This window comes from Peribacillus glennii (assembly GCF_003429105.1).
Lineage (GTDB): Bacteria > Bacillota > Bacilli > Bacillales > DSM-1321 > Peribacillus > Peribacillus glennii.
Window position 1 is genome coordinate 1 of the sequence record NZ_QVTD01000004.1, and the last position, 57,318, is coordinate 57,318.

The window sequence follows — 57,318 nt, forward strand, 5'->3', positions numbered from 1 at the left end:
TCGAAGTTGTGACACGACATGCCATGATTCAGGGGTTTGGTGAAGAGGAAATAGAGGAGCTCAGCGTCTTTTCCCTTTATATCGGAGTGAATTTCAGCAAAATTGCAGCTTCCGTCATCATAATGAGCACAATAGGAGCGATTACCGATGTTGCAATTTCTATTACGTCTCCCATGCGTGAAATTTATAATCATAACCCTTTGATTAGGAGGAAAGAGTTATTCGCCTCTGGATTTAGCATTGGGAAGGATATATTAGGCACAAATACAAATACGTTGTTTTTTGCCTTTTTTGGAGGATATATGGCGTTGCTACTATGGTTTAAAGACTTATCTTATTCCGTAGGAGAAATCATAAATTCAAAAGTATTCAGTGCCGAGATGATTTCTATATTTTGTGCAGGAATTGGCATCGCTCTCATTATTCCAATCACCTCCTGGATTAATGCCTATTATTTGATAAAGAAAAGAGAGAAATCACATGATAGTTAAAAAAGAATGAATGTTTTTATTTGAAACAACGGCTTTTCGCATTTAAGTGACGAAAGTTATACTTGATTATTAAAAATGAACAGGAATTGAAAACTCAACAGCAGGCGGGTTTCTACTTTGGAATCGTGGATTACAAATGCTTAACGCATCAAGTGGGGGAATCTTTTTCTTCTTTCAACCCTTGGTTGGAACACTGCTCGGATGGCTTATATTAGGAGAGACGATAGGTGTAATGTTTTGGATAGGCTCTATCCTAATCCTCATAGGTGTTTTATTCGTTATCAAACAGAAAGATTAAATTCAAAACCCCCTTCAATCTAATCTGAAGGGGGTTTTGATTTTGGAATGGCAAATAATTAATAAACAAAATATATTTCCTTTTATTTCAACTAAACTGTCCCTTTAGTTTAATAAAATAAGCCGCCCTATAGGACGACTTCAATCCTTTGGTTGATTCCTAACTTGCGATTCTTCCTTAGCTATGCTGTACTTCGCTTGTTCTAAATCGAAAATTTGCTCGATTCTTATGAGTGTATCAATTAATTCATCATCTGCTTCTTGTGCGATGCGTTCTAACCTTTTAATGATTCTCTCTGTTGCCTGCAAATTGATTCCATCATTACGTATTGTTATCGTTTGTATAAGATGTGATTTAATCCGTTCAATTTCTCTCAGTATATCTGTCAATAACTTAAATAGCTCTTTATTCACTACCCTCCACCCTTTTTTTCTCTGGATTGTGTTATTTCCTATACCCACGACGCCAATGACTTATGCAGAGATGACTGTATCATCTATTATTTCCCATTATTTTCACGGAGCTTATCCTTTAATCAATAAAACAAGCGTCTTAATGAAAATGCACTATTAATCTTATTAAACTAACCTGCCCGTTTAATGGAACAAGAAAAACTGTTTCAAAAGCAGCTATGATTTTATAATCAAGCACCCGTTACTTGAATAAGAAAAAGGTATCTACTTAATGAAAATGGCTCCTGCTAAAATTAAAAAAACTTATAATAAAGAACTGTAGAATGTAGTTCTCCATTTGCCGATTTAGCATAATAAGGGATTTTACCAGCCTGAATATAACCAATTGAAGAATAAAGAAGATTAGAAGGGTCACCTTCTCTTGTATCGAGAACTAATAATGACCTGCCCTCCTGCTTGGCTCGTTCTTCAGCTTTGTTCATAAGTGAACGACCAATACCATTACGTCGATAATTAGGATCTGTCATTAGCTTTGCAATTTCAGCTCTATGACCACCATTCTGCTTAGTACATAGCTGTAACTGTACGCTTCCAACAATCTGATTGTTTATTTTAGCGACAAATAAAAGTACTTCGGGATTTAAAACATTCAACCAATATTTATTAGCATCTGAAAATTGCAGTGGTGGTAAAAAGCCAATCGATGCGTCATCTTCTACTACCTTTACCAGAAGTTCGGAAAGTTCATCAACGTGTTTATCAATAATTTTCATTTGTTCAATCTGCACATTATTAATCAACAGAATCACCTCAATAAATATATTGGCTTCCTTAATTTAATAGAAATCTATGTATTCGAATAGTGAACTAATTAGACAAAATACCTAACAATACCTTTTCTTATTAAACAGTGCTAATTCAACTAACGCACCCGTTAGCGTAAGTGCATTCCTTCACAATCTTAAAAGAAGTTGCCAATATGACAGTTCCGTTCCGTTCTTTAATTCTTCCATCTGAGTGGTGAATAAAGTGGGCTTATATTTGATTTTTTAATCTCTTTCCCATTAATTCTGCCATTTGTTTCGAATTTGGATTTAATTCATTTTGTAAATTATTAATAATGTTAATATAATCCGTTTCATTACGATTCTGGCTTAATTTATAAGCAACCTGGATTTCTGCAACTTTAATCTTAAAGCCAACAATCCCTTTTAGTTGATTTTCTAAGAGCTCAGGAGAAAGTTTATCCCATAAAACTGGATTTCCATCTGTACATGGGGGGAATGTAGAATGGCGACATGTGGATGAAATCGAGTTAAAAATTGAACAATATGAAAAGATGATTTCAGACGTGATTAGGCATAAACTGCTCCTTTCCGTCAGTGCGTACGATTCGAATAGAACCAGCCAAAAGTTGAAACAAGCTTTGTTAAGGTGCCACGACATCCTGATGACGGATCAGCAGATTATTCATCTAAGTAATGTGGGCGTATAAAAGGCCTTACTTGCTGAAATTAACTCAAATGTTAGGTTTCCGCTATTCTATAATGAAGCGATTAATTGATAAAGGGTGTTAAAGAAAATGTGCTAAGTACAAACTTGATATCCATGAATTAGAACAAGCATTAGAGGAATTGACTAAACAAATGTCACAGCTCCGAAAAGACAACAAGAGGCTGGAGTCTCAACTGGATGTGGAGAAGAGCCGAAATAAAGTCTTACAGGCCGATTTGAATGAATGCCAGGAGAAAAACAAAAGGCGTCTAGATGAAATTCAAAGATTAAAAGATAGGATTTACAGCTAAAAAACAGTCCGCTGAACTCTTTTGTTTTTTATTCAAGCTTATAATTATGAGTCATCCGCAACTAAGAAAGTATAAAGAACAATAAAGAAAAAAAGCCGCCAAACATGGCCGCAGTATCTTAAAAAATCTTTTGTGTGTAACAAGAAAGAGATTTCTAGTTTTAAAGGTATATTTTAATTCAGGTACAAAACAACCCTTTTTTTGCAATGCTTATTCTTAATAATACTTACCGGAATTACGGAAATGTTCAGCAAGAAACGAATTAACTTCTTCCGGAGTTTCAAGTGCCAGAGAATGGCCCGCGTTTGCAATGACTTTACACATACCATTTCTTACTGTGACTGCAATTTTATTCGACTGTTCAACCGTATAGGCATGATCTTCAGCTCCTGCAATCGCCAACATCGGAACATCCACTTCATTTAGTTCACTCAGGATTCGTTTGCGATGAACCACCTGATACGCAGCATCGCCAATCGTACGATCCAAACCCGCTATGTGATCCTTCCAGAAATTGAGTTCATTCGCAAAAGACGGATCTTCAAGTGACGTGTCTCCAAACATAATGTATATCAAAGTTTGGGACATGGGCTTGCCTCCATAAATCTGTAGATGCTCAACAATTGGCTGAAATTCATCTATTTTATATTCTTCTTCAGCGGATGTCCCCAGCACTGTACATGAAATAAGGAGTTCTGGATGCCTTGCAGCCAGACGCAAAGCAATGAAACCCCCCATAGAGTTACCTACAAAATGACAGGGGCCTAAAACAAGCTCTTTAATAAGTGCTGCCACATCCTCTGTCAATGTATCCAAATCAAGCATGTCCAACGTATCTTTAGCACTTTTCCCTTGCCCCCGATGATCATAACAAATGACTCTGTATTCACCAGCAAACCGTTCCACTTGTTTATGAAACATTCGACTATTAAAGAATAATGAGTGACTGAAAACCAAGGCTGGTGCATCTTTTGGACCGGTATCCTGGTAGTAAAGCGTAGTTCCGTTTACATCAATGAACGGCATAAATGAACCTCCTTTAATAATATTAGTATTCACACTTTCCAGATCCCTTCTTCATGGGATTTTTATATTAAGATAGTGGAATAGCCAAAATCCTGTTCAACAATTCGCGTTGATCGATAGTTTTTCGTTATAAAATGGTTGTAAATAAGGCAAGCGTGAACTCATCGTGTACTTATGGATGGTTAACTAAATCAATGCCTTGATGTAAGGCTTATGACCGGAAACAGGAAATCACAATCTCCCAAAGGTCTTTCGGGTCTTCGCCGTTGCCTTTGATCTTTCCGCTTTTTAAGGCCATTATTTTGATGAACAGGATGATCTTATCCATAAACCCCCTGTCAGCCTATTCCCCGTCCTCGTTTAGCGATGTCTCATCCACCACGATTTCTTCCTTCTCCTGTAAAACCCGCGGGATGGTTTCCTGTAAAGCGGCGTGAAGATTTAAGTCTAAATTCTTTATTATAAAGATTAATTCCTTCTTCCACTAACCTGCCCCGTTTGATTAATAAGAAATTCAACAAAAAGGTGCCTTAATCCTTCTTGGATAAGAGCACTACCATCAAAAAAATACTAATTTTGCTCATCTTGTTCGCATAACTCTTCGGCAAGCTGTTTAATTCGTCCCATTGGTATGCCATTGCTTTGTTCTAAAGCTAAGGGATGCTCAGTTGGCTCCAACTCTATATAAGGGGTTATACCTAATGGTCTGGTGTGAACCATTGTTTTTAGGTTAATTGTTTCGGGGTAACAAGGAATGGAAGTCGATAACCACCCAAACATCGGCTCAAGCTCTTTTTCTCTTCCCTCAATGTCCCAGTTTTCAATAGTTTTATTGAAATTAGCTTCGCTCAATGAAACCCACACATCCCAAATAAAAGGTCCTTCACCGTCAGTTACCGGAAGTTCTATCCATCCACGAATAAAGTAATATTCATCGTCAATGATGCACAAATCATCGTTCATCTCTATTCGACTTTCTTGTTCTTCCATTGGTATATCGTAAGCATAATCGGGAACGGGACTTCCGTAACTCATTGGAAGTTCACCGAGAAACTTCCCGCAACATTTACAATAGAAACCAGTATAATTACTCATTAACATTCCCTCTCCCAAAGAAGTTATGATAAACCAGATCTATATCTGTTTAACCGTTTCTTATTCAACTAACCTGCCCTTTAGTTCAATAAGAAAAAGCCTTACTCCTTATAGAAGTAAAGCACCCGTTAGTTGAAGATGACGTTATTCTTCATAATCACATTAAACTACTGGATATAAACATTGAGGCATCTTGATTAATAAAAGTACGATTTCCATGATAAAATGTCTTAATTTCAATTGATTTATATCCAACTTCGGATAATCTTTTTTTTAGTTCTTCATGCGAAATTTAAAATGTTGAACAACTCTTGTAAAATCTTTTTAGTATCTGGAATAAAGCATATACCACTTCGGTTGTAATCCAATACGAACATGAACATGTGCGATGATTTGCCGTTGTTTTACGAAACCTTCATCAATTCGTCCAGAAAACAATTGAACCAGGTGATGAGTAAGTGTCTTTTTCAGGCGATCTACCGAGCTGTGATCTTCAATGATTTTCGTCAAGCTCGGTTCATGGGCTAAATTGGAGTAAAAATTTTCAACAATCCCGTCTATGTTTTCTTTCCGTATGGCTGCAAAAGTTGGGTTGCTGAAAGATCATAGGTTGTAAAACCGACCATCTGTAACACTTTTTCAACATTAGTGTTTACATCGATTACAACATTTCTTTCATTTAGTTTTATTTGTTCCAAAAGCGTTTCATGATTTTTTTGGTTATTTTTAAAAATGTTCAACAAAGGTTATTCCCCCGATTAAAAATTATCTTCTTCCGTTTATTTATCGGGTAAATTGGATATTAATTAATCTCTGATAAGGATGGGTGACATTTCTTTCTTTAACTAACCCTGCCCCGTTTGTGGAAGAAGAAACGGTTATTAGTAAGATTAAGGTAACATTTTAATAAAATATTTTGGGGGATTCCGTAAACCCTTGCCGCATATAAAATCTATGTGCATCTTTTCTCCTTGAATGGCAATGCACTTCGATTCTATCGCAATTTCTTTTTATGGCTAAATCAGTACAATATTCTTCAATCCTACGTCCAACTCCCTTACTTCTAATGTCTTTATCAACTGCAAAGTAACTTATCCTTGCGAAATCTCCTTTTACAGCTAATTGAGGTATAAAATGAACTGAAATTAAAGCTATAACACTTTGATCTTCTTCCAACACTAATAGTTCCTCATTCGGGTCCATAAGAAGTTTTTCAACTTTTTCTTTTATAAAAGGTTCCGTATCTGGATAGTCCAACTGATTTATTAACAAAGAAATTTGTTCCCAATCCTCAACCTTCGCTTTTCTAATTCCCATTCACTCCACTCTCCAATTTTAGGTAAAAACCTCAGCTATGCGCCAAAGTTAGGACAACATTTCCCTTTTTATGTCCCTTTTCCACATATCGGTGGGCCTCTGCAACTTCTTTCAATGGATATCGTCGATCGATGACCGCTTTGATCTTTCCTGCCTCATAAAGATCTTTAAGATAGTTCAGATTTGCTTGGTTTTGCATAAGTCCCGCAGTTACAAAAATTGCTTTCTTTTTCCCAAACATCGCAGTCTGTAACATGTTAAAGAGAAGGGACAATGAAGGCACCGTGGAAAGGTAGACACCTCTTTGCGTAAGGGAGCATTTACATTGTGAAAAGGAGCGTTTACCCACTGCATCGAAAATAACGTCATATGTCTGTCCGTTTTTAGTAAAATCCTCCCTGGTGTAGTCAATGACCTTATCTGCTCCATGCGATTTTACCAACTCTATATTTGTTGTACTGCATACTCCTGTAACTTCTGCACCCAAGTATTTAGCTATTTGTACCGCATATATCCCGACTGCTCCAGAGGCACCATTAATCAGAACATTTTGTCCGCGCTTTAACTTTGCTTTGTCACGAAGGAACGTTAGTGCGGTAGGTGCACCATCACAGACGGCGGCGGCTTCTTCATAGGACATAGCAGACGATTTGATCGTTAACGGGGTATCTTCGTGCAGACATTTGTATTCGGCTTGAGCACCAAGCGTCCTTGCACTTAAACCAAATACTTGGTCGCCTACTTGATATTTCAATACTCTTTTTCCAACAGCATCAATTTCGCCGGAAAGCTCCGCACCAAGTATTGAGTTTTTTGGCCTTTTTAGACCGTAAACAAGCTTAACAATGGGGGAACCTTTTCGAAAGGTACAGTCTGCTGGTCCAACTGAAGCCGCGTGTATTTTGATCCGGACTTCATGATCTTTTGGGATTGGTGTATCAATCTCTTGAAGTTGAAAAACATCCGGCGTTCCATATTTGGTGCATACGATTGCTTTCATATGGCCTCTCTCCCTTTTTTCATCTTCTTCCTCTTAAAATTACATCTCTAATTAGGGTAAGCCAATAACTCTAGGAATCTGGAAAGCTTTCTCAAAGGGGAGTAATTTCCCTTTTTATTGCTGTGATGGTTAGAAATATTATCCACACTTTATTAGTCAATTCTTGTTGGATTTTTTCAAGATGAGGGTAATGTCAGTTTTGGATCTGATTAGAGGTTTTATTTTTCAAATTCAATATATTACGTAGTAATTGCCTTACATAGAAGTATACTCATGTTTAGAAGCTTCCCTCATTTCAGAAAGGGAATCAATCGCAGTTTTATTAAATCCCTTAATAAGGAGCCATACAGCTAAACTCATTTCATTAGCTGCTACTGGCACAGCCAAAATAGCACCCCAAAAAGAAATTTGAGGAAACACACCGAACATTACGAATAAAGCACAAACAAAAACAAAAGTTGCCCCTGTCATCCCCAGAATGGATATGAATCTCGGCACAAGTTTGGTTTTATAAAATATATAACTATACATCAACGTATTTATACCCAGCATAAAGAGGGGACCGAGCATAAATGTCCAGTCATGTATTGCTTTTAAGATGATACCTGAAGCATGAAAAGATGTGGGATCCTGGACTTCTGCTGCTGCAAATTCCTGACTTAAGGTTAAGAGGGACAATACACTGATTAAACCAACAGTAATTATAATCGCTTCAAGAAACCTGAAGCAAACATGCCATAGTGCGATTGTTTCATTATACATTCTTAACAATGGAAACATGGTAGTAGCAGTACCAACAGCTGAAACGACAAGAATTAACTCCATAAGCGCTCCTAATATCACTTGGTTAGCGTGTTCAGAACCTTTTATTAGGTAATCAGGACCGTTTAAGATAGGATCGTATAAATTAAGACCTATCACAGCCGAAACAGCAGCCAGTATAAACAGTACACCCACAATACTTGCAGCTTTTTTGTTTGAATTCATTCTTTTATCCCCTCACTTAATAAATTCAAAAATAATATTGTTCTTACTGCTTTGTGTTTTCCCCATAATAGAATATCTCTTCCAACGGTAAGTTAAAGGTGTGTGCAATGCGAAAAGCTAGTTCTAGAGATGGGGAGTAGTTCCCCTTTTCGAGAGCCACGATGGTTTGTCTTGTCACGCCCACCTTGTCAGCCAACTGCTGCTGAGTCATTTCATCATGGTTGAATCGTAATTTTCGAATGTGATTGCCGACAAGATTTTTACTCATATTTTATACTCCTCTCCGATAGTGATAAAGTTTTGTAACGGAGCCAATCACATCTGAAATGAACCCTGAAGTAATCAGAATAACGAACATCATATGTGAGGGCTGAAGAATGACCAGCGATCCCATTGCAATAAGAAAGCCGATGATAAATACAAAAAACGAATTACGGTGCGCTTTCAATTCGATTAACCTATCTAATTCATCTGCAAATGTGGGTTCTTTTTCTTTGGTCGTAATTCTAAATACAATGTTGAAAATAATGTTGATAATGATATGTGCAACTATTGAAAACAATGTCAGGAAGAGGACAAAGGAACCCCAATAACGAAAAGCTTCAATCGACTCCAGCCCCCCTCCTGGGAACCGCGGATACATGTACAAACAATAAGAGACGAAAATGAGTATAGCACTAATTACAGATACGATGCTTTTCTTTTCTTGGTATGTCATGATTTACACCTCCTTATCGGGTAAATTTTACAACAGGTAAAGTTTCTTATACATAATGTAAATCAAACTATACATTAAGTCAAGTGTATATTACAAAAATAGGCTGGAACATTACCTAGTGGGCAATGTTCCAGCCTTTATAAAGAAGAAAATGGAGATAAAACACAATACATTACTAGTTTAACTTGCTAAAAATTATCAAAACAAACAAGCGAAACTGAATATATTAAATCTATCCTTCAATATACTAATAATAAATCCTTATTTCTTTTTATTAATGTAGTCCTTCAAAATTAAAGGACACATTGTAATAACGTTTTAACCTAATCTTTCAGTAATAATTAAAAAGAGCACTAATCCTACTAAATTTAATGCTTTCCCAATAACTCTTATTCAACTAAACTGCCCCTTTAATGTAATAACGTTTGGCTCTGTTAAATTTTAATGTTGATAATAATAAATAAGGGAAACCCTCATAATTTTGGGTTTCCTCTTGCTTATTATGGTACATATCCAATAGTATCGTAGGGGCTACTTGGGTTACGCTTTTTTATTGGAGACACAAACTGTTAAACGCCTTAAAACAAAATAAGGAGGTTATGCTGTTAGCCATAGCACCTTTTTTTCTAATAAATTTATATTGTTAATATCCCCACTGATGAAAACGGTCAGTTTAATACTATTCTATATGATCATTATTCTTTATAAGCACATAAATGTTTAGCGATTGCTAGACTTCGCCCTTTTTCATTATAGTAAGTAACTTGTCCTATACCTTAAAGATGGAATTTTAATAATATATAGAAACTCACTTAAGGGGGTTTCTAAATTTATGAAATTCAAGTATCCGCGATGGTCTCGATTGCCCTATAATGGAGAGGACAGCCCTCCTACAAATCCTGAAGAGCCGTTGGCAGGATCATGGCCGCTCTTTTTTCTAAAAAGGGACAAACATGGCTGGTTCACAGACAAGGACGGGAAGGCATTGCCACCGGTTAAGGATCCGAACACCACTGATTGGCAAGCAGAATTGAAGGCTGTGCAACAAACTGCGGCAACATTGACACCCCTGCAGAAGCAGATTGCCGTCTATTGGGGCACAGGTTCGGTAACCAAGCAATGGACACCTATCATTGACCGGTTAATCGACACATATACCATATTCAGGGTAGGCATTCCGCCCATTTCCATCTCAAGCCCGCGAGCTGCACGGATCCTCGCTGTTACACAGGCTGCCATCCAGGATGCACTGGTCGTTTGCTGGGCCGTGAAATACCGTTACGATGTAGCTCGTCCAGTTCAGCAGGATCCAAATTTCGTACCTCTTCTTTGTACCCCACGTCACCCCGCCTATATTTCCGGACATTCCATTGTTTCAGGGGCGGCCGCCGAAGTACTGAGCTATTTCTTCCCGGCTGAATCCGATCGCCTGAAGGAATTGGCTTTCGAGAATGGTATTTCCCGTTTATATGCAGGTGTTCATTTCCCTATCGATATCAGCGAGGGACTTAGGATTGGCAAGGCAATCGGACAGGCCGTCATTAATACAATCAAGGATCAGAAGGACGCTGCTGGCCAGCCTGTGGACGTACCATTCACAGAGGATCTCGATGCTCAGCTTCCTCCTCCTCCATATCGGCAAATTATCCCGTTTGATTTTCAGGATAATTGTGAATCTGCCTCAAGAGGAATCGGTTTGTGGGAAAGAGTGAAAGAATATTTCTGGAGATTAATTCGATAAATTTCACTTGTAATAGCACTAGCCACTTTGGTTGGTGTTTTTATTTTTGGCTCTGTTATCGTTTGTTGTTGATTTTAGGACTAAATAAATAGTCACCTAACAAGGTGGTTAATTTATGCATTTATTCAACTCTCGCACCCTTTAGTTTAAGTGTAATTGTTCACAAACTTATTAATTAAATAGTTACATCTATTTTTTTTCAATCGCCATACGCAAGTTCGAGATAACTCCAATAAGCAATACTAACGAACAAACCATTTTTTCAAAAGGTGTTCCAAACAATTGTTGTATAAATCCAAAAGACCAAAGTACAACAAAAAACCAACATATAACGGTTATTCCTCTTTTGTATTTATATAGTTTAATTCTACCAACAATCAACGTAAAAACTACTCCTATAATAGAAATAACGATATTTATAACAGATATTGGTAGCTGTTCAGCGAATGATTCAGACCTTCCACCATTAACCCATGTGAATGGCATACTTTTGCTTATAATAAGAAAGTGGATTAAGATAGTCAAAGAGTAAAAAATTATTCCCATAAATACAGCAGTTTTCATATTAATTTTCCTGAGTTTTTCTAAAATAAAATCACCTCATTTTTCTTCCTGTTTCAATTTTATTAATCCAGTAATATACTATTCCTATATCTCTTACCATCTGACAGGTAACTGAAAGTAAGATTTCGAAGAGTTATCAAAAATCACCATTATTCTTAAACAGAGCAAAAAACATCGGCTAGGTATTCTTGTTGAACTAAACTGCCCCTTTAGTTGAACAAGAAAAAAGCCTTACTCCTTATTGAAGTAAAGCACCCCGTTAATTGATAACATTTTAATAATCAGTCAGGAACTATACTTCCTATTGGACTCCTGCAAATCCCGATTGGAATACCCTTGTGATTTATTATTTTTTTCAGATTCACAATAGGGTTTCCTAGATAAACTTGGTCCATAATATTTTCTATTTTTTCGCTTTCCTGTTCACTTACGTTTTGCTTTATAAGCATTTTTTGAAACCATTGACTAATCTCTATCGGGGAAACATTGCCTGCAATGGAAGAAAGACGATTGTATCCTTGTAAAACTACTTTTTCTTCTAAATTTACTTCTCCCCCAGCATAAAAATATAATTCGTCTCTATGTGTAGCGTTTTTTATTCGTCCAACTTTTTCTTTATTTCCCGCATCTTTTATTCCAATTACTAAATCTATCTCACTTAATTGAATAATACTTTTTTCTGATAAATCAAATCCAGTTCTTTTAGGATTGTTATATAAAATTGTTGGTTTATTACAAAGCTGAATAATCCTCTTTGAATAAACTATTGCTTCCTCTTGTGTTGGAATTACATATGGTGGATAACCAAGCAAAATACCTGATATTTTTGTGTGACGAATCTTTTCAGCTAATTCCTCAGCCTCTTTCTGTCTAACTGAAGCTACGCCAAATATGATTTCCATATTACTAATGAGATCTTCTTCCTGTTCTAAAGCATTTATTATTTCAATTTTTTCACGGAGGTATAGACTATGTTGTTCTCCAATTGAACCTGAGACAAGAACAGACTTTACTCCTTGCTTATACAGTTCCCTTATATGGCTTATTGTCCCTTGAATATTTAAAGATTCATCATTAAAAAAAGCTGTTGGCACGGCAATATGAACGGTTTCTTTTAACATAAATATTTCTCTCCTTTATCTTTATCTTTTTCTTATTCGTTCCGGTAAGCTTCACAAGTAAGATTGCGATTACAGCCATTATGATAGCCACCCCTACACTTATGCTTACGTTTGTCCCTAGATTATTAGTATTAAATGAATCTATTATGTAATGAATTGTATTTGACTTCTGCCAAAGTAAGATAAAAACAAGATAAATGAATCCCAGAAGAGAAAATGCTCCTACTAAATGTCTAACTTTAAATGTATCTTGATTTTGCTTTTCCATGGCACTACCACCACCTTATACATAAATTCAGTGAACAGGATTCTATATTTAATTAGTATGTTTTTCTTTTGATCCGTTGTAGAGTTACTAACCTTTCTGAATCATTCTTATTCGATATATATACTAAAAAGTGTAAAATCATATAGCTAAAATGGTAAAGTCTAGACGGTTTCCTATGTTTACCTAATACGAGAACCCCGAAGTATTTTGATCATTAAGGAAGTTACTTATTTATCTTCAGATATAAATCATTGGAATCATACGGTTCTCGGCTATTGATGCTAAATTAATTCTTAACTATCCGCCACGAGGGCTGTACATAATTTTAAAAAACACTCTTCAACTCCCTCAGTATGATTCGATTTTCGTCCAAATGCTCGCTCATTCGCAGGATTTCAAACTCCTTAGTCTTAGGTGACCTTTTGTTCGAAGTAAGCTTGGGCCAACTTGGCTACGTGAAGGCTTGGTTAAATAAACAACGATCTACAGGAATGCTAACCTAACAATAATTCATATGCATGAAGAATTGTATTTTTCCCTACCCCTAAATCAATTGCCATTCTTCTGACCGAGGGCAGCTTTTGCCCGTTTTGAAGATCTCCGGAAAGGATTCGATTCCTGATTTCCTTGTATACCTGCTCGAATAATGGCTGAATTGCATTTCGTTCAAGATTTATGAAAAACTCGATCATCAAGTTCCCTCTTTTAATTATGTATTTGGACAAGCAGTGATTTTTATAGTGCTTTTTTACTGCTCTTTATACGTTCTATATAAATACACAATCCCCTTTTCTTTTCCTGAAATAAAGTCCTGGAGCTCCATAGTAAATTAAGTGCAAGCCAGAAAGTGGTTTCCTCCTTTTCCTTATCTTTTGCTATAGTATAAAAAGTGGGGAGTTGATTAGATGTTTTTGTTTGGACTTATAGAGCAGTTGCCCGTAATAATTTTTATTGTGGCACGTCTGATTATGCATCGGTTTATTTGATCGTAAATCGATTAAAACCTTCTTTGATAAAACGAGCTTCTTGGATGAAAAAGCGAAGAGACCTTGATTTATTTCTCTAACCAGGTGACAAAGGTATTGGGCCTCGTGTTCTTCTTTATATATGTGTTAAGTCATTTCTTCAATCTGACCAAGCTTGTCACTCACGGGTTCGGTTGTTGTCGCGGGTGCCTTGGCAGTGATCCTCCAGCATATCATCCGCGATTACATTATGGGGCTGACCTATCTATTTGAAAGGCAAATCCATCATGGTGATTACGTTATTATTAATAGAAACCGTTCAGAAAATTAGTATGCGGTATCTTAAGATCCGGCAGCATGTTGGATTTCTCTATACGGTCTTATATAGCAACATAACGGAACTTCACAACGGGAATCGTGGCAGATGCAGGGTGATTGAAAGCCTAGTGTTAAATTATAGGCAAAATCCGGAAGAGGCCTTTAAGGTAATGGAAGACGTTGCAAATACATGCAACGAGAAATACAGGGAATTCCTGTTAGAAGATGCTGACGGCATTCCTGTTGAAAGTTTCAAATTCAACCAGATCATCGAACTAAACGTGGATTTCAGGGGGCACCGGTACTCATTTTCATGTTTTGTGAATGAAGCTGTGGAAACCGGCAAGAAAGTGAGGTATGAGCTGGCGTTGGCTGCCTTTGAGAACAACTTGGAGATGGCGGAGAGCCTTAGCAGCCATTAAATGCAAAAAAGCAAGGGAACATACTACTGCTTTTTTGCTGTATTCCTAATAGAAATACAGCTTTTGTAATTGGGAAATTCAAAATAAGATGACTATATATTATATTGTCTTTACATAAACAACCCGCAAATTGTACCCATTATTAATATAAAAACTGTCCCTATTATTGAACATGTAAAGATGCTAAACTCGGCCTATAAACAAATTAGAAAGGAGCATCCAATAATATGGCATTAGAAATGCGAAATAAATGTGAAAGTTGTAATGATTCAATTGATGACAATTCTCCCGCTTATATTTGTGTCTATGAATGTACTTTTTGCTCTCCATGCACTGAAGAAATGAATAGTATTTGTCCAAATTGTGGAGGAGAGCTTGTAAAAAGACCTAGGAAGCCACAAATTGTTTGTTCACTTTAAAGTTTTTAAACAGGGATTATCCCTGTTTTTTTATTGCATAATTTCTTCAACTAACCTCCTTCAATGAAAGAAGTTAAAACGCCCGATTTCTCTGGTTTTCTCGGTTTTTTATTAGTAGTAACTTTAGTTCTGAATGTCAGCCCTTAAAAATTGGAGGGCTGCTTTCCCCTCCCAGCTTATAAAGACCGTCAAAAACTCGGGAAAATACCGGTCTATCCAGTTGTGAATTTGCCCTTGCACTGTTTGAAGGTCAACGGTCAGGAGATCACGAATTTTTTTAGCCACCCTTAGTTCTGCATAAACTCCTTGTGGAATCGTAGGTTCAGCGTATCTCCCATCCTTGACCAGCTGTGCAATGACTCTGGCATCTTTCAAAGGTAGCAATTTTAACACCATTACAATGAATTTTACTGTGCTTGCTTCTCATCAACATACTTTATAATAGTTTTTGATTCTTGAAATTCTTTTTGAAGATTTGTAGGCACCCTATTTACTTCTATTGGTCCTTCGTTTGGGTTTAATCCGCTTCGTGCAAGCACTTTTTCATATACCATAAGGGCTTCAATATATTTGTTATATTCTTCAGGTGATAAAACATCGACACTCAGTTTTTGTCCGTTTAATTTATCAAAGTATGGCTGTATCATCATTAAAGCCTGCCTTATTTGATTAACCTTCTTTAAAGGAATTTGATCATAATCAATATTTCCATTTCGGTCTCCATATTTAATCTTAGAACTTGTTAAAACATCAAGAAGTTGCTTAAATTGCTTGTAATCTTCTTCTCCTAAATCCCCCTTGGCTTGTGATAGTTTTGCACTGAAAAGTAAGTAACCTTCCATAGTGGCATTAGTGATATGCTTTTTTAGATTTTCAAATGAACCATATAACTCATCAGCAAAAAAGGATTGTGAGGCAAATACACCAGTCGGGATTAAAAGCGTTGCAGTAATAACACCTATGACCAGGCGTTTTTTCACTTTCCTATTTACTGCATCGATATTGTTTATCACTTTCATTTTTAGTTCGGGCGTTGGAATTAACTCTTTCCCTCTCTCTTTTAACGACTCCATTAACTGAGTTTCAAGATTCATATCCATTCCTCGCTTCCTTTATAATAAATTTTTTATTATTTCCTTTAGAACGCAATTTTTGCAAAGCAGAATTGATTCTTGACTTAACCGTTCCTATAGGGATTTCCAATATAGTAGATACTTCTTCTTGTGAATAGCCATTTAAATAACGGAGAATAATTACCTGTTTCAGTTTGAAAGGTAAATCATTCACTAAATGAACGAGTTGTTTGTTTGTTATTTTTTCTATGATTTCATTTGAGAAATCTAGAACAGTTGATTGGTCCATTTCTTCTGCCTTTTTTACAATACGATAACGCATCCATACCTTTCTTCTGTACGCTTTTACTTGTTTTACGACAATACCCATAATCCAAGGCTTAAATTGTCTGTTACAGTCATATTTTTCAATTGACTTAAATACCTGGATATAAATCTCCTGAACCAAATCATCTACATCTGATTTGTCCTCTAAAAGAAAGTGTACTGTTTTATAGACATCTTGGATCGTTAATTCATAAAGTTCTCCGTATGCTTTTTTGTTACCAGTTAAAATAAGTTCGATTACTTTTTGATATTCATTTTGATGTCCCAGGTTAATCCCTCCCTTACCCTTTGTACTATATATTGGTAAGATTTATAAATTTCGTTCGAAATTTTTGAATAAAATTTACAGTTCTTTAGATAAAAAAAGCCACCAATGGAATGGTAGCATAACATTATAGTTCGTTGAATCTCATTCATACATAGTTAAAGTATATAGTATGTCAATTCAAACCACCTTTTTAATAATAAAATTCTCCAAATAGTTGGGAGTTCCTTCTTCCACTAACCTGCCGCGTTAGTTGAACAAGGATTATGAAACTCTCAATGTTGATAACCTAATTTATCATAAGTAGCCACTGTCGGAAATAGGCAGCTATCGACAATCATCTTACTTACAGTTGTAGAATTGTTTCGGAAACGGATTACATCCAGGAACAGAAACCAGCTCAGATAATGGTTGAGGTACTTGATCGCCACACCATTAAAACGGTCATCCAGCCCTTTAAGCGGCTGTGATAGTTATTGACATTTGGGATATGTTAAAGCCCTTTGACCCGTTCTTTTCCATAGGATTTGAACGGGTAATGCTCGATTCCTTTTTCCTTTACATAGGTTTTGAAAGCCCGCCAAGCATCTATGCAAAGGGTATTCGTAGTGGGTACCTTAGTTCCGATTGCTTGTTCAAGTTTTGATTTAATGATGCGACACTTCCCTAACACTTTTGAGAAAGTTTGCTTTTGGCGGTCTCTCGCAACCAAGACGCAGACCTATTCCTTGCTGATGCCACAAAATTGGGAAGCACCACCACGCTTGCGGGCTTTACGTCCAGTTATCTTCCGTTTCCCTTTTTCTGAGTACAGGAACTAGGTCTCATCCCTTTCGACGATACCTGAAAAATGGTCGATGTCCATTGTTTCAAGGCGAATAAAACTTTGTGCCGCCAGTAGAACAGGGTGAAGTGATGATCACCGATTATCTCCGATGCTTTCCGTGATGAATGTCCCCAATCAATCATACAATGGATAAAATCCAGCCATTTATGGGGAAGGTGGGTTCCCTTTAACGGGGTGTTGGTTACATCCGTAAATGTTTTTCCGCAGTCCTTGCAACGGTACCGCTGGCGTTCAATAACTTGCGTTCCAGCTTTAATTCGATACTTCCCAAAGCGGACGGCGTTAGTTGAATAGCAATTTGTGCAGGTGTAGCCATCTTTATGTTTCTGTTCAGATATTTCTTTAAAGATGGGCTCACTTGCGGAATAAGAGGCAAGTGATTTTATGAAAAAGTCTTTACCGCGGATCTTCTGCGGTGGTTAATTTTTGAATCTTTTTTATAATATCCCTCAGTGCCATAACAAACCACCCGCTTTTGTTCTTATACACCCATTATCACGTTCGTTTATAGCAAATATAGCTTTTTACTAAAAGAAACAGGCTGACTCACATAAAGGGAGTCAGCCTGCTGGCCTATGAAACACAAAGTTGTATCAATGAAAAATATCACTTGCCTTTGCTGCAACCGCAGCTTTTTTTTACTTTGACAGGCTTGACTTTGGTAAGCGGCTTGACGGACATCTGTCCGTTCTGCTTTTTCATCATATCAACTCTCCTTTTAAGAGGACTATAGAATATGGTATGAAAACGAGCCTGCTTTTGTTTCTATCAGGTGCCTACCATTTTACTGACAAATGTCTCAATTATCGAGCCGATGGCCGCAATTGCGAGGACGAAAATGATATAATCCCCAAATGTTGGACCAAATAAATGCAAAGCTGCCAAGAACATGCTCACCCATATGCCTGTGCACCAGTAACAGCTAAGCAACTCCCCCAGCCATCTCTTCAAGCCTGTCTTCTTAGGAATTAGATAGACTTCAGAGGTTCCGTCTTCTGCTATTTCCTCGATCTCATCAAAAAAAGGGCTTCTAAGGAATTCGGTTATTTTATCAAAAACGATCAGCCTTGTAAGCCTGAATGATGCGAGGCCGAGGAGTATAAGTATGGTTAAATTGATGTTTTCGGCCATCAGCTAAATCCCCCTTCACCGGTTGGAGTAGGCTATCGCTTTGAATTACAATATCCGAAGTTCTTTTATATCCGAGACATGAAGGTCATAAATACGCTCACCTTCTTGGACAATCACAATGTCTTTTCGCTTATTCAGCACCCGGAAGCTGATGCTTTTCCCATTTACATTCGCTTCACAGGTCGGTTTCTTTGTTTTTGCAGGATGGCGTGACAGCTTATCAAGCATTGCATCAACATCAAGCTGGCGAGAGCCTTGATCTGCAGTTTCATTCCGGTCGGTGTCTTTTTGCGTTAGGGGCGCAGCATACTGATTCAGCTGTTGTTCTTTTATTTTTTGCACCAAAGCGATCTCATCCGATATTTCCTTGAGGGCATCATAGACACCAAATTCGTGCTTGATTTTCTCCAGTTTTTCCTCTTCTTCCTTTTTCTTTTGCTGGTCCTCTTTTTCTTCTCGATCAAAAGCAGGCATCATTGTTTCCATTTGCTCATCCTGGAAAAATTCAGAATCCTGGTGTTCTACTCCATGTTCTCCCTTTCGATCCCCAACTTTTGTCCGGTAAACCTGCTGCATCTCTGGAGCTTGCTGCGGCGGGAGATTGGGCTGGACGATATATAAGAGGGGGTTGGAAGTTTTATCATCATTTTTTTTCATGTTATTCTCACCTCAGGTATATAATCACTTCCCTTGAATCAACCTCATTAATAGAGATTTGAATGCTTTTCCTGGTGAAAAATGGCCGGATGCGAACCAACGCTACTTTCTATCAGGGAGCCGCCTATATTCCATTTCCCATTTTTGAAAACCCGCAGACAGGCGTGTTCCCTAGGAAGCCGAGCTCTCCCTGTATTCATGTGACTGTAATTTTTCATGAGGGATACTTTCTTTGGATAGGAATCTTTGCTGCCTGCCATTTTCTCTCCTCCCGTCAATGTGTTCAACGATGACAAAGGCACAGAATAAAAAAAAGCAAAAATCTTTTCTTATATATATGGCCCATGGAATCAGATTATGAATCCGATGATTTTACTGGTGCGCTTTCTAATGATAAAACCAGAAAACCTGCGGGCAGGCTAGAAGGATGCTCACGTTTTCCCCCCCTATGAAAACTCGCCCGATTCCGAGCCTTTTAAAGAAGACATAAGTATGTGGTGTACTTAGTCTGTGTACTACTTTTGCAGATTGGAAAATATTCTACTTTCAAACTGCAAAAAAAGCCTGTCCGGTTTGGACAAGCTTTTTTACATATTAGGAGTGAGGGCCTCGAACTGATTCCATTTAGCCTAACTTATTAATTGGCCAGTTGACTTGTATGTCAGCCTTTAATATGGTAACCGGAGTCCACATGGATGTTTTCCCCTGTGATACCGCGTGACATGTCGCTGAATAAGAATACAGCTGTATCCCCTACCTCTTCCGGAGTTGTAGTGCGCCTTAACGGGGCTTCCTCTTCGATCTTTTTCAGGATAGAGTTAAAGTCACTGACTCCTTTTGCGGACAGTGTGCGTATTGGTCCGGCGGAAATGGAATTCACCCTGATTCCATGTTTGCCGAGATCATTTGCCAAATAACGTACGCTTGCATCAAGTGAAGCTTTCGCGACACCCATGACATTATAATTCGGAAGAACGCGTTCGCCCCCAAGGTAGGTCAATGTTACAATGCTGCCTCCCTCCGCCATCAGATCCTTTGCTGCCTTGGCAACCGCAGTCAATGAATAGGAGCTGATATTATGTGCGAGAAGGAAGCCATCGCGTGTTGTATTCATGTAATCTCCCTCAAGCTCTTCCTTGTTAGCGAACGCAATGCAATGGGCAATGCCATTGATCGTTCCGGCTTCTTCTTTGATTTCGGAAAAGCATCTGTCAATATCCTCGTCATTTGTCACATCACAAGGAAGTACAAGTGATGAACCACCTAAGGATTCAGCAAGCTCCCTTACACTCTTTTCAAGGCGTTCACCGGCATATGTAAATATCAATTTTGCACCCGCTGCATGCAGGGATCGGGCGATTCCCCAGGCGATGCTGCGTTTGTTGGCAACACCCATTACCACATATGTTTTTCCCTCTAAAGATAAGGTCATACAATGTGCCCTCCTTTTTATACAAGTTAATAGTACCTACTACTAATTTAAAGTATATCAAATATTGTAATGGATTCAAACATTTTTCCCAGCTTCAGATAGATGAAGTAAGGAAATTTTTTAGCACGAACCTTTTTTCCATTTTTTTCTGATATACTGACCAAAAGGGGGACGTGACTTGGAAACCAAAATAATCGAGACAATGGATGTTACAAAAAAAATCAATGGACATTCCATTTTGGCGGATGTCTCTTTTTCAATTGAAAAAGGAAGCATCACCGGGCTCCTGGGACCTAACGGAGCGGGAAAAACTACTATCATCCGTTTGTTGAACGGGGTGATAGACGCCAGTCACGGCAGGATTTCCGTACTGGGAAAAAATCCGAAAACGGAGGGTGAGGAGATCCGAAAAAACTCGGGGATCGTAACCGAAAGCGCTTCCCTTTATCACGATATGACCGCTTGGGACAACCTTAAGTTTTTCTCCAGGATTTACGGCGTGAATGATGAACGGCGGATCACTTATTTATTGGATCAATTCGACTTGCTCGAAGTTAAGGATAAGCTTGTTGGAACTTTCTCCACCGGGATGAAAAAACGGGTTTCCCTTGCAAAGGCGTTGCTCCATAACCCCAAATTACTCTTCCTGGATGAGCCGACTAACGGGCTCGACCCAGACGGCATTAATTCGGTCATTTATTATTTAGATAGGGTGAATAAAGAAGAAGATGTCACCATTTTAATTTGTTCCCATGTCCTTCATCAGCTTGAGCACATTTGTGACTCTTACTTATTTTTGAAAAAGGGACGAATTATTGAAAAAGGGACAAAACATGATCTGGAGGAAAAATACCTAAAAAAAATCCGCTTATTGGTAGAAACCGGCCTAACGGTCAAGGAGCGGTCATATATGGGTTACCCGATAGAGCACAAAGGACAGGGCCGGATTGAGTTTTCCCTTTCATCCAAAGATGAAATTGCACCTTTGCTAAGGGAAATTCTTAAGGAAACTTGGATTCACTCAAGCGTGATTACAAATAGAAGCCTTGAATCCCTTTATTTCAAGATTGCAGGTGAACACAATGAATAAACATATTATTAAAGCAATTGCCGTAAAAGACATCAAGTCCATCTTTTCTTCTAAGAAGGTATGGATTCCTATGGTCATTTTATCGTTTATCCTATGTATTGCTTGCCCCGGAGTTATAACTTATGTTGGGATCCATACGGATTTATTAAATCAACCATCTGAAGACATTGAAAAGCCGATCCAGGCTGTTATTGAGCAATTCCCTGCCGAGGAGATGCGAAATACCCTGTCCGAGTTGCCAACCTTGGGTTCTAAATTTGTTTATTATTTCATGCATTTTATGTTGATCCCGTTATTCTTGATGACAGCAACCATCCATTCCATGGTAACAGCTTCAAACAGCTTTGCAGGAGAAAAAGAAAGAAAAACATTGGAAACCCTATTGTTTTCACCAATATCCGTCTATGATTTGTTTTTGGGGAAAGTGCTGGCATCCCTTATACCAACTTTATTCATGACCTATTGTAGTTTTATCATCAACATGGCTGTTGTAAATCTAATGGCCAATAAAGCCTTCGATAGCCTGCTCTTTTTGGATGCTGGTTGGATGGTTTTTATGTTTTGGGTCATTCCCGCCGTTGTTCTCTTCAATATCTTGCTGAACATACTCGTTTCGGCCAGGGTAAAGTCCTTCCAGGAAGCACAGCAATTCGGGGGCATCATGATATTGCCCGTTGTCGGGATCATCATCAGCCAGGCAAGCGGACTGTTTTTTCTCAGCCCATTTATATTATTTCTCATTGGAACCGGCCTGTTTATTGGCAACGCCCTGTTGTTAAGATTCATCACCCGGTTCAATCAAAGAAATGCCCTGTTTGAGAGCCAGATCCACTAGAAAAGCGCAAAACTCTCTTTCAGTGGAACGTAGTTCAAAAAACGCCACGCATGTGACGACCGCCGGGGTCAGCACAAGGAATGCTTCACTTCCCATCCAAAAAATGTTTGACTTAATTGGGTGAGCCCTCGAAAAGCTACGCTTTCCTTCGTGCTATATAAAGCTACCGAAGCTTTCCCTGTCCTGTGCAAGATATGGATGTTGTGTCAAGAAAGATAGCTCATGAATAAGGTGGCCATGCCAAAATAGATTAAAATACTGATAATATCATTGATCGTCGTAATGAACGGCCCTGAAGCAACGGCAGGGTCGATTTTCAGCTTATGCATGAAGAGCGGCACAAGCGATCCAGCCAAAGTGGCAACGATAAGCGTGGCAAAGATTGATACACCTACCATCAATCCGAGCACAAGGTCATGCTGCCAGAAATAGACGATAAAGATCACCAAAACTCCGCAGGTTGCCCCGGTAATCAGCCCGGTGCCTGCTTCCCTTAGCAAAAGCTTCCATTTGTTTTCTTCCTCCAGATCACCGGTTGCAATCCCCCGGACAGCAACGGCAAGTGCCTGGGTTCCCGTATTTCCAGCCATGCCGGCAATCAGCGGGATAAATACAGCCAGGATCGCCTTCTGGCTCAATGTTTCTTCAAATCTTCCGATAAGGCTCGCTGTCATCATTCCTAAAAACAGCAGGATAACAAGCCATGGAAGCCGTTTTCTGGCTGCAGCAAATGGATTTTTATCAACTCGGTCCATATCCGAAACACCGGCAAGCTTTGAGTAATCGTCCGAAGCTTCTTCGTCCATGACGTCCATGATATCATCAACGGTGATGATGCCGATGAGCCGCTCCTGAAAGTCCACGACGGGCACTGCGAGGAAATTATAGTCCTTCATTGTCCTCGCTACTTCTTCCTGGTCCTCTGATACGGACACTGCAACCACCCGGTCAAACATTACGTCTGAAATCATGCTCTCATCGTCGGCAATGATTAAATCACGCAAGGAAATGACGCCAACCAGTTTCCGCTCATCATCGACTACGTAAATATAATAAATCGTTTCAGCCTGTGGTGCCTCTTTTTTGAGGATATGCATCGCCGAACGGACCGTTTGTTTTGCTGAAATCGCAATAAATTCGGTTGTCATGATGCTTCCTGCCGTATATTCTTCATATCTGAGAAGATCCTTGATGTCCTGGGCAGCTTCATCATCCATGATGGTCAAATAACTTACAGCTTGATTTTTGTCCAGTTCATTCAGGACATCGGCAGCATCATCGGCATACATATGAGAGAGCATTTCGGCAACATATGCAGGGTCCATTTCACCAAGCAGGTTTTGATACTCATCTTCATCAATTTCAATATTTTCAAAGAGGCCAGCCATTTCCTCCGGTGAAAGGTACAAATAAACCTTCGACCTGATATCGGCGTTTAAACCGCTATACACCTTAGCTTGATCATATGGGTGAAGCTCCATAAATTCAGTCCGGAAGGCATCGATATCCTCACGTTCCAACGCCTGAACGAGCAATTCCCCAATAACCTGATTTTTTTCGTTTTCGCTGGAATCCGTCATTCTTAGGCACCTCCCCCCATTTTTTTTATATCCTCAGAAAAAATCCGGGATTCTTCCATTTTTTCCGGTTCTGTTATTTAATTCCCCTCCAGGGTATTATACTATCAGCTGGCAATATAAAAAAGGTCGTCTCTTGGACAGCAAAAAAATAGGCGAAGATAAATGGCGCGGCAAAAAATTACCCAAAGGGTGGGAAATATGCAGATCGACATTATTGGAGACATTCACGGATGCTTTGAAGAATTTATGGCACTTACCGAAAAACTGGGGTATATGTGGGACAGCGGCGTACCAGTACATCCTTCGGGCAGAATTCTGGCTTTTGTCGGTGACCTGACTGACAGGGGACCGTTCTCGCTTAAAGTAATTGACGCAGTGCATGAACTTGTTGTGCAGCAAAAACTAGCCCTGTATTCCCCTGGAAACCATTGCAATAAATTATACCGGTATCTACAGGGCAATAGAGTACAAGTAACCCACGGACTTGAAACGACAGTGGCCGAATTGGCAGCCCTGACAGCGCGCGAAGAAAAAAAAATCAAAAAAAAATTCATTGATCTTTATGAGCAGGCACCTCTTTACCAGATTGCCGACCAAGGAAACCTGATCATTGCCCATGCAGGCATCCGGGAGGACTACATTGGCAAGAATAACAATAAAGTGAAAACCTTTGTCCTGTACGGAGATATTACTGGCGCCAAACATCCTGATGGCACTCCTGTAAGGCTGGATTGGGCTGCACGTTATACAGGCAAAAGGTGGATTATCTATGGGCATACACCAGTAAAGGAAGCACGTAAAGTAAACCGTACCTACAACATTGATACCGGGTGTGTGTTTGGAGGGAAATTGACAGCCCTCAGGTACCCGGAGATGGAACTGGTCGATGTTCCTTCTACCCTTCCCTATGTTCCGGAAAAATTCAGGACGGTGTTCGACTGATAATGCTAAGCCTGTTTTTTCGCAACTTGTCTGGTGCTGCACCGGACAAAGTCTGAATTCCCTTGCTATGGCTCAATCAACTAACTAAAAGAGTAAATTTATAAAACAGGAACCGATCTTACTGTTACCCTACATATACTATGCAGAAAAGGAAGCAACAGCTACAGCTGTGCGCCAATGCAACTACTACTGAGATTAAGGTAGCGCCGGTCATGTTGGTTGATACCGGCGAATGTGGCTCCCAAAAATCACCCCCTTTTCCCCAGGAGCTTGCGCATATCCTCCGGAAGCGGTTCCTCAAAAACCATCTGCTTGTTTAAAAAAGGATGAAAAAACTTCAAATTGCTGCAATGGAGTGCTTGTCTGGATATATCTTTTGTTGAGCCTCCATATAAATCATCCCCGGCCAGGGGAAAACCATAGTGTGATAAGTGGACGCGGATTTGATGGGTCCTCCCGGTTAAGAGCTGAAGGCTCATCAGGCTATAGCTTGACGATCTTCCGGTCACTTCGAAAAGCGTACAGGCATACTGTCCATCAGCCCTTACTTCCCTCTCGATGATGCTCGTTGGTTTTCTGCCGATAGGTTCTTCTATTTTCCCGGATCGTTCTTCAACGTACCCTTCAGCAATCGCAATGTATTTTCGTTTTACCAGCCCTTGTTTCTGCTGCTCGCTTAATAGATGGTGAACATGGCTGTGCTTGGCGACCAATACGAGCCCTGAAGTATCCCGGTCCAGTCTTGTTACTACATGAATGGTTGAAGGAAGCCCCTTGTCCCTGTAATACCATGCAAGAGCATTGGCCAGGCTGCCTGCCGGATGCTCCCTCGAAGGGATAGTACTCATGAACGGAGGTTTTGCCACTACAAGAATAAATTCATCTTCATATTTGATAGTTAGCGGAATCATTTCTGCGACAAGCCCGGAACTCGGTTCTTCCGGAGGAAAAATCACTTGAATTCTGTCACCGCCCTTCAGGACATAGCGTACAGTTGCTTCCTTCTCGTTTACAAGGATCAGTCCACCGCCGAATTTGATGGCAGCCAAAGCCCTTCTGGAAATCTGGCGCTGCCGGATAAATTCTCTTAGAATCATACCGGACTCCCTTTCGGATGCCACCCAATGGAGTTTGAAGGCTTGCTTAAGTTCTTCATTTGGCATAAACTCGATAGCTCCCTAGTTTGCAATAAATGAATCGTGAACCCTTTTCCAAAAAGGGAATGGCCGGAACCTGGCAAATCGGATTTTCTCGTCAGCTACCCTGAACTGGATCGATTTCACATCTTCATGAAGCAAGGAAAGATGGTCAATGGTAATTTGAAAGTTTACATTATTCACTGGCTTCAGCATGCAGGTATGGTGTGCCGGCAATAAAAGAGGAGACCCGACCGTACGGAATACCCGGTTATTGATGGAAGCCATTTCAGCAAGCTGAATGGCATCGATGGCGGGATGGACAATGGCTCCGCCAAGCGCTTTATTGTATGCTGTGCTTCCGGATGGCGTTGATACACAGAGCCCGTCCCCGCGGAATGTTTCAAAGTGCTGCCCCCGTATTTCGACATCCATGACGAGCGTCCCCTCTACGCTCTTTATTGTTGACTCATTCAATGCCAGAAATCTGGATTCCCTGCCGCCGTGCCTATATCGGATGATCACTTCCAAAAGCGGATATTCGACAACCTGGAACGGTGTTTTAGCAAGGGCAATGACCAGTTTTTCCATTTCATCAGGCGTCCAATCTGCGTAAAAACCCAGGTGGCCTGTATGCACACCGACAAAAGCAGTCCTGTCCAGCCGGTTTTTATAACGGTGAAAAGCATACAGCAGTGTGCCGTCCCCGCCTATTGAAACGACGATATCCGGCTGGTCTTCATCATACTCCAGGTTGAAGTCCTGAAGATATGTGCGCATTTTGTGCATCAACGTATTCGATTTAGCGTCTCCTTTAGAGGTGATAGCAAATTTCATAAGTCCCATCCTATATAATAGATTTTTTGTTCCGAAAGGGCGGCAGACGCGCAAACATTCCTTCAAATCCAATTTCTTATCGGTTTTCTTTCTTTCTTGAAAAGATACGCTGTGCCTCCTGGATTTCCAATCGAATCTTAGACATTTCTTCATCCAGCGAAAATGCGGCTTCAGCTGCCCTTTGAAGGCGGACCCGGATATCTTCCGGAAAATCGCCTTTATATTTATAATTTAGTGAATGTTCAATGGTAGCCCAAAAGTTCATCGATAGAGTCCGAATTTGTATTTCTGCGAGTATCTTTTTTTCCCCGTTGATTGTCTGGACCGGATAGCGGATCACGACATGGTAGGAACGGTATCCGCTTGCTTTTTTCTGGGAAATGTAGTTTCTTTCTTCGATAACTTCAAAGTCGTTTCTCTTACGAAGAAGCTCTACGACTTTTTTTATATCATCTACGAATTGGCACATCATCCTAAGGCCTGCAATGTCCTGCATTTCTGTTTCGAGCTTATCCAGGGGAATATTTCTGTCAGCCGCTTTATCGAGGATACTGACAATCGGCTTTACCCTTCCTGTCACAAACTCGATTGGGGAGTGGACATGCTCCCGTTCAAATTGTGTCCTCATTCCCTTTAATTTTACCTTCAATTCTTCAACAGCCTGTTTATAAGGTGCTAAAAAATCATCCCAATGTTCCAATATTCGCCACCCCTGTTCCAAAACGCTCATCCCTGTCTGTCTATGAAAGAAAAACTTGCTCCACTCTTGAAACAAATTCTTCTCCGTAATTGCTGTTTCCCTGGATATTATCTATTAAATAAGCAAGTTCTTCATATATACCCTCCAATTCAATCTTATTATCCCGTTCAGAAAGAAAGGCAGGGATTTTATCCGCCATGGCTGCTTTCAGTTTTGGCCAGACAGCCTCAGGCAATGAAATATATGTATAGTCATCTTCATTTTCCATTATATAGATAAAAGAGGCCCCGTCCGAATCGACCAGCATTTGCCCTTTCGGGGTTAACCCGGCCACATCCGCGCCACTCGACGTTTTAAGAATAAGTTCTTCATTCATGATTTCAGTTTCTTGGATTGTTAATTTCTCTCTCATAGCTTCAACCTCCCAGTTTTACGGTTATATTTTATCACAATGGAAGACTGATTCCTAAAAAATTCAAGTTTGCCCTCCAAAGAAAATGCAGGGATAATAGTGGAAAAGTATCTATAAAGGCCGCAGAAGGGATGTTCATTATGGGACAGCATATTGAGATTGAATTCAAAAATTTACTGACATTTGGTGAATTTGAAAGAATGAAAAAATATTTCCACTTGGCTGAAGCAGATTTTGTAAGCCAACAGAACCATTATTTCGACACCCCGGATTTCGATTTAAAAAACCAGCAAGCAGCGCTTAGAATCCGACAAAGGAACGGAATATACGAACTTACCCTCAAACAGCCTGCCGAAATCGGACTGCTTGAGACCAACCTGGGTCTGGACGCAGCCCAGGCGGACGAAATTCTAAACGGAAACGGAACCGTGCTGCCAGACAGTGAAATCACAAGAGTTCTTCAATCCATAAATATAAATCCTTCTCGGCTTCGATTGTTTGGTACCTTAAAAACCAGCCGGGCCGAATTCGAATATAAAAGCGGACTGCTTGTGCTGGACCACAGTTCTTATTTAAACCAAGAGGATTTTGAGGTAGAATATGAAGTGACCAAAAAAGATGAAGGACAGGCAATTTTTCTCAATTTGTTAAATACCCTTCAAATACCTGCCAGACAAACCGAAAATAAAATTAGGCGCTTTTTCCGAGCGAAATTCGGCAGGTAGCAAAAGTAATAGATCGGTTGTTCGCATTTAATCATAAGGCTGATTTATTGGGAATCAAGGTTTCACATGCCTTTCAGCACATCAAAATGGATGCTCGAACCACACATGACGGGGAGAAAGCAGCTTGTTCCCGGCTAAATTCAGTCGTAGATTAAATGAGCCAAAAATCAACAGGATTCATTGACAATGCATAAACAGCAACTCAATTAACATAGCACCTTACTCCAAAAAATTGACATTCCAGAGGTGGAAATTAAGTTGAACATACAGGAAGTTAAATCGTTAATGGAACTTCAGGCCCTTCGTGGATTTACCGGTTCACAAAGCCCTGTCCAGGAAGAGTCAGGCAACCTTTTTCAGGAAATGCTGGATACAGCAATCGGGCTGGGGGAGGATAATGCTGTCTCACAAAAACTAGGGGGCCTTGTCGATATTCTAACCAACAAAAACGTCCTCGAAAAAGTGCTGGACAGTAAGCTGGGAGAAAGCATTACGGACGTTTTGCCGATCAAGCTGGCAGATTCCATGTCTCCTGCACCCTTGCCAGCTAAAGATGATGTTCCTTCTGACATAGAACAGATCATTGAAAAGGCAGCTGGCCTTTATAACTTGCCGGCTAAACTGATAAAATCGGTAATCAAGCATGAATCCAATTTCAACCCGGGTGCAACCAGCCACGCAGGTGCCACGGGCCTGATGCAGCTCATGCCTTCTACTGCGAGTGGACTTGGGGTAAAAAATATTTTCGATCCGTTTGAAAATGTCATGGGAGGCAGCAAATATCTCCGGCAAATGCTGGACCGCTATGACGGTGATATAAGACTGGCCCTTGCAGCATATAATGCAGGACCGGGAAATGTAGACAAGCATGGCGGAATCCCGCCGTTTAAAGAAACCCAGAACTATGTCCAGAAAATCATGGGTACGTATAACGGTTAATCTGAAATGATACTGTCCCTTTGAGTAAATCATTAGGCTATCCCTATTAAACGGGAATAATGCTCCATGATTTCGAAAGAGACAGCTTTTTCCGCATTTTTTGAAAGCGGTTTCAATAACATTACTAAGAGAGACTTGCATGATTAGTCCCTGAATCGTTACAAGCGGAAAATTTGAGATATTACATGCCGATTGATAAAATAAGCATACATTACATTTTAAAAGGAGTAATCAGCATGACAGAAGGTAACCCTACACCATACGAAGTAATTGGAGAAGGGCAGCTGCATAGGCTAATTGATTCCTTTTACTCTAAAGTGGGCAAACACCCCGAACTGCAACCGATTTTCCCTAACGATTTAACGGAGACTGCAAGAAAACAAAAGCAATTTATGACACAGTATCTTGGCGGTCCTTCCCTATATACAAATGAACATGGGCACCCAATGCTTAGGGCGCGACATATTCCCTTTGAAGTCACACCGAGCCGCGCTGAGGCCTGGCTTGCATGCATGAGGGAGGCTATGGATGAAATTGAATTGGAAGGAGAATTTAGGGAATTTTTCTATCATCGTCTTAATCTGACTGCGCAACATATGATTAACACACCTGAAAAAGACGGGAAAGGAGAAGGCATTTGAGTTCTCAAAAACCGGTTTTCAATGTAACGGATTGGATTGGGTCGCAAGGCTTCTACGGTCCAGGCAAGAAGCCGATTGAAATCTATATGTTTGTAGACCCATTATGCCCTGAATGCTGGGGTCTTGAACCAATCTTAAAGAAACTGCAAATCGAATACGGCCAATTATTCAGTTTAAGGCATGTGTTAAGCGGCAAATTATCTTCTCTCAATCGAGGGAATAGGAAGAATTACGAAAGCATGGCACAAGTCTGGGAGCGGACAGCCGGGCGTTCGGGAATGTCCTGCGACGGGAGCCTGTGGCTCGAAAATCCCATTTCATCCCCATACGGTGCATCTATTGCGATAAAAGCGGCCGAGCTGCAGGGCCGGAAGCAGGCAATCTGCTTTTTAAGAAAGCTTCAGGAATTCTTGTTCCTTGAAAAACAGGATATTTCCGATTTACAGATTTTGACCCAATGTGCCCGTGAAGTAGGCCTTGATGTCGAGGAATTTACTAAAGACATCACTTCCGAAAGTGCTGCCAGAGGTTTTCAGTGTGATTTGAAGATCACTTCGGAGATGGACGTAAACGAGATACCCACCCTTGTGTTCTTTAACCAAAACATCGAAGAAGAAGGCATTAAAGTCTCGGGATTTTATCCTTACGACGTATATGTACACATACTCGATGATATGTTAAAAGGACTTCCAGAACCTGAAAGCCCCCCACCTCTCGAAACCTTTATGCAATCATTCAAGTTCGTGGCAACAAAAGAAATTGAAGTAGTTTATAATATGAACAAAAATGACGTTGAACGGGAAATGAAAAAGCTTGCATTACAGCAAGTTGTACAGAGAATGTCTGCTAAATACGGGACCTTTTGGAAGTATACAGGTAAATGACCTCCCTTGCACGGGGAGGTTTTTCTTATGATGGAACAAAGCGAAAAGCCCTGCAAATCGACGATATGCAAGGCTTTTCTATTCATACGAACAAAGGGGATGGGAGAAATTTTTTCACGGTCAAACAAAAAGGGGTATATGTTTGCTTGTGAACAACTTCACTATTGTAATATAGCAAAAGACCTCAGCCTTTTTCAAGAGTTTGTATGTTATTTCACAATATTGTCATATTATCGGCATAAAGACTGTCGTTTCCGAATATAAATACCTAAAATGGGTCTGAGCCCAAAATGGAGGTGGCCACATTCATTTCTTTTTGGTTGGTGCTGCTTGCGGCCGTGTTTTTTCTGCAGCTAATGGGATTGATGAAAGTCGTTCCTATTTATATTAGTTCACCAATATTATTTATTACGCTTTTTATCATCGTGTACAACATAAATGAGCGACACCGTTTTAAGGGATTTTAATCATTTAGTGGTGTTTGCTTTGTGCAGAAGCTCAGTCTGACCACAGGAGTCAGGAAAGTGGCACTTCAGCCGAAATCATGATAAAACTGAAACCCAAGAATCCTGATAAATTACGGATTCTTGGGTTTTTAATTTGGTTGAGTTTTACTCGTTAAGGACTTTGCAGACAGCCCATTTCCCTGCATGATTTTCAGTTTTTGTTCTGTATCCTCCATGAAGGACATTTACCTTGATTTTGTCCAAATGAGTTTAACCATCCCTATTACTCAGCCAAAATCGCTGAGTGTTTTAGGAACCACTCGATCGAAATCTTTGGACATACATTAAAACGGCTTTCTTTTTCCAAATAACAAGCAGCACTGCTGTTACTGCTGCACCTATGAAAATAGCCAGGATATAACGCAGCTTATGTATCGGCCCGTCCATATCTACGGCCATCATACGACAATAATGATTCCGAGCAGCAGTGCATTGGCGCCGGACAAGCCCTGCAGCTAGGACTTCAGCACCTTATTGATTGTTGTTACCACATCATTGATGACGTATAACATAATCCAACCGGTTATCAAAATTCCGAACACCGGATACCGGATACAGCAATACCGGCTTTAGCCCTTCAAATCAAAACCATTAAATTACGCTAATAACCCTTCGAGCTCGGACAGTTTTTCTTCAAATACCTTGAGCGCCGCCCTGATTGGTTCCGCCTCTGTCATATCGACGCCAGCTTTTTTGAGTACCTCAATAGGGTAATCGGAGCTTCCGGATTTTAAGAAGTCGATATACCGGTCCACCGCAGGCTGCCCTTCTTCAAGGATTTGTTTGCTTAACGCTGTGGCAGCGGATATCCCTGTCGCGTATTGATACACATAATAGTTGTAATAGAAATGTGGGATCCGTGACCATTCCAGACCTATTTCTTCATCAATGACAATATCCGTCCCAAAGTATTTTTTGTTTAACTCATAATACTCATTTGTCAGCATTTCAGCCGTCAATGCTTCCCCATTTTGAGCTTTTGCATGGATTAGATGCTCAAACTCCGCAAACATAGTCTGGCGGAAAAGAGTGCCCCTAAATCCTTCCAAATAGTGGTTCAACAAGTAAATACGCTTCTTTTCATCATCAATCGTTTTTAACAGATAATCGTTTAACAAATTCTCATTGCAAGTGGAAGCCACCTCTGCCACAAAAATGGAATAGTTCCCATAAGGATAAGGCTGTGTTTGCCTTGTATAGTAGCTGTGTACCGAATGGCCAAATTCATGCGCAAGAGTGAACAGATTGTTAACATTATCCTGCCAGTTCATTAAAATATACGGGTTCGTACCATAGGCGCCGGAAGAATAAGCACCGCTGCGCTTGCCCTTGTTCTCATGCACATCGACCCAGCGATTTTCAAAGCCCTCCTTTAACACGTTCAGATAATCCTCGCCAAGCGGAGCAAGGCCTTTTAAGATCAATTCTTTCGCCTCTTCATAAGGAATCTCCATTTTTACTTCCTTCACCAAAGGTGTATAAAGATCGTACATATGAAGTTCTTCAAGCCCAAGCACTTTCTTTCGAAGGTCTACATACCTGTGAAGCAGATTCAGGTTTTCATTGACTGTATTCACTAGGTTATCATACACGCTCTCGGGGATATTATTGCTGCTAAGAGCGGCATGACGTGCAGAATCGTATTTGCGGACTCTTGCATTGAAATTGTGATTCTTCACAATACCGGAAAGTGTGCTGGAAAAAGTGTTCTTAAATTGTCCATAAGTAGCGTACACCGCATTAAAGGCATCTTTGCGAACCCGGCGGTCTTCACTTTCCAGAAAACGAATGTAACGGCCATGGGTAATTTCAATCTCATTGCCTTCCTCGTCCTTAATTGCCGGAAATACAAGGTCGGCATTATTTAACATACCAAAAGTATTGCTTGATGCCTCCAGCACTTCCGATGCTTCTGCCAGCAATGCTTCCTGTTCCGCAGTAAGTACATGGGGCCGTTGTTTGTTGATTTCCTCCAGGGAATGTTCATAGAGTTTAAGTTCCTCTTTTTCCTCCAAGAATTGCTTTACCTTGCTTTCTTCAATCTCCAAAAGCTCTGGAACAATAAAAGAAAAGCTGCTTGCTGCCTGTGAATAAAGATTTTTGGCACGGTCGTCCATCCCTTGATAGAAGGAATTCGTGGTGTCCTGGTCATAACGCATGTGCGAATATGTATAAACCCTTCCCAGCCTTTCAAAAACGTCATCCTGGAACTGAAGGGCAGCAAATAGTTTATCTGCGCTTTCCCCTAGGGATCCCCTAAAGGAATCTGCTTTGGCAAGATCCTCTTTAATCCCCTTCCATTCGCTTTCCCAGTCCTCCTCCGTCGCAAAAATATCTTCCAGCCTCCATGTATCTTCAGCCGATATTTCTTCTCTTGCAGGCAGCTTTTGAACGCCTGTATCCTGTGTCATGATTATTCCTCCCAAGAATTTTCTATACAAGTTGAATTTATCATTTTAAAGCCGTTAAACGCATATTTTTGGCTCACTCATGTAAACCCCGGTTTTACATGCTTTTTAGTAAAACTCAAATGAGCCAAAAATCAACGAATCTTTTTAACAATCTTCCTTCTATAGCTCAACTTATATTTTATTATTTCTCCCCGCCCGGATGAAATCCTGCTTATTTTCGCTGCCCCTGATACTTCCCCTATATTTTACTTTACTTACCCCATTGAAGCAGGTTTTGATGCACATAATAAAAATTTTTCTCCAATTCCACCGCTTGTGCTACCGTCCGTGGAATCTCAACTTTCTTCCTTACTTTAAAGTATCCTTTTTCCCGCTCTTCTATATACCCAGTGCTCAGCAAGAATGACACATAGCCAAACAGCGGGAATAAGCAGTCTTTTTCAGAAATGAGCGGCAGCACCCTTAACCGAATATGGCCCATGTCTATTCTATTTCTATAGGCCTGGATAAATTCATTCATCAAAACGGGCCGGCCTTCTTCCTTTCTGTATATAGTATCGGTGAAAATATAAGATTGCCATCGGATAGCCGCTGTCTCTACCATATGTATGCCTGGGACAGGTATGCCAATTTCTGGAGGGAGAGTCGCAGGCGTTAATTGATTTATATACAAATTACGGTAAAACGGATCCTTCCAGTTGGCGGATTTTCCATTGTGGAACGACCAGGCCCTCCTCTTTTCCCTCCACCTGGAAAGAAAGGGAAAAACGCCTGATTGCATTTCGAATAAATCATTAAATGATAAACCGGATAGCGGAAAATGGCTATGAAGGGCGAAGGCTGTTCGTGGAGAAAACGGGATGATTTTGTGAAGTTTTGCAAGACGGTGTTTGAGCGGACAATATGCAACAATCGAAGGAGATTCTTGGCTGCCTGATAAAAAGAGCCAATCGAAATGACGCAGGGAAAATTCATTTTGCCCCAATTTGTTAATATTCTTTTCACCAAGAATCCAGACTGGAAAAATTCCCGCACTGAGATAGGAATTTGTCCTCTGAATAAACACTTCTTCCGGAATGCTGGAACACTGGAACTCAATGGCATATTTCTTATTTCCTGACATAACGAGAATGTCAGCCCTTTGTTTTATTTCTGGAATGTAGGCCTCAAGCGTCGCAGGGTATTGAGTGGAAACCCATTGGTACAGGTTCAATTTGCCTAAAAGATGATACTCTGATTCAGGTTCTGAGAACGCATGGCAAGAGGAGTTACGTTTGTGGGCAAAATGGGGAACTTTCATCTTTCCCGCTTTGATGGTTACTTCGTTTTCACAACATGGACAATGGTAATGGCCTTCCTTCTTCATCTCGATAATCTTTTCTTTAGTCTCGATATTAAAGAGCGTAACTAATGAACCGTTATGATTTTTTGCTGTGAGCATAGCCGGCCCCCTTCCTATCTGTAATATTCTATCTGATCGATGTGAATTCCTTTTTATCTATCAGAAAAATACTTGCAGATTGGCAAGCCTTTGTATCAAACGAACATTAAGCGGGACTGGCCCACAGCATGTGGGGGCACGCAGGAGAAGATATAAGGACGTGTTGCACTTAGCCTGAGTTCTGCTTTTGCAGGTAAGAAAGCCATTAACTTTATTACCTGCAAAAAAGATTGAAACCTAAGTCGGTTTCAATCTTTTTTTGCCACTTACAAAAGAGGCGACAATAATCTGCATGTTGATTCGATGATTTTCAAGCCAAGGTTGCGCTTTGAAAATGTCTCGATATGAAGCTCCCGTGATTCGAGGATATCGTGTAAATAATCGTTAACCAGCTTTTGGGTGCTCCTTGTTTTGTAAAGGAAGGCATTTACCTCAAAATTCAAATGAAAGCTTCTCATATCCATATTCGAGGTACCAATGGACGCCAGTTCATTGTCCACAATCACTATTTTGCTATGCATGAAGCCTTGTTTATATTCAAAAATCCGGACACCTGCTTCAAGCATTTCCGGAAAATAGGAGCGGGAGGCATGGAAAACGATTCGCTTGTCCGGGTTTTTCGGGACAAGGAGCCTAACGTCAAGGCCGCTTAAGGCGGCTATTTTCAAGGCCTGGAAAATATCATCATCAGGAATGAAATAGGGTGAAGCAATCCAGACAGATTCCTTTGCCGATGCAATCATCGAAAAGAATATGCTCTTGATCACCGTATATTCATTATCGGGGCCTCCCGCAATCATTTGCACTCCTCCATGTTTATGGACAATCGGCATGGGCGAAAGATATTCATCCGTCAGGAAGCTGTGGTCTGTACTGTAATACCAATCCTGCAAAAATATCAGCTGCAAAGAACGCACAGCCTCTCCCTTCAACATCAGATGGGTATCCCGCCAAAAACCGAAATATTCACTGCGGCCGAGATACTCATCCCCTATATTCAATCCGCCCATGAAGGCCGTCTGTCCGTCAACGACAATTATTTTCCGATGGTTACGAAAGTTAAATTTATTATTCAAGAACGGTAAACGGACTGGCCCAAACGCAACCATTTCGACACCTGCGTTCTTTAAGTCCTGTATATAATCCCTTGAAAGCTGCCAGGACCCGACTGCATCGTACAAAAACCGAATTTTCACCCCCTGTTTTGCTTTTTGGATTAAAACATCCTTTATTTCCATCCCTATGTTATCATGTCGCACGATATAATATTCCAGATGGATATGGTGATTGGCCTTCTTAAGTTCTTCAATTATATGTGAAAAAGTCTCCTGCCCATTTGTTAACACTTGTGTTTCCGTTCCAAAGGAAATAGGACTGTTGCCGATCCGCTGGGCAAGCTTAAAAAGCTTCTGCTGATGCTCTCCCATCTCCATGATTCTTTCATTGCTGATATCGGGCTCGCCATTTACCTTTAAAAACGCTTCCTTATCAAGAAAATATTTTTTTCGGAACATTCTTTCTTTGCGGAAATTCCGCCCGAACAAGAAATAAAAGATAAAACCCACTAACGGGAAAGCGCCAAACACAACCAACCACGTAAGCGTCTGGGTCGGGTGCCTGTTTTCAAGAAATATAATGATTCCAATAATGATAACCGACAGCGAAAGCAATACACTGAAATAACCAAGGATGCCGCCTTTGAAATTATCCCTGAACAAATACCATAAACCCCACATAACCGCGATCAAAAAAGCAATTCGAATCGTATTTTTCACAAAGACCACCTGCCCTGCCAACATCTTCACTTTTTACTTAGATACCCCAAATTAATTTTACGCAATCCTCCCGGGACCTTAGGAGTTTTTACTATGACTGATACCATGATAAAAAAGCCGATTCCTTGAATGAAATCGGCTTGAAATTATGCGAAATATTTATTTACCGTATCAAAAACATCGCTTTCCATTACTACTTTTCCATATTCTTCGAGCATATGGACGGTAATTGGCGATTCCTCACTGTATTCAAGAAGAACACTCAATATATTATCGATTTCATCTTCGTCGGTCTCATCCTCGGAAAACTCAATATACAGGTAATATTTATTTTGGTATGCAAACAGCTTTGTAACAAGTTCATCCAAGCCTTGGCGGTTACTCAATGCAATTAAGTCATCGAAATCCTCAAACTGTGTAATGAACTCCAAGATGCCATCCTCAAACTGAAGAATATGTTCATCTTGGTGCTTTCCCTGGAAATGCTGATCAAGCAGTGATTCAATCTTTTCGTCCACCGGCAAATCCTTCAGCTTGTCTTCTGAAATTGGCAATTCCAGCCTTTGGCCGTCTTTGCTTAGCTGTGCCCGGGTAACAAGAACTTCCAGCCCTTTTTCAAGTGCCTGTACCTGAATCCATAAAGGACCTTCAATCATGAATTCTTCTTCCTGGTGCACTTCATCCATCATTTCCCAGAAAAGCTCCTCACTGCGTTCACGGCTATACCAGATTTCTTCCCGGTCAAAGCCCCGTTCCTCAATATCTATATAAGAAATGTAAAACTTAACGGTATCTTCATTGATCCTTTCAATTTCCACGATAGTCCCTCTCCCTTCTGTTCACATTTTGAAGGGATAATTACCCCCGGGCGACATCGCCCTTTCTAATATCATTACCCTTAAAGCCTGATTTGTAATCACAGCCTCAATGGTAAAAAATATTCTATTTTTCTTTTATTTTATGACAAATCAGTTCATAAGGGAAATAAAAAACATGTCCAAAATGAAAAACAATTGTTTGCCTAAGGTTTCACTAATTTTATTAGAAAATTTTCCTGTTGGCAAGCCCCATTAACGTGGGATCAGGGACTGTTCCCATTGAGCCAGGAAGGCTATATAGTTTCCGGACCGCAAAAAAAATGAAGAATCCGTGAACTTTCGAGACTCTTCAAAAACATGATATAAAAAATAATACTTTAGAATGTCAAAACAGCCCTGCTATGGAATATAGCAGGGTTTCTTACATCATAAGAAAGTATCCTGAGTTCGTTTTACAAGTCTGTACTTGAACTGACTAAGACATGCGGACGCGGCACTCTTGTTCGGCCAGTGCCAGTCTCACGTCAAAATGTTTTGCCGGCAATCCTCAGGTGGGGCGCTTCCGTTATTCTTTTTAGTTCACCATCTTTTGTGCTTCACGCAGCTGGAATGTACGCACCTTGCGTGGCAGGAAACGGCGGATTTCATCTTCGTTGTATCCTACCTGAAGCCTTTTTTCGTCAAGGATAATCGGCCGTCTTAACATGCCGGGATTATCTTTAATCAATTTATACAATTCTTGAAGGGGCAAAGCCTCCAAGTTCACGTTTAACTTTTGAAAAGTTTTCGATCTTGTGGAAATAATCTCGTCTGTACCATCTTCAGTCATTCGAAGTATTTCTTTAATTTCTTCGATAGACAGGTTCTCAGAAAAGATATTCCTTTCCGAATAGGCTATCTCATGTTCTTCGAGCCAAGCCTTTGCTTTGCGGCATGATGTACAGCTTGGTGAAGTATATAATGTAACCATCATTCACTCACACTCCCTGAAAATAGAATCGGTGATCTATGCTGGGAAATCATTTTATTTTGTTGCTACTTATTTCACCCTAATTTGAAATTACTTTAAATAAGTAATTTCTATTAATTATTATACACTAAAACTAGTAAATTGAATACCCTTTTTCAAAAATGTTAAAAACACAATAAAATTCTTATCCAAAGCTTATAAATCCTTCATTTATCACTGCCGGCCGGGTATTCGATTCTAAAGTCTCGCCATAAAAAGACAGCTTTCATTCTCAATTACAAGGACTTTTTGTAGCTTTCAGTGATAATGAAAAAACATCTTTCATACCTTATAACATATACCCGGAGGTTCGCTTCCTAAACATATTTCAATCAATAATGTCAAATGTTAAGACTGAATTTATTAAATTTATAACTGTTGTTTGGCTCATTCATGTTAAACCAACATTTAAATACTATTCAGTTTACTGATTGTTGCTACAGCTGAAAGGCGTGTAAAAACAAAAATTATGTAATAATGGATAATTCTTTGGTTTAACTTATATAATTATTCTAGTGCTTTTTAAATATTTTATGAATGGGAGCTTTTTTTTCTTTTAAAAAGGCAATTTATCAAATAAAATAACATTTAGAAGTAATCCAAGGGCTGCGGCTTCAAGAGCTGCACCTATATCAGGAGGATTGTGATGGCTGCTTATTTTTTTGATTTTATAATCGTAGCTCTTCTTATAATCGGCATAACTGCCATCAATGGTGTTTTGACCAACGGCATTGGCGAGAAAGTATTCGGCGGCAAACGGCATTCAGCCATTGCCGATCATTCCGCAGAGATCCAATCGGGCTGGAAAAGCGTAGGCGGTAAAGAGAAAAAATAACAACATGTATTGCATTAGCTTAAAAACAACGATAAAAGGATACCAAAAAGAGGTCAGGCGCTTTCGAACTGAACCCTCTAACAGGCATCCTTTTTCTTTTATCGGAAAGCAAAAGACTCATACATCTATATACTTACATAATCCATTAACCTGCACGCAAAAACTTATGGGGTATATTCTACATCTGTCGTGTAACGGTTTGCCGCATTCCAGAGCAGGTATTCGTCAATTCCATTGTCCTTCAGTGCCTTTATTTGGGCATCCACTTCCGCTTTTCCATATTTTTTATAATTCCCCGCGCCCAGGTATGAAGCAGTGAAATCCTGGAGCCATGGCCTTGAAACAGGGGGCGTCTTTAATGCTTTCAGTTTTCGCTTTTCAAGCTTTGCATACTCATCAACCAATTTGTAAGGTTCAAGATCCGGTTTAGCAATCCCAAAATAGGAGGTCCAGTGGCTTGGATAGATCATGGACGATATGACATCAACATTTTCTGAGATTTTCGAAAAATTTTGCCCAATTCCGGGTGCTTCCGGCAATGTGGCAGAATAGCCGAAAATATCAACGGATACTTTTACTCCGTATGGCTGCAGTTTCTCACGGGCATAAGCTACAAAATCAGTTACAGCCTGGACCCGTTTTTGCGTATTGTCCATTTTAATGTCCTTATATTCGCCCATTCCATATTTCAGTGTACTGTCCCTTTTTTCAAACCCTTCAGGAAAGCGGACATAGTCAAATTGAATTTCCTGGAATCCCATTTTGGCTGCTTCAATGGCGATTCCTACATTATAGTCCCATACTTCCTTCATGAATGGATTAACAAATGATTCTCCTCTTCCATTTTTCCAGACTTCTTTGCCCTCCATATAAGAGAGACCCGGGTTTTTTTTCGACAAAATGGAATCCTTGAATACAACAACCCTTGCAATTGGATAGATTTGTTTCTTTTCCAGCTGTTTAAGTATTCGGGCGGGTTTCTTTATGTAGTTTTTTCCAATTTCTGCATAAGGGGATTTCGGGTTTTCAGGCCGATAGGTGACATTGCCCCAGTCGTCCTTGATATCAATGACCATTGCATTCAATTCGGTGTTGTCAATGAAATTGACCAGCTGGTTAAAGTTGCTGCCCCCTGCCGAATGCCCCGTTACGTATATGCCTCTGACTGCATCCGGATATTTAAACGTCAGGCCTGAATCATAAATAAACCTGGCCATGCCTGTTGGTATATTTTTGGAGGAAAGTGAAATTTGGTTTTTCTGATGGCTTGACGATGCAACTGCATCGTCTGCGTGAACGGGAATTCCCTGTGCGGCTGCAGCTCCGACAAAAAGGATTCCGCTGATCGCCAGCCGTTTTAAGACATTCATATTGCAGCTCCTCTCTGGGTCTCTAATCTCAAATACTAGTATAATGTAACTGAAAGAAAGTGAAATGCGCTTTTCGTACGATTCTGAGAAAAAAAGATAGTCAGATACCTTTACCACCTACACACATATTTATTCCTACTAGAAAAAAAAACGACCTCCGGTTTGAAGGTCGTTTTTTTTATTTGGCATGGATTGCCTGGTATTGCTTTAACTCCGCTTCTGAGCAATAGACAAAATGCCCGGGAGTCACTTCACGCATCTTTACATCCTCACCCTCTGCATAATCATGAATGTTAGGGTTATACACTTTCCGTTTTCTCGTTCTCTCGCTCTCTGGATCGGGAAGAGGGATGGCTGATAACAGAGATTGGGTATATGGATGGATTGGATTTTCGTAAAGCTCATCACTAGATGCAAGTTCCACAAGCTTCCCAAAATACATGACGCCGATTCGGTCGCTTATATACTTTACCATGGACAAATCATGGGCAATGAACAAATATGTTAATCCCTTTTCCTTTTGCAGCTTTTTCATTAAGTTGACGACCTGTGCCTGAATGGAAACATCAAGGGCAGATATCGGTTCATCAGCAATGATGAATTGCGGCTGCACAGCAAGCGCGCGGGCGATCCCAATACGCTGGCGCTGTCCTCCGGAAAATTCATGAGGGTAGCGGTTTGCGTGCTCCCGGTTCAAGCCTACTGTTTCCAACAGGTCATAAACCATGTCCATACGTTCCTGTTTTGTTTTTGCAAGCCCATGGATATCAATGCCTTCAGCAATAATATCGGACACTTTCATCCGCGCGTTTAAAGAAGCGGACGGATCCTGGAAAATCATTTGCATGTTCCGGTTGAAATCCTTTAATTCTTTTTTGGACTTTTTTCCATGGACATTGGCTCCGTTAAAGATAACTTCCCCGTCAGTGGCATTATAGAGGCGGATGATCGTACGGCCTGTCGTTGATTTACCGCAGCCTGACTCACCGACAAGACCAAGTGTTTCGCCTTTATAAATATCAAAAGTTACATCATCAACGGCCTTTACCATGTTTGGTTTGCCTACGTTAAAGTATTGCTTTAAATTCTTGATTTCCAATAATTTCTCACGCTGTTCCATTATTTCCCCTCCTGCTCTGAAAGGAACTTCTTCATCCGTCTCTTAACAGCCTCTGGAGGCTCCACCTTTGGAGCATCCGGGTGCAGTAGCCAGGTTGCTGCATAATGAGTATCCGAAACCTTGAACATTGGAGGCTGTTCCTCTAAATCAATTTTCATTGCATAAGCATTCCGCGGCGCGAAAGCATCGCCTTTCGGAGGGTTTAGCAAGTCTGGAGGAGTACCAGGAATCGCGTACAGTGCTTCATCCTTAGCATCCAGGCTAGGCATGGAGCTTATCAACCCCCAAGTATATGGATGCTTTGGATTGTAAAACACTTCATCCACTGTTCCAACTTCCACAATCTTGCCGCCATACATAACAGCTACACGGTCTGCAACATTGGCCACAACGCCGAGATCATGTGTAATAAAGATGATGGATGTGTCTATTTTCTTTTGCAAATCCTTCATCAATTCTAAAATCTGTGCTTGTATTGTCACATCAAGAGCTGTCGTTGGTTCATCAGCAATCAATACTTTAGGATTGCAAGCCAAAGCGATAGCGATTACTACCCTTTGCCTCATCCCGCCTGAAAACTGATGGGGATACTGCTGGAACCGTTGCTCAGGGTTTGGAATTCCCACCAATCGAAGCAATTCCAGTGCCCTTTCCTTTGCAGTCGCTTTGCCAACGTTTTGGTGCTTGATGATTGGCTCCATAATTTGTTTACCAATCTTAATGGTTGGGTTCAAAGATGTCATCGGATCCTGAAAAATCATGGATATATCTTTGCCGCGGATTCCCTGCATTTGTTTATCTTTTAGCTTTGCAAGATCTTTGCCATCGAAAAGAATCTGGCCGCCCTTGATCTCGGAATTGCTTTCTGGAAGCAAGCGCATGATGGATTTGGTTGTCACGGACTTGCCGGAACCAGATTCACCAACTATCGCAAGGGTCTCACCCTTTATCAAATCAAAACTGACTCCCCTGATCGCTTGAACTTCTCCGCCAAATGTATGGAAGGAAATCTCCAAATCTTTAACTTCTAAAATTTTCTCCACTATTCTTACACCTGCCTTTAATCACGCATTTTAGGGTCTAATGCATCACGCAGCCCGTCTGCAATCATATTAAATACAACCATTGTTAATGAAATCATAATTGCCGGAATGATCATTTGATATGGGAAAGCCAGCATCGATCTGAATCCGGCCTCAACCAATGTACCAAGTGAAGCCTCTTTTTCCGGCAAGCCGAGTCCGATGAAGCTTAAAAAGGCTTCAAAAAAGATCGCATTTGGAATGGAAAACATCGTGTTTATAATAATGACACCAAACATATTGGGAATAATATGTTTAAAAAGAATTTTAGGAGTGGATTCTCCTAAAGTTCTGGCAGCAAGCACAAATTCCTGTTCTTTGAGTTTCAATACCTGGGCACGCACAACGCGGGCCATTCCCACCCATCCGGTAATCGATAAAGCAATAATAATTGGTATGATGCCCGGAGGTAAAACTAAAATCATCAAGACAACAATAATCAGGTTAGGAATCCCCATAAGCACTTCAATGATTCTTTGCATAAGATTGTCAATCCGCCCGCCGAAGTATCCCGACACGGCGCCAAAGGTGACACCAATCAACATATCCAATAAAGCTGCAACAACAGCGATTAAGAGAGATATTTGAGTCCCTTGCCAAATACGTGCAAATAAATCTCTTCCAAGGCTATCGGTTCCAAACCAATAATAGTTTTCGATATTTCGGTCCTCATAAGGGTGTACAATTGTACCGTCCTTTTTTTCGAGTGTCCCGTCAAAAGGAAGCCAGCTTATATCTTCCAACCCTTGCACACGTGGCGGCAAATTGGAATGTGAAGCGTTTTGCTTATCATATTCATAGGGGGACATCAAAGGTCCGATAAAAGCCATCAACACAATTAAGACTAAAATCACCATACTTACGATGGCTGCCTTATTCTTACGGACACGGAGCCATGAATCCTGCCAAAAATTCAAGCTTGGTTTCTCGATTTTTTCACTTTTGGTTGTATTCACACTTACGGGCTCAAACATGTCTCTAGTTAGTTTCATGTCTTTGTCTGCCATATCATTTCCCTCCCGCAAGACGTATACGTGGATCGATGATTCCATACAAGATATCCACGAGTAAAGTGACAAAAACAAACAACGCTGCAAATAATATCGTTGTTCCCATGATCACTGGATAGTCATTCGTCAAAATTGATGAAACAAACTGCTCCCCAATCCCTGGCACAGAGTATATTTGTTCAACCACCAGAGAGCCTGTCATCAAACCTACTGCTAAAGGACCAAGAACGGTTACAACAGGAATGAGGGCATTTCTTAGCGCATGTTTAACTGAAATCTGTAAATAACTTGCACCCTTAGCTTTCGCTAACGTAATATAATCCGAATTTAATACATCGATCATTTCCGTTCTCATAAAACGTGCGGCAATCGATATTGGAAACATGGATAAGGCAATGGTTGGAAGAATACTATATTCATAACCTTCCCAGAACATGACTGGGAACCAGCCCAGTTTTACTGCAATGTAATATTGCATGAGCCCTGCAAAAATAAATGACGGGATGGATTTACCCACGACTGCAACAAACGTTGAAGTGTAATCTACCCATGTATTCTGTTTAAGTGCTGCAACCACTCCAAGAAAAATTCCTATAATCGTCCCTACTAGCATTGCCTGGAATCCCAAAAATGCAGAAGGACCTACGCGCTCACTGAGAAGTTCCGTGACAGGAGTATTATTAAATTGGAACGAATAACCCAAATCCCCTTGAATTGTTTTTGCCATATAGTTCAGATATTGGACTGGAACAGGCTGATCAAGTCCATATTCCCTATTCATGATTTCAACTTGCTCATCCGTCAGTTTTTCAGAGTTAAATGGAGTACCCGGGACAATCTTCATAAGAAAAAATGTCGCTGAAACAACAACGAAGAGGGTAATCAGCATATAAATAACTCGCTGGACCAAGTATCTTAACACGAAGGAACACCTCCTAATTAATACAAAATTCTACTTATTCCAACAATTCCTCTACAGGTAAAAAGAGAGTATATAAGTATATACTCTCTTTTCTTATAACTTCTAAACTGCTCTATCCAATTAATAACAGTGATCTTACTCTTCAATCTTAGCCCAGAAGTAGCTGAATTCTCCACCAAGATCGTGGTGAACCAGGTTATCAATCTTCTGGTTAACAAGGAAATTCGCTGTACGCTGGTACAGTGGTGCCACTGCAGCATCTTCCTCTAGAAGAACCTTTTCTGCTTCCTGTAGAGTTTTCCATCTTTCAGCTGGCTTTGTAGCAAGATCCACATCTGCTTTCTTAATTAAAGCATCAAATTTCGGATTTGAATAACTCATTTTGTTTTGTCCGCCATCAGTTACCCATAGATCCATATATGTCATTGGGTCTTGATAGTCAGGACCCCATCCGCCCATTAGGATATCGTAATCTTGGTTATCTTCACGATCCAAACGGACAGGATATGGAACACTTTGTACGTTAAGAGTAAGACCAGACAAATTTGTTTCTAATTGGTCTTTAATGAATGAAGCTGTCTTTTTAGCCGTTTCAGTGTCCTGATCGACCATGACTAATTCAAGCTCTTTAATTCCAACTTCTTTCAATCCAGTTTCCCATAGTTTTTTCGCTTCTTCTTTATTCGTCTTCAAGAAATTGTTTTCATCGGTACGGAAATCTTCTCCGTTTTCATCCTTAGCAAATTCTTTAGGTACAATAAAGTCAGCAACAATCGAACCATCTTTTAAGACATCATCAACCAATGACTTTTTATCCACTGTAAGCGCAATCGCACGGCGGATATTTTCATTTTGAAGAGCCTTATTTTCTTTTTGGTTCATTTTCAGCCACCAAAGTGACGGCTCCAAGAAACTAAGCATGTCTTCTGTACCCTCGTATTGGGAAAGAACACCAGAGTCTCCGATTCTTGGTGAAATGTCAGCTTCACCGGCAGAGAACGCGTTAGCTGATGCCTGCGGGTCTTTTGATACATTGAACTTTAGCTTTTCAATCGTAGTTTCTTTGTTATTCCAATAGCTTTCATTAAGTTCCATGCCCCACTCACTATCTGTAGGACCGTTCCAATCCGTCAATTTGTATGGCCCGTTAAATACTAGGTTATCAGAATTCTTAGCGAAGTCCTTACCTTTTTCTTCAACGAATTTTTTGTTTTGCGGATAGAAAGTTTGGAATGTTAATAGAGATGTGAAATAATCAAGAGGTTTTACTAGCGTAATCTCTAAAGTATAATCATCTTTCGCTTTGATTCCTAGTTCCTCAGGTTTTACTTTCTTCTTATAAACCTTATCTGCATTAGCAATTTTGCCAATCATCATATAAGGGCCGTAAGGAGACTTTGTTTCAGGAAGAAGCGCTCTCTGCCATGCAAAAACGAAGTCATGGGCAGTAACCGGATCTCCATTTGACCATTTTAAATCCTGCTTCAGTTTGACAGTATATGTTTTCTTATCATCACTGATTGTAGGCATGCCATCCGCAACACCCGGGATTGGCTCTTGTTTATCGTTCAGGCGGTATAAGCCTTCATTAACGTTGTTTAACATTGTAAAACTTAGGGAATCCTGCGCCATAACGCTATCCATCCCGTGAACCTCGGCGGATTCAAGCACCCTTAACTCTTTGGATGCTGCTGCTTTATCTCCGCCTTTTTTGTCCCCGTCCCCGCTGGCGCCTTTGTCGCCGCCGCCGAAACATGCTGTCAAAAACATGCTTAGCGCAAGAGTAAGGACTAAAAGCAATGAAAATTTCGACTTTTTCATTTAGTGACCTCCCTATTTTTCAGAAAATTGATTACAAAGACTATTATACAATTATACTAGAAATTATGCATTCATTTTTTCAAAAAAAATTTACTGAAAGATATATCTAAAATTGGAAGAAAAGATTAAAATTGTTGTTTTTTAATAAAATTGCGATAACTTTAGGATTTTATCACTTTAAAGGGATAAATTAACTAGGAATTTCAAGAATTTCAGTACCTATTAATAAGAATGCATAGATGGAAGTTTTTATCATTACTGTTATTATTTTTCAAATAAAGTTATACTCGAATAATTTATTGGTGGATAGATTATCTCTTTATGTAATATTTTGATATACTACTTCTATAATCATTATGGGAGCGAGGTAGATGATGTGAAGAAAATCTTAAAATGGACCGGTGTTGCGCTCATTCTCATTTTCCTGCTTTCCTTCCTATTATACAGGGAGATCAGTCTGCTGCATTTCATTAATATATCCTTTTATATTTCAGGAACCCTATTGTGTCTATCATTGTTCTCAATGGTTATTCAAACAGGATTTTTCGATAGAATTTTCTTTGGTTTTCGAACCGTTATGACACGTGGCGACAACAGCGGCAAGGAGAAAATCACTCCCCTTTCCGAGCTTGTAAGCTTCAGATATAATGCGATGCTCGCAAGCGGAATCTTGCTGCTGTCCTTTATGCTCGTTGCTTTGATTTTTTATTACTTATAATAAAAGGAAAATATGGCTAGGCTATTGGCTGCGGCTTTATTTTTGCTAAAACAGTGGAATCCCGCAGGATTTATCCTTACAATAATATAAATGATGTGTTAAGAGGAGTGACTTTGTTCGTGAAAAGAATTTTTTCAGGCATACAGCCTACCGGTTCCGTAACCTTGGGAAATTATATCGGGGCTATGAAACAATTTATCGACCTGCAGCATGAATACGATTGCTTTTTCTGCATAGTCGACCAGCATGCAATCACCGTGCCGCAGGACCGCCTCGAGTTGAGGAAGAACATCAGGAGCCTGGCAGCCCTCTATGTGGCGATTGGCCTTGATCCCGAGAAGAATACCATCTTCATACAATCCGAAGTCCCCGCACATGCACAGGCAGGTTGGATCCTGCAGTGTATCTCCTATATCGGGGAACTGGAAAGAATGACGCAGTTCAAGGATAAATCTGCGGGAAAAGACGGAGTATCTGCGGGGCTGCTTACATATCCGCCATTAATGGCTGCTGACATTCTTCTGTATAATACAGATATTGTACCTGTCGGCGAGGACCAAAAACAGCATCTTGAAATAACAAGGGACCTGGCGGAACGCTTCAACAAAAAATACAGCGATATTTTTACCATACCTGAAATCCGTGTTCCAAAGGTTGGGGCAAGAATCATGTCCCTTCAAGAGCCGGGAAAAAAAATGAGCAAATCAGACCCGAACAAGAAGGCGACCATCTCTGTGCTTGATGATCAGAAACAGATTGAAAAGAAAATCAAGAGCGCCGTGACGGACTCTGAAGGAATCGTGAAGTTTGATAAGGAAAATAAGCCAGGGGTTTCCAATCTCCTTTCCATCTATTCGATTTTCAGCAAAAAAAGTGTGCAGGAAATTGAAGAAATGTATGAAGGAAAAGGCTATGGGGATTTTAAGGCTGGATTGGCGGAGGTTGTCCTTGAGGAAATCAAGCCCATCCAGGAGAGGTATTTTGAACTCCTGGAATCAAAGGAGCTTGATGACATTTTGGACCGTGGAGCTGAAAAAGCAAATGCAGTGGCGAATAAAATGCTCCGAAAAATGTATAATGGCATGGGCCTCGGGAGAAAAAGGTAAAATAAAAATTCATTGAAAATGGGTTCCAGAGCGGAACCCATTTTTTTATTATCTTAATTCAAGCAGATGGGAACGATTGATTTAAGCGAAAACCACCCTGAAAAATGATTACCAAGCGATTTGGAATCCTACATCAGCGAAACTGAGTTTTCCCCTGCACTTACAGCATGGACGGACTGTCCCCTACTTCCATTTCCCAAAGCTTTTCGAAAAACGGCTGCCCTTTGACAAGGTTTTCGCATAGGTGCAAATGCTTATCCGACCACCCAACTTGGGTTTCTTCATATAATTCCTGCCATGCATCCTCAAAATTCAGGGACTGGATATATTCATATTTTTCCGGAGCCCATTCGGTGTACCAGTATCGGATCTCAGCTGTGTTTTCAGCAGTGAAAAGCTGGTCAAGCGCCATGAACAACAGCTGCTTAAGCTGGCGTTCCCTGCGCGTGAGACCTTTCATGAAAGAAGGGGCAGGAGATAAAATGTGATGCTCCTTCCCGGTTTTTTCCTCTTCAGTAAAGGTGTAATCCATCTCATCGTGATTTTCGACCATGTCATACACAATTTGTTCCTGGCGAGGAATCAGCCTGCTTTTCCTGATGGGGATATGGTACCCTATGGTATCGACAGCCAGAATTCCGGAACCATCCGTCACTACAAAGCAGTAATCCATTTGCACCCTTTCATGGTTCTTCCTTGAGTATGCCTTTTGATAAACGTCATTAAGCAAGGCTTGAGGCAGTTCCGATAAATCGTTTTCTATGTACTTAAACAGCGGGGTAGAAATTTTCAGTAGCGGCACCTGGTCCAAAAGTTCAATGCCGTCATCTTTTCTCCATTCATGGAAATGGCAGATATTGTATCCGTTTTCTTCCCCTTCAAACCAATTCACCCACACATCGTGAAGATATAACATGATTAACCCCTCGCTTACATGAATCTATTTGTCCATCATTATAGGCAGAGTGCAGATAAATTATTCCTGTTTTGGCCCTTATATGGCATAAAAAAAGAGGATGGATAAGCCTTATCGGTGTCTTCGATAAGGCTTATTGCCGATCGCCCAGCCGCTTTACAAATATACGTGAAGGAATCGTAAACGATTTTTTTATAGGGATTAGCCCGTAATTGCTCACAAGGTAATATCCCGTGCAATACCCAAGCATGGAAGGATAGGGGCTTTTTCCTAGAAGAAGTGCATCATGCAGCTCATCGGAACGTTTTATGCCAAGCCGATCCTTCAAATACTTCTCATAAAATGAAACAAGTTGCTGTTCCGAATATAACCTGGTCCAGCCTGCAACATGCTCCTTTCCAACATGCTTTGACACTGCATGCTCAGCAAGGCCTTCCATAATAATTGAATCGAGCAGTGTGCTTTGTGAGGACTGCTTCTTCAAACGGTTTAAGCGGCAGACATGATGATATTCATGCACAAATACAGCCTCCAGCTCCTCCTCGATAATCCCGGGGCTGACAAAAAGAAACATCCTGTCCTTAAAAGCGAGCCCGGATTTCGTTTCCTTTGCCCTTCCCAGCACCCCTTGATTCCTTAAAGGAAAAATGTAAATCGGAACATCAAATCCGTCCCATAAATCTTTATATTTGTTAAAAAAATGCTCGGTCTTTCCCCATATATCCCTCTCCAGTAAGTAATGAAAATCCTTTTTGGACCTTGAAGAAGGTGAATACATCCCATGCTTTTTCAAATAGCGATAAAACTGCTCACTGTTTTCTTCTGAAAGGGATTCACTGCATTTGGACGCTATTTTCACCGGGTCGGTAAAGTCGTTTTCCAGCCACTCCTTTGTATCGATTACCGCCAGCCCAAACACCTCCCCTCCTGTGAGTTACGTTATTGTATGCCGCAATGCTATTGGCTGGTAAACAATTCCTTATCGTTTTCCGTTTATTTTTTTCTGGGACGGGAATTGTTCCCTATAAACTTTTTAAGGAGGTCATCACATGAGAAAATTACTTATGGGCGGACTGGCGGTAGGTGCAGCCTATTTGCTGAAAAACAAGGATTCCAGGGAAAAATTGATGAATCAGTTTAAATCCCGGACTGCCGGGAAACGTAAATAATTCGTTAAAGTAAAAGGGTGCACCCGTCATGACGGGTGCACCCTTTTGCTTATTCATATTTCTTGAAAACGATCGTCGCGTTGTGTCCGCCGAAACCCAGCGAGTTGCTCATGGCTGCTTTTATATCGGCCTTCCTGGCTTCGTTCGCTATATAATCCAAATCGCATTCCGGGTCAGGTGTTTCCACATTTATTGTTGGAGGCATGATGCCGTCCCGTATTGCCTGTATTGTGAAGATGGCTTCAACCCCTCCTGCAGCCCCTAAGAGATGGCCTGTCATAGATTTTGTGGAACTGATTGCCAGCTTATATGCATGGTCCCCAAACACTTCCTTGACTGCCATGGTTTCGTATTTATCATTATAAGGCGTGCTGGTGCCGTGCGCATTGATATATTGAATGTCTTCCGGTTCCAAGCCGGCATCGCCCATTGCCATCTTCATGGCACGTGCGCCGCCCTCCCCGCCAGGTGCGGGGGCTGTAATATGATAGGCGTCCCCAGTAGAGCCGTAACCGACGATTTCCGCATAAATATTGGCTCCACGTTTTTCGGCATGGTCCAGGTCTTCCAGTACGATGATACCAGCTCCTTCGCCAATTACAAAGCCATCTCTGTTCAGGTCGAATGGCCGGCTCGCTGTTTTGGGATCAGGGTTTGTCGACAAGGCTGTATTGGCACAGAACCCTGCGACGGACATTTTCGTGATTGGCGCTTCGCTACCGCCTGTAACCATAACATCCGCATCACCCCGCTGGATGACCTTGAAGGCATCCCCGATGGAATTTGTTCCTGTTGCACATGCGGTCACGGTACAGGAATTCACTCCTCTTGCCCCAAGCAAAATGGATACCTGGCCGGCAGCCATATCCGGAATCATCATGGGGACAAAGAAAGGGCTGACTCTCTTATAGCCTCTATTTAAAAACGTTTCATACTGGTTTTCGAATGTTTCCATCCCGCCGATGCCTGAACCGATCCACACGCCTACCCGCGGGGCGATTTCCTCTGTGATCTCAAGCTTTGCATCCTTGACTGCCATCATGGAAGCCGCGATTGCATAATGTGTAAAGCGGTCCATTTTTCTGGCATCCTTCTTTTCCACATATTCTTCAATGTTAAAATCCTTTACCTCTGCAGCCACTTTTGCAGGGTACTCGTCTCTGTTCAAGCGGGTCATTGGCCCAATCCCCGACTTGCCGGCAAGAATATTGGTCCAAGTTGTTTCGGCGTCATTGCCAAGCGGGCTTACCGCTCCTATTCCTGTTACAACTACTCGGCGTTTATTCATAAAAACCATAGCTCCTTTCAAACGTAAATCAACCATTTAGGTACCAAAAACAGACTTCAATTTCGAAACATTAGAGGATTTACTAATCACTAAATCTAAATTTTCAGGTGGTATGTCTCTTTATAAACATAACTTTTTCTTGTTCTAATTGAAAGCCAGGAGGCAGTGCGTATACTTTATTTTCCCCAGCGCAGAGCAATCGCTCCCCATGTGAGTCCTCCGCCAAAACCTACCATCACCAACAGGTCCCCATCTTTAATTCGTCCAGCCTCCATTTCCTCCACGATGGCAATCGGGATGGACGAAGCAGAAGTATTTCCGTATTTATGAACGGTTTTTGACATCTTTTCTTCAGGCAGGTTAAGTCTTTCCCTTGCTGCCTCCATGATACGGATATTTGCCTGATGCGGAACAAGCAGGTCGACTTCTTCTTTTGAAAGTCCTGCCTTCTCGAGGACGTTCACACAAGATTCCCCCATTTGGCGAACTGCGAACTTGAATACTTCACGGCCGTTCATGATGATGTGTTCGTCCTGGTATAAATGCTGTGCACCTGACCCGTCAGAACCTAATTCAAAAGAAAGGATCCCGCGGCCGTCAGGCACAGGCCCGATTACCGCAGCACCGGCCCCATCACCAAAAAGCACGGCTGTATTACGGTCATCCCAATTCGTTATTTTTGACAGTTTTTCAACGCCTACAATGAGTACATGCTTATAGACACCTGACTGGATAAATTGCCCTGCGGTTACCATTGCATACATGAAGCCTGCACAGGCCGCACTAATATCCATCGCAGCAGCCTTCTTTGCGCCGAGCTTTTCCTGGAGCATGCATGAAACAGACGGGAAAGGCTGATCCGGAGTGACTGTGGCCACTAAGATCAAATCGATTTCTTCAGCTGCAAGCCCGGAATCTTCAAGGGCCTTAAGGGAAGCTTCATATGCCATATCCGATGTGTCGATATCATCTTCGGCTATTCTCCGTTGCTCGATTCCCGTTCTTGTACGGATCCAATCATCTGAAGTGTCGACGATTTTTTCCAGGTCGAAATTAGTCACTATCTTTTCTGGCAAAAATCGGCCGATCCCTACTATGCCTGCATTCATATTGACAACCCCTTTTTATTTTCAAATTTATTATCAATTATTATTACCTGGTACTAATTTTATTATATTCCTGCACCCTGATGCAATACTTATGAACCAACAAGTAAAGTTTTCTTTCATTTCCCTGGGACGAGTGCCCTTTCAGCGACGCATGTTATTCATATATTGTATGAGAGGCAGATTATGACTTGGAGGTGATCGATAATTGGCACTCTTTAAAGCAAAAAAGCAGGTGCAAAAGAATGACCGCTTCACACAATTGATGTTCGGGAAAAAAGCTGCTCCCCAAAAGGAGAAAACGGATTGGAAGAACCTTGCAAATAATATCGATTATGGACAGCTGATGGATAATGTGGAGATCCTGATGAATGCCTATGGCAAAATCAAACCAGGCCTTTCCAAAATTAATCCGTTGGTTTCAAAACTGATCAAGAAAGGATAATGAAAAAGGCCGGGTTAACTTTTTGTAATGTTAACCCGGCCCCTTTTAATGATCCTAGCGTTTACCGGCCGCTTTGCGCATCCTTTTTCCCCAGCTCATATGCTTCATACATTACCTTCTGGAATAGATCCATAAAAGGCTCAGCCATGTCCATCGATAATGGAATGCCTGCTTCTTCCAATTTCGCTTTCGCTTCAGGGAAATATTTCATAGCAATTGCCATGAATTCCAGTGCTTTTTCGTTTTGCATGATGATTGCTCCTTTTTTGATAAATAAGTGATTACGTGTATGTAACTCAGTTTTCATTCGGCAGCTTACCGGTCTTAATGTACCGCTTAATATGCTGATCGATTTCTTCCCGCAGCTGCTTGCTGACCAACGGGCTATATTTTCCCATTGTTATTACTTTGTCTTCAAAATCAAAAGATAGATTCCCTGAAGGTAATTCTCCTTCAGCAAACTTTTCGGCAGCCAGCTCATACAATAGGTCGACATGCTGGACAGTGCTTGTCAATACGGTGGACTCACCAAGTTCGGCTTGGTCGGAAACAAAGCCAATGGCATATAGCCCCTTTTCTTTTATTCTTTCGATTACAGGAACATTATACCCGTCGCCCGCCGGATAAACTACATCCGTGCCTGAGGCGACCATACCATTAAGCAGTTTCAACGCCTTTTCTTCGGAATCCCAGTCACCGACATACTCGGTTACCACATGAATGTCTTTTTTTTGATATTTTGCGCCTTCTTCAAAACCCTTGACTTCCGGCTGCCAATCAAAGGAAGCCAGCACACCAACCCTGTTTGAACTGGACATTTTTGCAGCGACCATTCCGCCAAAGAAACCCATCGCATGTGCCTCAAAGTTAAGGCTGGTAGTATTTCTTTCGGTTGCCTTCCCATTGAAACTAACAAAATGGATATCACTGTATTCCTTTGCGACTCTATTAAAGATTTCCGCATAATCATTGCCATGGCCAATGATCAGATTAACTCCTTTTTCGTGAAAGTCCTTGACAGCATGTTCCACAATCAGGCTCGAGTTCATCCCTTCCTTATAATACACTTCAACATCGAACCGGGATTGGATATTCAATAATCCCTTGTAACCTTTTGTTCCCCATACCTGGTCATTAATCGTTTCCGGAACCAGCAAGCCCACTTTTTTAAGCTTGCCATCATCCATAGGATGTGCACAGCCAGCCAAAAGCAGGCAAATAATAATAAGCGTGGCTCCTAAATTCCTTTTCATCAAATGCAACTCCCTCAAATAACAGCCCTGCCTACAAAATAGAAATAGCTGCGCTTAGCAAAATAAAAGAAGGTCTCAGAATTGGTTCTTTTTGCCTATAAGTTCTTTTCCATTCTACCTTTTCGACAATTAGTTGAAAAGTTTTTAGCGCATCTTCCATTTTCCGATCGTTTGCATCCGTTTGTGATGGACTTTTTGAAGTTCAATGCCTAACTCCGGCTCTACCGTATTCTTGAGTTGATATACAAACGATGCCTTATCATTTTCCTGGTGCCCTGCCATCTCTGCATCAGTTAGCTCACTGTTAAAAACAGCACGCGCACAAAGTTTCCACTGGTTGGGTTTTGTGCTTTTTATAGTGATTATGTTCTCGGAAAGATTGATTATATCTTCAAAACAGGCCAGGAAATCCGTTATAAATATAGCATCAAGCTTGTATTCAGTTTCCAGTGCCGCTATGGGCAAAGTTTCCCCATTTGACTCTATGCCGCGTTCAAATACCATGGTTTCCGGCTGCCATGGACCATAAATAGTTGGCAAAAAGATGATTTTATCTTGGACATTATCGGTTTTAGACATCTTTCTTTCTTCACCATTATATTCAATCGGATAAAGCACGATAGTGCGGTCAGCAACGGGCATTTTAGACAGCAATGCATCCAATTCATTTTTTAATTCAGCCGTTTTACCGGAATCGCTTTTAATGAAGTCATACCAAGAAATATAAAGCGTTATCTTGCCAGGATTGCTTACTTTCTTCAATTCTTGCAATGAAATATAACTAAAATTGGCGTTGCGGCCGATTTCGAGCTGTTTTTCCTGGGTAGTATGATTCAGATCGTCATCGTTTGTCCAATCGGCCCCCAACACTTCATGCCCCTGTTCCAGTAAAAATTTGCATAGATGAAACCCAATAAATTGATAGGCGCCAATAACAATGGATAATTCCATATGAAGCCCCCCCTGTTTTGGAATCATAGGATAAAGGCAATGTCTTATACTTGCTGTATCGTATGCACCGATCCGGGAATTATTGCTCTTTACAAAGAAGTTTCATATTTCTTAAAGAATTGCCCGATCTGCAAAGGAATTTTATACCTTTTTTCGGGCAGCAAATAGGTTATATTCGTTTCCGTTCTGCCAGGTTGCTGCTCCAGTTTTTTATAAATATCTGTTTGTCCCTTTTCAATACTGCCGACAATATGAATGATCTTAAGGGGAATGTCCTTGTTCGGAAACGGGGATTCGGATGAAAAAATCAGCTGTTCGCATTTTTTTTCCTCGATCCCAAACGCGGCTGCTATTTCCTTCAACTTCCTTTTGTAGAAAAATTTATTATCCTTTTCTTTTTGCATATGTGTCTGCAGGTTTAGGCAAGGATCAAGGAAAACGGCAGACCTTATGTTCTGCTTCATTTCATTCATTAGCTGTATCGCTGTGAGGGCGCCTGTCCCCTCCGCCAATATGTGAATCCTATCGTTTAAAATTTCGCTTCTCATCATCATCCAATATATTTTTTTCGCCATTTCCACAGCAATCGGGCTCCCCCAGCCGCTTTGATAAAAATTCGAGGAAAAAATCAAATATCCATACTCTTTTAAGCGCTCTAATATCTGTGACCTCCCCGGGTGCTGCATCCAATAGCTGTTCCCCTGTTCAACAAAATGGTTCCGATCCCCGATGAGAAGTACGGCGAACCCGCTTGGCTTGGGGGGGTAGTAGACGATATTCCATTGTCCGTCACTTTGAAATGTTCGCTGCTCCATCAGTACTTTC

General features: G+C 40.7%; 62 protein-coding genes and 5 pseudogenes. 17 read left to right on the forward strand and 50 right to left on the reverse strand.

Annotated features, from left to right (window positions below; all coding sequences use genetic code 11):
• Both D0466_RS09105 and D0466_RS09110 read left to right on the forward strand, forming a co-directional pair.
• On the forward strand, positions 1-491 hold a 491-nt coding region (locus tag D0466_RS09105), incomplete at its 5' end, for a YibE/F family protein (RefSeq protein ID WP_142919915.1).
• A 94-nt stretch (positions 492-585) separates the two neighbouring features.
• A pseudogene (locus D0466_RS09110) lies at positions 586-789 on the forward strand (EamA family transporter); the annotation flags it as partial.
• 140 nt (positions 790-929) lie between these two features.
• Here D0466_RS09110 and D0466_RS09115 read toward each other — a convergent pair.
• From D0466_RS09115 to D0466_RS09125, 3 genes and pseudogenes are all read right to left on the reverse strand, one after another.
• Entirely contained in the window at positions 930-1,202 is a 273-nt protein-coding gene (locus D0466_RS09115; protein ID WP_117322273.1) for a hypothetical protein, read from the reverse strand.
• Between the two features lie 293 nt (positions 1,203-1,495).
• On the reverse strand, positions 1,496-1,975 hold the full coding sequence (locus D0466_RS09120) for a GNAT family N-acetyltransferase (protein WP_407675628.1): 480 nt from the start codon (positions 1,973-1,975) through the stop codon (positions 1,496-1,498).
• Between the two features lie 262 nt (positions 1,976-2,237).
• Positions 2,238-2,465 (reverse strand): annotated as a pseudogene (locus tag D0466_RS09125) (FMN-binding negative transcriptional regulator); the annotation flags it as partial.
• Positions 2,466-2,502: 37 nt separating this feature from the next.
• On the opposite strand from D0466_RS09125, the gene D0466_RS22540 reads away from it, so the two are divergent.
• Entirely contained in the window at positions 2,503-2,697 is a 195-nt protein-coding gene (locus tag D0466_RS22540; RefSeq protein WP_199484533.1) for a DEAD/DEAH box helicase family protein, read from the forward strand.
• A 526-nt stretch (positions 2,698-3,223) separates the two neighbouring features.
• Here D0466_RS22540 and D0466_RS09130 read toward each other — a convergent pair.
• From D0466_RS09130 to D0466_RS09170, 10 genes and pseudogenes are all read right to left on the reverse strand, one after another.
• Positions 3,224-4,033 carry an alpha/beta fold hydrolase gene (locus tag D0466_RS09130; protein WP_117322275.1) on the reverse strand — a complete coding sequence of 270 codons (810 nt, stop codon included), beginning with the start codon at positions 4,031-4,033 and terminating at the stop codon, positions 3,224-3,226.
• A gap of 570 nt (positions 4,034-4,603) precedes the next feature.
• Positions 4,604-5,128 carry a DUF2199 domain-containing protein gene (locus D0466_RS09135; RefSeq protein ID WP_117322276.1) on the reverse strand — a complete coding sequence of 175 codons (525 nt, stop codon included), beginning with the start codon at positions 5,126-5,128 and terminating at the stop codon, positions 4,604-4,606.
• 157 nt (positions 5,129-5,285) lie between these two features.
• Positions 5,286-5,466: pseudogene (locus D0466_RS22860) on the reverse strand (hypothetical protein); the annotation flags it as partial.
• Positions 5,453-5,638, reverse strand: coding sequence for a protoglobin domain-containing protein (locus D0466_RS09145; protein WP_407675625.1), 186 nt, complete (start codon positions 5,636-5,638; stop codon positions 5,453-5,455). The gene D0466_RS09145 and the pseudogene D0466_RS22860, both read right to left, overlap by 14 nt.
• Before the next feature lie 47 nt (positions 5,639-5,685).
• Positions 5,686-5,871, reverse strand: a complete 186-nt coding sequence (locus D0466_RS22865) for a hypothetical protein (protein WP_233522590.1) — start codon at positions 5,869-5,871, stop codon at positions 5,686-5,688.
• Positions 5,872-6,031: 160 nt separating this feature from the next.
• The gene (locus D0466_RS09150; RefSeq protein WP_117322277.1) at positions 6,032-6,445 is read right to left on the reverse strand and encodes a GNAT family N-acetyltransferase; all 414 of its coding nucleotides are present in this window, start codon (positions 6,443-6,445) and stop codon (positions 6,032-6,034) included.
• A 31-nt stretch (positions 6,446-6,476) separates the two neighbouring features.
• Positions 6,477-7,445, reverse strand: a complete 969-nt coding sequence (locus D0466_RS09155) for an NAD(P)-dependent alcohol dehydrogenase (RefSeq protein ID WP_117322278.1) — start codon at positions 7,443-7,445, stop codon at positions 6,477-6,479.
• A 255-nt stretch (positions 7,446-7,700) separates the two neighbouring features.
• Entirely contained in the window at positions 7,701-8,432 is a 732-nt protein-coding gene (locus D0466_RS09160) for a DUF4386 domain-containing protein (protein ID WP_117322279.1), read from the reverse strand.
• A gap of 43 nt (positions 8,433-8,475) precedes the next feature.
• Complete coding sequence (locus D0466_RS09165) at positions 8,476-8,700, reverse strand: helix-turn-helix transcriptional regulator (protein WP_117322280.1); 225 nt, start codon at positions 8,698-8,700, stop codon at positions 8,476-8,478.
• Between the two features lie 3 nt (positions 8,701-8,703).
• Positions 8,704-9,150 (reverse strand): hypothetical protein, encoded by a 447-nt coding sequence (locus tag D0466_RS09170; RefSeq protein ID WP_117322281.1) that lies wholly within the window; start codon positions 9,148-9,150, stop codon positions 8,704-8,706.
• An 832-nt stretch (positions 9,151-9,982) separates the two neighbouring features.
• Here D0466_RS09170 and D0466_RS09175 point away from each other — a divergent pair.
• Complete coding sequence (locus D0466_RS09175; RefSeq protein WP_117322282.1) at positions 9,983-10,891, forward strand: phosphatase PAP2 family protein; 909 nt, start codon at positions 9,983-9,985, stop codon at positions 10,889-10,891.
• A gap of 189 nt (positions 10,892-11,080) precedes the next feature.
• On the opposite strand, the gene D0466_RS09180 is transcribed toward D0466_RS09175, so the two are convergent.
• The 4 genes from D0466_RS09180 to D0466_RS09195 form a co-directional block, all read right to left on the reverse strand.
• Complete coding sequence (locus tag D0466_RS09180) at positions 11,081-11,455, reverse strand: hypothetical protein (protein WP_117322283.1); 375 nt, start codon at positions 11,453-11,455, stop codon at positions 11,081-11,083.
• Positions 11,456-11,736: 281 nt separating this feature from the next.
• Positions 11,737-12,576: a dihydrodipicolinate synthase family protein gene (locus tag D0466_RS09185; protein ID WP_117322284.1), complete on the reverse strand. Its 840-nt coding sequence runs from the start codon at positions 12,574-12,576 to the stop codon at positions 11,737-11,739.
• Positions 12,530-12,844: a hypothetical protein gene (locus D0466_RS22165; RefSeq protein ID WP_117322285.1), complete on the reverse strand. Its 315-nt coding sequence runs from the start codon at positions 12,842-12,844 to the stop codon at positions 12,530-12,532. The genes D0466_RS09185 and D0466_RS22165 overlap by 47 nt, the downstream gene beginning before the upstream one ends.
• 494 nt (positions 12,845-13,338) lie before the next feature.
• A complete protein-coding gene (locus D0466_RS09195) occupies positions 13,339-13,536 on the reverse strand; it encodes a GntR family transcriptional regulator (protein WP_117322286.1) in 198 nt (65 codons plus the stop codon).
• Positions 13,537-14,096: 560 nt separating this feature from the next.
• Between D0466_RS09195 and D0466_RS22875 the strand changes: the two genes are divergently transcribed.
• Both D0466_RS22875 and D0466_RS09205 read left to right on the forward strand, forming a co-directional pair.
• Positions 14,097-14,549, forward strand: coding sequence for a hypothetical protein (locus tag D0466_RS22875; protein WP_233522600.1), 453 nt, complete (start codon positions 14,097-14,099; stop codon positions 14,547-14,549).
• Positions 14,550-14,776: 227 nt separating this feature from the next.
• The gene (locus D0466_RS09205; RefSeq protein ID WP_117322287.1) at positions 14,777-14,968 is read left to right on the forward strand and encodes a DUF1272 domain-containing protein; all 192 of its coding nucleotides are present in this window, start codon (positions 14,777-14,779) and stop codon (positions 14,966-14,968) included.
• Positions 14,969-15,109: 141 nt separating this feature from the next.
• Here D0466_RS09205 and D0466_RS09210 read toward each other — a convergent pair.
• The 8 genes and pseudogenes from D0466_RS09210 to fabI form a co-directional block, all read right to left on the reverse strand.
• Positions 15,110-15,343, reverse strand: a pseudogene (locus D0466_RS09210) (IS110 family transposase); the annotation flags it as partial.
• A 32-nt stretch (positions 15,344-15,375) separates the two neighbouring features.
• The gene (locus D0466_RS09215; protein ID WP_233522591.1) at positions 15,376-16,068 is read right to left on the reverse strand and encodes a DUF3600 domain-containing protein; all 693 of its coding nucleotides are present in this window, start codon (positions 16,066-16,068) and stop codon (positions 15,376-15,378) included.
• Positions 16,052-16,636, reverse strand: a complete 585-nt coding sequence (locus D0466_RS09220; RefSeq protein ID WP_117322288.1) for a sigma-70 family RNA polymerase sigma factor — start codon at positions 16,634-16,636, stop codon at positions 16,052-16,054. Before D0466_RS09220 ends, D0466_RS09215 begins: the two co-directional genes overlap by 17 nt.
• 272 nt (positions 16,637-16,908) lie before the next feature.
• A pseudogene (locus D0466_RS09225) lies at positions 16,909-17,939 on the reverse strand (IS1595 family transposase).
• Positions 17,940-18,248: 309 nt separating this feature from the next.
• A complete protein-coding gene (locus tag D0466_RS09230; protein WP_117322289.1) occupies positions 18,249-18,611 on the reverse strand; it encodes a DUF1360 domain-containing protein in 363 nt (120 codons plus the stop codon).
• A 45-nt stretch (positions 18,612-18,656) separates the two neighbouring features.
• Entirely contained in the window at positions 18,657-19,268 is a 612-nt protein-coding gene (locus D0466_RS09235; RefSeq protein ID WP_117322290.1) for a hypothetical protein, read from the reverse strand.
• 47 nt (positions 19,269-19,315) lie between these two features.
• Positions 19,316-19,528: a hypothetical protein gene (locus D0466_RS09240; protein ID WP_117322291.1), complete on the reverse strand. Its 213-nt coding sequence runs from the start codon at positions 19,526-19,528 to the stop codon at positions 19,316-19,318.
• Positions 19,529-19,929: 401 nt separating this feature from the next.
• Positions 19,930-20,700: an enoyl-ACP reductase FabI gene (fabI, locus tag D0466_RS09245; protein WP_117322292.1), complete on the reverse strand. Its 771-nt coding sequence runs from the start codon at positions 20,698-20,700 to the stop codon at positions 19,930-19,932.
• A 178-nt stretch (positions 20,701-20,878) separates the two neighbouring features.
• Here fabI and D0466_RS09250 point away from each other — a divergent pair, with 178 nt between their 5' ends.
• Together D0466_RS09250 and D0466_RS09255 are read left to right on the forward strand one after the other, a co-directional pair.
• Entirely contained in the window at positions 20,879-21,790 is a 912-nt protein-coding gene (locus D0466_RS09250) for an ABC transporter ATP-binding protein (RefSeq protein WP_233522592.1), read from the forward strand.
• Positions 21,783-22,625 (forward strand): ABC transporter permease subunit, encoded by an 843-nt coding sequence (locus tag D0466_RS09255; protein ID WP_117322293.1) that lies wholly within the window; start codon positions 21,783-21,785, stop codon positions 22,623-22,625. The genes D0466_RS09250 and D0466_RS09255 overlap by 8 nt, the downstream gene beginning before the upstream one ends.
• A gap of 206 nt (positions 22,626-22,831) precedes the next feature.
• Here D0466_RS09255 and mgtE read toward each other — a convergent pair whose 3' ends face one another.
• Positions 22,832-24,205, reverse strand: a complete 1,374-nt coding sequence (gene mgtE / locus D0466_RS09260; RefSeq protein WP_117322294.1) for a magnesium transporter — start codon at positions 24,203-24,205, stop codon at positions 22,832-22,834.
• Positions 24,206-24,403: 198 nt separating this feature from the next.
• Between mgtE and prpE the strand changes: the two genes are divergently transcribed.
• On the forward strand, positions 24,404-25,147 hold the full coding sequence (gene prpE, locus D0466_RS09265; RefSeq protein ID WP_117322334.1) for a bis(5'-nucleosyl)-tetraphosphatase PrpE: 744 nt from the start codon (positions 24,404-24,406) through the stop codon (positions 25,145-25,147).
• Positions 25,148-25,395: 248 nt separating this feature from the next.
• Here the strand turns inward: prpE and D0466_RS09270 are convergent, their stop codons facing one another.
• The 4 genes from D0466_RS09270 to D0466_RS09285 form a co-directional block, all read right to left on the reverse strand.
• Positions 25,396-26,310: an RluA family pseudouridine synthase gene (locus D0466_RS09270; RefSeq protein WP_117322295.1), complete on the reverse strand. Its 915-nt coding sequence runs from the start codon at positions 26,308-26,310 to the stop codon at positions 25,396-25,398.
• 15 nt (positions 26,311-26,325) lie between these two features.
• The gene (locus D0466_RS09275; protein WP_117322296.1) at positions 26,326-27,120 is read right to left on the reverse strand and encodes an NAD kinase; all 795 of its coding nucleotides are present in this window, start codon (positions 27,118-27,120) and stop codon (positions 26,326-26,328) included.
• Positions 27,121-27,196: 76 nt separating this feature from the next.
• On the reverse strand, positions 27,197-27,823 hold the full coding sequence (locus D0466_RS09280; RefSeq protein ID WP_325048702.1) for a GTP pyrophosphokinase: 627 nt from the start codon (positions 27,821-27,823) through the stop codon (positions 27,197-27,199).
• Between the two features lie 37 nt (positions 27,824-27,860).
• Positions 27,861-28,232 (reverse strand): UPF0738 family protein, encoded by a 372-nt coding sequence (locus tag D0466_RS09285; protein ID WP_117322298.1) that lies wholly within the window; start codon positions 28,230-28,232, stop codon positions 27,861-27,863.
• A 140-nt stretch (positions 28,233-28,372) separates the two neighbouring features.
• Here D0466_RS09285 and D0466_RS09290 point away from each other — a divergent pair, with 140 nt between their 5' ends.
• The 4 genes from D0466_RS09290 (at position 28,373) to D0466_RS09305 (ending at position 31,421) form a co-directional block, all read left to right on the forward strand.
• Entirely contained in the window at positions 28,373-28,957 is a 585-nt protein-coding gene (locus D0466_RS09290) for a CYTH domain-containing protein (RefSeq protein ID WP_117322299.1), read from the forward strand.
• 258 nt (positions 28,958-29,215) lie between these two features.
• Complete coding sequence (locus D0466_RS09295) at positions 29,216-29,896, forward strand: lytic transglycosylase domain-containing protein (protein ID WP_117322300.1); 681 nt, start codon at positions 29,216-29,218, stop codon at positions 29,894-29,896.
• A 236-nt stretch (positions 29,897-30,132) separates the two neighbouring features.
• The gene (locus D0466_RS09300) at positions 30,133-30,537 is read left to right on the forward strand and encodes a globin domain-containing protein (RefSeq protein ID WP_117322301.1); all 405 of its coding nucleotides are present in this window, start codon (positions 30,133-30,135) and stop codon (positions 30,535-30,537) included.
• A complete protein-coding gene (locus tag D0466_RS09305) occupies positions 30,534-31,421 on the forward strand; it encodes a ClpXP adapter SpxH family protein (RefSeq protein WP_407675626.1) in 888 nt (295 codons plus the stop codon). The genes D0466_RS09300 and D0466_RS09305 overlap by 4 nt, the downstream gene beginning before the upstream one ends.
• A 755-nt stretch (positions 31,422-32,176) precedes the next feature.
• On the opposite strand, the gene D0466_RS22170 is transcribed toward D0466_RS09305, so the two are convergent.
• The 6 genes from D0466_RS22170 to spxA form a co-directional block, all read right to left on the reverse strand.
• Positions 32,177-32,329 (reverse strand): hypothetical protein, encoded by a 153-nt coding sequence (locus tag D0466_RS22170; RefSeq protein ID WP_158555874.1) that lies wholly within the window; start codon positions 32,327-32,329, stop codon positions 32,177-32,179.
• A 194-nt stretch (positions 32,330-32,523) separates the two neighbouring features.
• A complete protein-coding gene (pepF, locus tag D0466_RS09310; RefSeq protein WP_117322302.1) occupies positions 32,524-34,338 on the reverse strand; it encodes an oligoendopeptidase F in 1,815 nt (604 codons plus the stop codon).
• A gap of 250 nt (positions 34,339-34,588) precedes the next feature.
• On the reverse strand, positions 34,589-35,779 hold the full coding sequence (locus tag D0466_RS09315; RefSeq protein WP_117322303.1) for a competence protein CoiA: 1,191 nt from the start codon (positions 35,777-35,779) through the stop codon (positions 34,589-34,591).
• 266 nt (positions 35,780-36,045) lie between these two features.
• On the reverse strand, positions 36,046-37,554 hold the full coding sequence (gene cls, locus D0466_RS09320) for a cardiolipin synthase (RefSeq protein ID WP_325048700.1): 1,509 nt from the start codon (positions 37,552-37,554) through the stop codon (positions 36,046-36,048).
• A 146-nt stretch (positions 37,555-37,700) separates the two neighbouring features.
• Positions 37,701-38,372: an adaptor protein MecA gene (mecA, locus tag D0466_RS09325; protein ID WP_117322304.1), complete on the reverse strand. Its 672-nt coding sequence runs from the start codon at positions 38,370-38,372 to the stop codon at positions 37,701-37,703.
• Positions 38,373-38,946: 574 nt separating this feature from the next.
• Complete coding sequence (gene spxA, locus D0466_RS09330) at positions 38,947-39,342, reverse strand: transcriptional regulator SpxA (protein ID WP_117322337.1); 396 nt, start codon at positions 39,340-39,342, stop codon at positions 38,947-38,949.
• A 685-nt stretch (positions 39,343-40,027) separates the two neighbouring features.
• Between spxA and D0466_RS09335 the strand changes: the two genes are divergently transcribed.
• Entirely contained in the window at positions 40,028-40,216 is a 189-nt protein-coding gene (locus tag D0466_RS09335; RefSeq protein ID WP_117322305.1) for a hypothetical protein, read from the forward strand.
• A 164-nt stretch (positions 40,217-40,380) separates the two neighbouring features.
• On the opposite strand, the gene D0466_RS09340 is transcribed toward D0466_RS09335, so the two are convergent.
• The 6 genes from D0466_RS09340 to D0466_RS09365 form a co-directional block, all read right to left on the reverse strand.
• Complete coding sequence (locus D0466_RS09340) at positions 40,381-41,586, reverse strand: putative glycoside hydrolase (RefSeq protein WP_117322306.1); 1,206 nt, start codon at positions 41,584-41,586, stop codon at positions 40,381-40,383.
• A gap of 178 nt (positions 41,587-41,764) precedes the next feature.
• Positions 41,765-42,706, reverse strand: coding sequence for an ABC transporter ATP-binding protein (locus tag D0466_RS09345; protein WP_117322307.1), 942 nt, complete (start codon positions 42,704-42,706; stop codon positions 41,765-41,767).
• Positions 42,706-43,749 (reverse strand): ABC transporter ATP-binding protein, encoded by a 1,044-nt coding sequence (locus tag D0466_RS09350; protein WP_117322308.1) that lies wholly within the window; start codon positions 43,747-43,749, stop codon positions 42,706-42,708. Before D0466_RS09350 ends, D0466_RS09345 begins: the two co-directional genes overlap by 1 nt.
• 17 nt (positions 43,750-43,766) lie before the next feature.
• Positions 43,767-44,795 (reverse strand): oligopeptide ABC transporter permease, encoded by a 1,029-nt coding sequence (gene opp3C, locus D0466_RS09355; RefSeq protein WP_117322309.1) that lies wholly within the window; start codon positions 44,793-44,795, stop codon positions 43,767-43,769.
• Position 44,796: 1 nt separating this feature from the next.
• Positions 44,797-45,720, reverse strand: coding sequence for an oligopeptide ABC transporter permease (gene opp3b / locus D0466_RS09360; protein ID WP_117322310.1), 924 nt, complete (start codon positions 45,718-45,720; stop codon positions 44,797-44,799).
• 135 nt (positions 45,721-45,855) lie between these two features.
• Positions 45,856-47,541 carry a peptide ABC transporter substrate-binding protein gene (locus D0466_RS09365; protein WP_117322311.1) on the reverse strand — a complete coding sequence of 562 codons (1,686 nt, stop codon included), beginning with the start codon at positions 47,539-47,541 and terminating at the stop codon, positions 45,856-45,858.
• A gap of 376 nt (positions 47,542-47,917) precedes the next feature.
• Between D0466_RS09365 and D0466_RS09370 the strand changes: the two genes are divergently transcribed.
• Positions 47,918-48,259: a DUF3899 domain-containing protein gene (locus tag D0466_RS09370; protein ID WP_158555875.1), complete on the forward strand. Its 342-nt coding sequence runs from the start codon at positions 47,918-47,920 to the stop codon at positions 48,257-48,259.
• 119 nt (positions 48,260-48,378) lie between these two features.
• Complete coding sequence (gene trpS / locus D0466_RS09375; RefSeq protein WP_117322338.1) at positions 48,379-49,365, forward strand: tryptophan--tRNA ligase; 987 nt, start codon at positions 48,379-48,381, stop codon at positions 49,363-49,365.
• Between the two features lie 160 nt (positions 49,366-49,525).
• Here trpS and D0466_RS09380 read toward each other — a convergent pair whose 3' ends face one another.
• From D0466_RS09380 to D0466_RS09395, 4 genes are all read right to left on the reverse strand, one after another.
• Positions 49,526-50,281 carry a YjbA family protein gene (locus D0466_RS09380; RefSeq protein ID WP_117322313.1) on the reverse strand — a complete coding sequence of 252 codons (756 nt, stop codon included), beginning with the start codon at positions 50,279-50,281 and terminating at the stop codon, positions 49,526-49,528.
• 133 nt (positions 50,282-50,414) lie between these two features.
• The gene (locus D0466_RS09385) at positions 50,415-51,200 is read right to left on the reverse strand and encodes a DUF2268 domain-containing protein (RefSeq protein WP_117322314.1); all 786 of its coding nucleotides are present in this window, start codon (positions 51,198-51,200) and stop codon (positions 50,415-50,417) included.
• 299 nt (positions 51,201-51,499) lie between these two features.
• The gene (fabF, locus tag D0466_RS09390; protein WP_117322315.1) at positions 51,500-52,738 is read right to left on the reverse strand and encodes a beta-ketoacyl-ACP synthase II; all 1,239 of its coding nucleotides are present in this window, start codon (positions 52,736-52,738) and stop codon (positions 51,500-51,502) included.
• Positions 52,739-52,914: 176 nt separating this feature from the next.
• A complete protein-coding gene (locus tag D0466_RS09395) occupies positions 52,915-53,847 on the reverse strand; it encodes a beta-ketoacyl-ACP synthase III (RefSeq protein ID WP_117322316.1) in 933 nt (310 codons plus the stop codon).
• 205 nt (positions 53,848-54,052) lie between these two features.
• Here D0466_RS09395 and D0466_RS09400 point away from each other — a divergent pair, with 205 nt between their 5' ends.
• Positions 54,053-54,289: a hypothetical protein gene (locus D0466_RS09400; protein ID WP_117322317.1), complete on the forward strand. Its 237-nt coding sequence runs from the start codon at positions 54,053-54,055 to the stop codon at positions 54,287-54,289.
• Positions 54,290-54,350: 61 nt separating this feature from the next.
• Here D0466_RS09400 and D0466_RS09405 read toward each other — a convergent pair whose 3' ends face one another.
• From D0466_RS09405 to D0466_RS09420, 4 genes are all read right to left on the reverse strand, one after another.
• Positions 54,351-54,539: a ComZ family protein gene (locus tag D0466_RS09405; RefSeq protein ID WP_117322318.1), complete on the reverse strand. Its 189-nt coding sequence runs from the start codon at positions 54,537-54,539 to the stop codon at positions 54,351-54,353.
• A gap of 46 nt (positions 54,540-54,585) precedes the next feature.
• Complete coding sequence (locus D0466_RS09410; protein ID WP_117322319.1) at positions 54,586-55,542, reverse strand: BMP family ABC transporter substrate-binding protein; 957 nt, start codon at positions 55,540-55,542, stop codon at positions 54,586-54,588.
• A 144-nt stretch (positions 55,543-55,686) separates the two neighbouring features.
• The gene (locus tag D0466_RS09415) at positions 55,687-56,493 is read right to left on the reverse strand and encodes a hypothetical protein (protein WP_117322320.1); all 807 of its coding nucleotides are present in this window, start codon (positions 56,491-56,493) and stop codon (positions 55,687-55,689) included.
• Between the two features lie 89 nt (positions 56,494-56,582).
• Complete coding sequence (locus tag D0466_RS09420) at positions 56,583-57,308, reverse strand: hydrolase (RefSeq protein WP_117322321.1); 726 nt, start codon at positions 57,306-57,308, stop codon at positions 56,583-56,585.
• Positions 57,309-57,318: the final 10 nt, after the last annotated feature.

What these genes read in the sequence shown, in the direction of transcription:
- D0466_RS09120 (WP_407675628.1), bottom strand. Translation starts at nt 1,975, where the DNA reads ATGAAAATTATTGATAAACACGTTGATGAACTTTCCGAACTTCTGGTA.
- D0466_RS09130 (WP_117322275.1), bottom strand. Translation starts at nt 4,033, where the DNA reads ATGCCGTTCATTGATGTAAACGGAACTACGCTTTACTACCAGGATACC.
- D0466_RS09135 (WP_117322276.1), bottom strand. Translation starts at nt 5,128, where the DNA reads ATGAGTAATTATACTGGTTTCTATTGTAAATGTTGCGGGAAGTTTCTC.
- D0466_RS09150 (WP_117322277.1), bottom strand. Translation starts at nt 6,445, where the DNA reads ATGGGAATTAGAAAAGCGAAGGTTGAGGATTGGGAACAAATTTCTTTG.
- D0466_RS09155 (WP_117322278.1), bottom strand. Translation starts at nt 7,445, where the DNA reads ATGAAAGCAATCGTATGCACCAAATATGGAACGCCGGATGTTTTTCAA.
- D0466_RS09160 (WP_117322279.1), bottom strand. Translation starts at nt 8,432, where the DNA reads ATGAATTCAAACAAAAAAGCTGCAAGTATTGTGGGTGTACTGTTTATA.
- D0466_RS09165 (WP_117322280.1), bottom strand. Translation starts at nt 8,700, where the DNA reads ATGAGTAAAAATCTTGTCGGCAATCACATTCGAAAATTACGATTCAAC.
- D0466_RS09170 (WP_117322281.1), bottom strand. Translation starts at nt 9,150, where the DNA reads ATGACATACCAAGAAAAGAAAAGCATCGTATCTGTAATTAGTGCTATA.
- D0466_RS09175 (WP_117322282.1), top strand. Translation starts at nt 9,983, where the DNA reads ATGAAATTCAAGTATCCGCGATGGTCTCGATTGCCCTATAATGGAGAG.
- D0466_RS09180 (WP_117322283.1), bottom strand. Translation starts at nt 11,455, where the DNA reads ATGAAAACTGCTGTATTTATGGGAATAATTTTTTACTCTTTGACTATC.
- D0466_RS09185 (WP_117322284.1), bottom strand. Translation starts at nt 12,576, where the DNA reads ATGTTAAAAGAAACCGTTCATATTGCCGTGCCAACAGCTTTTTTTAAT.
- D0466_RS22165 (WP_117322285.1), bottom strand. Translation starts at nt 12,844, where the DNA reads ATGGAAAAGCAAAATCAAGATACATTTAAAGTTAGACATTTAGTAGGA.
- D0466_RS09195 (WP_117322286.1), bottom strand. Translation starts at nt 13,536, where the DNA reads ATGATCGAGTTTTTCATAAATCTTGAACGAAATGCAATTCAGCCATTA.
- D0466_RS22875 (WP_233522600.1), top strand. Translation starts at nt 14,097, where the DNA reads ATGGTGATTACGTTATTATTAATAGAAACCGTTCAGAAAATTAGTATG.
- D0466_RS09205 (WP_117322287.1), top strand. Translation starts at nt 14,777, where the DNA reads ATGGCATTAGAAATGCGAAATAAATGTGAAAGTTGTAATGATTCAATT.
- D0466_RS09215 (WP_233522591.1), bottom strand. Translation starts at nt 16,068, where the DNA reads ATGGATATGAATCTTGAAACTCAGTTAATGGAGTCGTTAAAAGAGAGA.
- D0466_RS09230 (WP_117322289.1), bottom strand. Translation starts at nt 18,611, where the DNA reads ATGGCCGAAAACATCAATTTAACCATACTTATACTCCTCGGCCTCGCA.
- D0466_RS09235 (WP_117322290.1), bottom strand. Translation starts at nt 19,268, where the DNA reads ATGAAAAAAAATGATGATAAAACTTCCAACCCCCTCTTATATATCGTC.
- D0466_RS09240 (WP_117322291.1), bottom strand. Translation starts at nt 19,528, where the DNA reads ATGGCAGGCAGCAAAGATTCCTATCCAAAGAAAGTATCCCTCATGAAA.
- fabI (WP_117322292.1), bottom strand. Translation starts at nt 20,700, where the DNA reads ATGACCTTATCTTTAGAGGGAAAAACATATGTGGTAATGGGTGTTGCC.
- D0466_RS09255 (WP_117322293.1), top strand. Translation starts at nt 21,783, where the DNA reads ATGAATAAACATATTATTAAAGCAATTGCCGTAAAAGACATCAAGTCC.
- mgtE (WP_117322294.1), bottom strand. Translation starts at nt 24,205, where the DNA reads ATGACGGATTCCAGCGAAAACGAAAAAAATCAGGTTATTGGGGAATTG.
- prpE (WP_117322334.1), top strand. Translation starts at nt 24,404, where the DNA reads ATGCAGATCGACATTATTGGAGACATTCACGGATGCTTTGAAGAATTT.
- D0466_RS09270 (WP_117322295.1), bottom strand. Translation starts at nt 26,310, where the DNA reads ATGCCAAATGAAGAACTTAAGCAAGCCTTCAAACTCCATTGGGTGGCA.
- D0466_RS09275 (WP_117322296.1), bottom strand. Translation starts at nt 27,120, where the DNA reads ATGAAATTTGCTATCACCTCTAAAGGAGACGCTAAATCGAATACGTTG.
- D0466_RS09285 (WP_117322298.1), bottom strand. Translation starts at nt 28,232, where the DNA reads ATGAGAGAGAAATTAACAATCCAAGAAACTGAAATCATGAATGAAGAA.
- D0466_RS09290 (WP_117322299.1), top strand. Translation starts at nt 28,373, where the DNA reads ATGGGACAGCATATTGAGATTGAATTCAAAAATTTACTGACATTTGGT.
- D0466_RS09300 (WP_117322301.1), top strand. Translation starts at nt 30,133, where the DNA reads ATGACAGAAGGTAACCCTACACCATACGAAGTAATTGGAGAAGGGCAG.
- D0466_RS22170 (WP_158555874.1), bottom strand. Translation starts at nt 32,329, where the DNA reads ATGATGGCCGTAGATATGGACGGGCCGATACATAAGCTGCGTTATATC.
- pepF (WP_117322302.1), bottom strand. Translation starts at nt 34,338, where the DNA reads ATGACACAGGATACAGGCGTTCAAAAGCTGCCTGCAAGAGAAGAAATA.
- D0466_RS09315 (WP_117322303.1), bottom strand. Translation starts at nt 35,779, where the DNA reads ATGCTCACAGCAAAAAATCATAACGGTTCATTAGTTACGCTCTTTAAT.
- spxA (WP_117322337.1), bottom strand. Translation starts at nt 39,342, where the DNA reads ATGGTTACATTATATACTTCACCAAGCTGTACATCATGCCGCAAAGCA.
- D0466_RS09335 (WP_117322305.1), top strand. Translation starts at nt 40,028, where the DNA reads ATGGCTGCTTATTTTTTTGATTTTATAATCGTAGCTCTTCTTATAATC.
- D0466_RS09340 (WP_117322306.1), bottom strand. Translation starts at nt 41,586, where the DNA reads ATGAATGTCTTAAAACGGCTGGCGATCAGCGGAATCCTTTTTGTCGGA.
- D0466_RS09345 (WP_117322307.1), bottom strand. Translation starts at nt 42,706, where the DNA reads ATGGAACAGCGTGAGAAATTATTGGAAATCAAGAATTTAAAGCAATAC.
- opp3C (WP_117322309.1), bottom strand. Translation starts at nt 44,795, where the DNA reads ATGGCAGACAAAGACATGAAACTAACTAGAGACATGTTTGAGCCCGTA.
- D0466_RS09365 (WP_117322311.1), bottom strand. Translation starts at nt 47,541, where the DNA reads ATGAAAAAGTCGAAATTTTCATTGCTTTTAGTCCTTACTCTTGCGCTA.
- D0466_RS09380 (WP_117322313.1), bottom strand. Translation starts at nt 50,281, where the DNA reads ATGTTATATCTTCACGATGTGTGGGTGAATTGGTTTGAAGGGGAAGAA.
- fabF (WP_117322315.1), bottom strand. Translation starts at nt 52,738, where the DNA reads ATGAATAAACGCCGAGTAGTTGTAACAGGAATAGGAGCGGTAAGCCCG.
- D0466_RS09395 (WP_117322316.1), bottom strand. Translation starts at nt 53,847, where the DNA reads ATGAATGCAGGCATAGTAGGGATCGGCCGATTTTTGCCAGAAAAGATA.
- D0466_RS09405 (WP_117322318.1), bottom strand. Translation starts at nt 54,539, where the DNA reads ATGCAAAACGAAAAAGCACTGGAATTCATGGCAATTGCTATGAAATAT.
- D0466_RS09410 (WP_117322319.1), bottom strand. Translation starts at nt 55,542, where the DNA reads ATGAAAAGGAATTTAGGAGCCACGCTTATTATTATTTGCCTGCTTTTG.
- D0466_RS09415 (WP_117322320.1), bottom strand. Translation starts at nt 56,493, where the DNA reads ATGGAATTATCCATTGTTATTGGCGCCTATCAATTTATTGGGTTTCAT.
- D0466_RS09420 (WP_117322321.1), bottom strand. Translation starts at nt 57,308, where the DNA reads ATGGAGCAGCGAACATTTCAAAGTGACGGACAATGGAATATCGTCTAC.